Source organism: Streptomyces sp. NPDC104814 (assembly GCF_055583185.1).
The window spans coordinates 55949-111705 of sequence record NZ_JBVJOL010000015.1 but is presented as its reverse complement, the minus strand read 5'-3'; the positions used below and the strand labels follow the sequence as shown (position 1 = coordinate 111705).

At 71.2% G+C, this 55757-nt stretch carries 54 protein-coding genes and 5 pseudogenes (2 of these 59 running past the window's edge); 28 read left to right on the top strand and 31 right to left on the bottom strand.

Translation table 11 applies throughout. From position 1 onward, the window contains the following. Positions 1-470, bottom strand: the 5' portion of a protein-coding gene (locus ACZ64A_RS34495) for a MarR family winged helix-turn-helix transcriptional regulator (protein ID WP_469815881.1). The gene continues 115 nt to the left of window position 1, outside the view; only the first 470 of its 585 coding nucleotides appear in the window; its start codon is at positions 468-470; its stop codon lies off the left edge, out of view. Positions 471-540: 70 nt separating this feature from the next. Here ACZ64A_RS34495 and ACZ64A_RS34490 point away from each other — a divergent pair. The 4 genes and pseudogenes from ACZ64A_RS34490 to ACZ64A_RS34475 form a co-directional block, all read left to right on the top strand. Beyond that, positions 541-788 (top strand): annotated as a pseudogene (locus ACZ64A_RS34490) (hypothetical protein); the annotation flags it as partial. Positions 789-1410: 622 nt separating this feature from the next. Beyond that, positions 1411-2220, top strand: a complete 810-nt coding sequence (locus ACZ64A_RS34485; RefSeq protein WP_469815880.1) for a DUF2637 domain-containing protein — start codon at positions 1411-1413, stop codon at positions 2218-2220. A gap of 82 nt (positions 2221-2302) precedes the next feature. After that, positions 2303-2677, top strand: coding sequence for a hypothetical protein (locus ACZ64A_RS34480; RefSeq protein WP_469815879.1), 375 nt, complete (start codon positions 2303-2305; stop codon positions 2675-2677). A 226-nt stretch (positions 2678-2903) separates the two neighbouring features. Further along, on the top strand, positions 2904-3365 hold the full coding sequence (locus tag ACZ64A_RS34475) for a hypothetical protein (protein WP_469815878.1): 462 nt from the start codon (positions 2904-2906) through the stop codon (positions 3363-3365). A gap of 315 nt (positions 3366-3680) precedes the next feature. Here the strand turns inward: ACZ64A_RS34475 and ACZ64A_RS34470 are convergent, their stop codons facing one another. Next, positions 3681-4586 (bottom strand): NADP-dependent oxidoreductase, encoded by a 906-nt coding sequence (locus ACZ64A_RS34470; protein WP_469815877.1) that lies wholly within the window; start codon positions 4584-4586, stop codon positions 3681-3683. Between the two features lie 165 nt (positions 4587-4751). On the opposite strand from ACZ64A_RS34470, the pseudogene ACZ64A_RS34465 reads away from it, so the two are divergent. After that, positions 4752-4850 (top strand): annotated as a pseudogene (locus tag ACZ64A_RS34465) (fic family toxin-antitoxin system, toxin component); the annotation flags it as partial. Between the two features lie 238 nt (positions 4851-5088). On the opposite strand, the gene ACZ64A_RS34460 reads toward ACZ64A_RS34465, so the two are convergent. Further along, positions 5089-6711 carry a serine/threonine-protein kinase gene (locus ACZ64A_RS34460; protein ID WP_469815876.1) on the bottom strand — a complete coding sequence of 541 codons (1623 nt, stop codon included), beginning with the start codon at positions 6709-6711 and terminating at the stop codon, positions 5089-5091. Between the two features lie 510 nt (positions 6712-7221). Between ACZ64A_RS34460 and ACZ64A_RS34455 the strand changes: the two genes are divergently transcribed. The 9 genes from ACZ64A_RS34455 (at position 7222) to ACZ64A_RS34415 (ending at position 17057) form a co-directional block, all read left to right on the top strand. Beyond that, the gene (locus tag ACZ64A_RS34455; RefSeq protein ID WP_469815875.1) at positions 7222-8223 is read left to right on the top strand and encodes a threonine ammonia-lyase; all 1002 of its coding nucleotides are present in this window, start codon (positions 7222-7224) and stop codon (positions 8221-8223) included. A gap of 293 nt (positions 8224-8516) precedes the next feature. Further along, positions 8517-9623 (top strand): phenylacetate--CoA ligase family protein, encoded by a 1107-nt coding sequence (locus ACZ64A_RS34450; protein WP_469815874.1) that lies wholly within the window; start codon positions 8517-8519, stop codon positions 9621-9623. Continuing rightward, a complete protein-coding gene (locus tag ACZ64A_RS34445) occupies positions 9620-10828 on the top strand; it encodes an aminotransferase class V-fold PLP-dependent enzyme (protein ID WP_469815873.1) in 1209 nt (402 codons plus the stop codon). Before ACZ64A_RS34450 ends, ACZ64A_RS34445 begins: the two co-directional genes overlap by 4 nt. 1 nt (position 10829) lies before the next feature. Then, positions 10830-12434, top strand: a complete 1605-nt coding sequence (locus ACZ64A_RS34440) for an AMP-binding protein (protein ID WP_469815872.1) — start codon at positions 10830-10832, stop codon at positions 12432-12434. After that, entirely contained in the window at positions 12431-12700 is a 270-nt protein-coding gene (locus ACZ64A_RS34435; protein WP_361621997.1) for a phosphopantetheine-binding protein, read from the top strand. Before ACZ64A_RS34440 ends, ACZ64A_RS34435 begins: the two co-directional genes overlap by 4 nt. After that, on the top strand, positions 12697-13701 hold the full coding sequence (locus ACZ64A_RS34430; RefSeq protein WP_469815871.1) for a TauD/TfdA family dioxygenase: 1005 nt from the start codon (positions 12697-12699) through the stop codon (positions 13699-13701). Before ACZ64A_RS34435 ends, ACZ64A_RS34430 begins: the two co-directional genes overlap by 4 nt. A gap of 85 nt (positions 13702-13786) precedes the next feature. Then, complete coding sequence (locus tag ACZ64A_RS34425; RefSeq protein ID WP_469815870.1) at positions 13787-14773, top strand: DMT family transporter; 987 nt, start codon at positions 13787-13789, stop codon at positions 14771-14773. Continuing rightward, a complete protein-coding gene (locus tag ACZ64A_RS34420) occupies positions 14766-15524 on the top strand; it encodes a thioesterase II family protein (RefSeq protein ID WP_469815869.1) in 759 nt (252 codons plus the stop codon). The genes ACZ64A_RS34425 and ACZ64A_RS34420 overlap by 8 nt, the downstream gene beginning before the upstream one ends. Before the next feature lie 273 nt (positions 15525-15797). Next, entirely contained in the window at positions 15798-17057 is a 1260-nt protein-coding gene (locus ACZ64A_RS34415) for an MFS transporter (protein WP_469815868.1), read from the top strand. A gap of 149 nt (positions 17058-17206) precedes the next feature. Here ACZ64A_RS34415 and ACZ64A_RS34410 read toward each other — a convergent pair whose 3' ends face one another. Together ACZ64A_RS34410 and ACZ64A_RS34405 are read right to left on the bottom strand one after the other, a co-directional pair. Continuing rightward, positions 17207-17935: a DUF4232 domain-containing protein gene (locus ACZ64A_RS34410; protein ID WP_469815867.1), complete on the bottom strand. Its 729-nt coding sequence runs from the start codon at positions 17933-17935 to the stop codon at positions 17207-17209. A 215-nt stretch (positions 17936-18150) separates the two neighbouring features. Next, positions 18151-18876 carry a hypothetical protein gene (locus ACZ64A_RS34405; protein ID WP_469815866.1) on the bottom strand — a complete coding sequence of 242 codons (726 nt, stop codon included), beginning with the start codon at positions 18874-18876 and terminating at the stop codon, positions 18151-18153. Positions 18877-19064: 188 nt separating this feature from the next. Here ACZ64A_RS34405 and ACZ64A_RS34400 point away from each other — a divergent pair, with 188 nt between their 5' ends. After that, positions 19065-19787, top strand: coding sequence for a hypothetical protein (locus tag ACZ64A_RS34400; protein ID WP_469815865.1), 723 nt, complete (start codon positions 19065-19067; stop codon positions 19785-19787). A 176-nt stretch (positions 19788-19963) separates the two neighbouring features. On the opposite strand, the gene ACZ64A_RS34395 is transcribed toward ACZ64A_RS34400, so the two are convergent. Further along, the gene (locus tag ACZ64A_RS34395; RefSeq protein ID WP_469815922.1) at positions 19964-20683 is read right to left on the bottom strand and encodes a 3-keto-5-aminohexanoate cleavage protein; all 720 of its coding nucleotides are present in this window, start codon (positions 20681-20683) and stop codon (positions 19964-19966) included. An 86-nt stretch (positions 20684-20769) separates the two neighbouring features. Next, entirely contained in the window at positions 20770-21990 is a 1221-nt protein-coding gene (locus ACZ64A_RS34390) for a chitinase (RefSeq protein ID WP_469815864.1), read from the bottom strand. A 201-nt stretch (positions 21991-22191) separates the two neighbouring features. Here ACZ64A_RS34390 and ACZ64A_RS34385 point away from each other — a divergent pair, with 201 nt between their 5' ends. The 4 genes from ACZ64A_RS34385 (at position 22192) to ACZ64A_RS34370 (ending at position 25964) form a co-directional block, all read left to right on the top strand. Beyond that, the gene (locus tag ACZ64A_RS34385) at positions 22192-22602 is read left to right on the top strand and encodes a RidA family protein (RefSeq protein ID WP_469815863.1); all 411 of its coding nucleotides are present in this window, start codon (positions 22192-22194) and stop codon (positions 22600-22602) included. Positions 22603-22738: 136 nt separating this feature from the next. Beyond that, complete coding sequence (locus ACZ64A_RS34380) at positions 22739-23392, top strand: response regulator transcription factor (RefSeq protein WP_469815862.1); 654 nt, start codon at positions 22739-22741, stop codon at positions 23390-23392. Next, positions 23383-24651, top strand: a complete 1269-nt coding sequence (locus tag ACZ64A_RS34375; RefSeq protein WP_469815861.1) for an ATP-binding protein — start codon at positions 23383-23385, stop codon at positions 24649-24651. Before ACZ64A_RS34380 ends, ACZ64A_RS34375 begins: the two co-directional genes overlap by 10 nt. A 38-nt stretch (positions 24652-24689) precedes the next feature. Beyond that, positions 24690-25964 (top strand): COG4705 family protein, encoded by a 1275-nt coding sequence (locus ACZ64A_RS34370; protein ID WP_469815860.1) that lies wholly within the window; start codon positions 24690-24692, stop codon positions 25962-25964. Positions 25965-26131: 167 nt separating this feature from the next. On the opposite strand, the gene ACZ64A_RS34365 is transcribed toward ACZ64A_RS34370, so the two are convergent. After that, positions 26132-26593 carry a MarR family winged helix-turn-helix transcriptional regulator gene (locus tag ACZ64A_RS34365; RefSeq protein ID WP_469815859.1) on the bottom strand — a complete coding sequence of 154 codons (462 nt, stop codon included), beginning with the start codon at positions 26591-26593 and terminating at the stop codon, positions 26132-26134. 105 nt (positions 26594-26698) lie between these two features. On the opposite strand from ACZ64A_RS34365, the gene ACZ64A_RS34360 reads away from it, so the two are divergent. The 4 genes and pseudogenes from ACZ64A_RS34360 to ACZ64A_RS34345 all read left to right on the top strand — a co-directional run. Continuing rightward, entirely contained in the window at positions 26699-27409 is a 711-nt protein-coding gene (locus ACZ64A_RS34360) for an SgcJ/EcaC family oxidoreductase (RefSeq protein WP_469815858.1), read from the top strand. 40 nt (positions 27410-27449) lie between these two features. After that, positions 27450-27923: an SgcJ/EcaC family oxidoreductase gene (locus ACZ64A_RS34355; protein ID WP_469815857.1), complete on the top strand. Its 474-nt coding sequence runs from the start codon at positions 27450-27452 to the stop codon at positions 27921-27923. A gap of 57 nt (positions 27924-27980) precedes the next feature. Continuing rightward, entirely contained in the window at positions 27981-28730 is a 750-nt protein-coding gene (locus ACZ64A_RS34350; RefSeq protein WP_469815856.1) for an SDR family NAD(P)-dependent oxidoreductase, read from the top strand. A 43-nt stretch (positions 28731-28773) separates the two neighbouring features. Then, positions 28774-28956: pseudogene (locus ACZ64A_RS34345) on the top strand (Lrp/AsnC ligand binding domain-containing protein); the annotation flags it as partial. A 138-nt stretch (positions 28957-29094) separates the two neighbouring features. Here the strand turns inward: ACZ64A_RS34345 and ACZ64A_RS34340 are convergent. From ACZ64A_RS34340 to ACZ64A_RS34300, 9 genes are all read right to left on the bottom strand, one after another. Continuing rightward, entirely contained in the window at positions 29095-29556 is a 462-nt protein-coding gene (locus tag ACZ64A_RS34340; protein WP_469815855.1) for a hypothetical protein, read from the bottom strand. Positions 29557-29698: 142 nt separating this feature from the next. Next, positions 29699-30328, bottom strand: coding sequence for a helix-turn-helix domain-containing protein (locus tag ACZ64A_RS34335; RefSeq protein WP_469815854.1), 630 nt, complete (start codon positions 30326-30328; stop codon positions 29699-29701). A 532-nt stretch (positions 30329-30860) separates the two neighbouring features. Further along, a complete protein-coding gene (locus ACZ64A_RS34330; protein ID WP_469815853.1) occupies positions 30861-31319 on the bottom strand; it encodes a hypothetical protein in 459 nt (152 codons plus the stop codon). Positions 31320-31322: 3 nt separating this feature from the next. Beyond that, the gene (locus tag ACZ64A_RS34325; RefSeq protein ID WP_469815852.1) at positions 31323-32207 is read right to left on the bottom strand and encodes an ABC transporter permease; all 885 of its coding nucleotides are present in this window, start codon (positions 32205-32207) and stop codon (positions 31323-31325) included. Beyond that, positions 32204-33166 carry an ABC transporter ATP-binding protein gene (locus ACZ64A_RS34320; protein WP_469815851.1) on the bottom strand — a complete coding sequence of 321 codons (963 nt, stop codon included), beginning with the start codon at positions 33164-33166 and terminating at the stop codon, positions 32204-32206. The genes ACZ64A_RS34325 and ACZ64A_RS34320 overlap by 4 nt, the downstream gene beginning before the upstream one ends. A gap of 47 nt (positions 33167-33213) precedes the next feature. Next, positions 33214-34758, bottom strand: coding sequence for a sensor histidine kinase (locus ACZ64A_RS34315; protein ID WP_469815850.1), 1545 nt, complete (start codon positions 34756-34758; stop codon positions 33214-33216). 1 nt (position 34759) lies between these two features. Then, a complete protein-coding gene (locus tag ACZ64A_RS34310) occupies positions 34760-35437 on the bottom strand; it encodes a response regulator transcription factor (RefSeq protein ID WP_469815849.1) in 678 nt (225 codons plus the stop codon). A 248-nt stretch (positions 35438-35685) separates the two neighbouring features. After that, positions 35686-37059 (bottom strand): S41 family peptidase, encoded by a 1374-nt coding sequence (locus tag ACZ64A_RS34305; RefSeq protein ID WP_469815848.1) that lies wholly within the window; start codon positions 37057-37059, stop codon positions 35686-35688. Between the two features lie 287 nt (positions 37060-37346). After that, positions 37347-38753: an MFS transporter gene (locus ACZ64A_RS34300; protein ID WP_469815921.1), complete on the bottom strand. Its 1407-nt coding sequence runs from the start codon at positions 38751-38753 to the stop codon at positions 37347-37349. 398 nt (positions 38754-39151) lie between these two features. Between ACZ64A_RS34300 and ACZ64A_RS34295 the strand changes: the two genes are divergently transcribed. Beyond that, positions 39152-40126, top strand: coding sequence for an MmyB family transcriptional regulator (locus tag ACZ64A_RS34295; protein WP_469815847.1), 975 nt, complete (start codon positions 39152-39154; stop codon positions 40124-40126). Here ACZ64A_RS34295 and ACZ64A_RS34290 read toward each other — a convergent pair. The 8 genes and pseudogenes from ACZ64A_RS34290 to ACZ64A_RS34255 all read right to left on the bottom strand — a co-directional run bounded on the left by ACZ64A_RS34290 (position 40123) and on the right by ACZ64A_RS34255 (position 46645). Next, positions 40123-41619 (bottom strand): serine/threonine-protein kinase, encoded by a 1497-nt coding sequence (locus ACZ64A_RS34290; protein ID WP_469815846.1) that lies wholly within the window; start codon positions 41617-41619, stop codon positions 40123-40125. The genes ACZ64A_RS34295 and ACZ64A_RS34290 overlap by 4 nt on opposite strands. A 220-nt stretch (positions 41620-41839) precedes the next feature. Continuing rightward, positions 41840-42187 (bottom strand): annotated as a pseudogene (locus tag ACZ64A_RS34285) (MerR family transcriptional regulator); the annotation flags it as partial. 26 nt (positions 42188-42213) lie between these two features. Then, positions 42214-42981, bottom strand: coding sequence for an SDR family NAD(P)-dependent oxidoreductase (locus ACZ64A_RS34280; RefSeq protein ID WP_469815845.1), 768 nt, complete (start codon positions 42979-42981; stop codon positions 42214-42216). Between the two features lie 141 nt (positions 42982-43122). Then, positions 43123-43329 (bottom strand): hypothetical protein, encoded by a 207-nt coding sequence (locus tag ACZ64A_RS34275; protein WP_469815844.1) that lies wholly within the window; start codon positions 43327-43329, stop codon positions 43123-43125. A 312-nt stretch (positions 43330-43641) separates the two neighbouring features. Beyond that, complete coding sequence (locus ACZ64A_RS34270; RefSeq protein WP_399737513.1) at positions 43642-43812, bottom strand: hydrophobic protein; 171 nt, start codon at positions 43810-43812, stop codon at positions 43642-43644. Between the two features lie 255 nt (positions 43813-44067). Then, complete coding sequence (locus tag ACZ64A_RS34265) at positions 44068-44637, bottom strand: dihydrofolate reductase family protein (RefSeq protein WP_469815843.1); 570 nt, start codon at positions 44635-44637, stop codon at positions 44068-44070. A 138-nt stretch (positions 44638-44775) separates the two neighbouring features. Further along, on the bottom strand, positions 44776-45249 hold the full coding sequence (locus tag ACZ64A_RS34260) for a VOC family protein (protein WP_469815842.1): 474 nt from the start codon (positions 45247-45249) through the stop codon (positions 44776-44778). A 460-nt stretch (positions 45250-45709) separates the two neighbouring features. After that, positions 45710-46645 carry a LysR family transcriptional regulator gene (locus ACZ64A_RS34255; RefSeq protein ID WP_469815841.1) on the bottom strand — a complete coding sequence of 312 codons (936 nt, stop codon included), beginning with the start codon at positions 46643-46645 and terminating at the stop codon, positions 45710-45712. A 139-nt stretch (positions 46646-46784) separates the two neighbouring features. Between ACZ64A_RS34255 and ACZ64A_RS34250 the strand changes: the two genes are divergently transcribed. Both ACZ64A_RS34250 and ACZ64A_RS34245 read left to right on the top strand, forming a co-directional pair. Continuing rightward, positions 46785-48029, top strand: a complete 1245-nt coding sequence (locus tag ACZ64A_RS34250) for an MFS transporter (RefSeq protein ID WP_469815840.1) — start codon at positions 46785-46787, stop codon at positions 48027-48029. 88 nt (positions 48030-48117) lie between these two features. Beyond that, positions 48118-48717 (top strand): cysteine hydrolase family protein, encoded by a 600-nt coding sequence (locus ACZ64A_RS34245; protein ID WP_469815839.1) that lies wholly within the window; start codon positions 48118-48120, stop codon positions 48715-48717. 118 nt (positions 48718-48835) lie between these two features. On the opposite strand, the gene ACZ64A_RS34240 is transcribed toward ACZ64A_RS34245, so the two are convergent. The 4 genes and pseudogenes from ACZ64A_RS34240 to ACZ64A_RS34225 all read right to left on the bottom strand — a co-directional run bounded on the left by ACZ64A_RS34240 (position 48836) and on the right by ACZ64A_RS34225 (position 51593). Beyond that, positions 48836-49000, bottom strand: coding sequence for a hypothetical protein (locus ACZ64A_RS34240; protein ID WP_469815838.1), 165 nt, complete (start codon positions 48998-49000; stop codon positions 48836-48838). 446 nt (positions 49001-49446) lie between these two features. Next, positions 49447-49762, bottom strand: a pseudogene (locus tag ACZ64A_RS34235) (PIN domain-containing protein); the annotation flags it as partial. Positions 49763-49766: 4 nt separating this feature from the next. After that, a complete protein-coding gene (locus ACZ64A_RS34230; protein WP_469815837.1) occupies positions 49767-49961 on the bottom strand; it encodes a hypothetical protein in 195 nt (64 codons plus the stop codon). A 189-nt stretch (positions 49962-50150) separates the two neighbouring features. Continuing rightward, on the bottom strand, positions 50151-51593 hold the full coding sequence (locus ACZ64A_RS34225; RefSeq protein WP_469815836.1) for an aldehyde dehydrogenase: 1443 nt from the start codon (positions 51591-51593) through the stop codon (positions 50151-50153). A gap of 184 nt (positions 51594-51777) precedes the next feature. Between ACZ64A_RS34225 and ACZ64A_RS34220 the strand changes: the two genes are divergently transcribed. Then, a complete protein-coding gene (locus ACZ64A_RS34220; protein WP_469815835.1) occupies positions 51778-52854 on the top strand; it encodes an alpha/beta fold hydrolase in 1077 nt (358 codons plus the stop codon). A 268-nt stretch (positions 52855-53122) separates the two neighbouring features. Next, positions 53123-53635, top strand: coding sequence for a TetR/AcrR family transcriptional regulator (locus ACZ64A_RS34215; protein WP_469815920.1), 513 nt, complete (start codon positions 53123-53125; stop codon positions 53633-53635). A gap of 49 nt (positions 53636-53684) precedes the next feature. Here ACZ64A_RS34215 and ACZ64A_RS34210 read toward each other — a convergent pair whose 3' ends face one another. Then, a complete protein-coding gene (locus tag ACZ64A_RS34210) occupies positions 53685-54068 on the bottom strand; it encodes a DUF6009 family protein (protein WP_469815834.1) in 384 nt (127 codons plus the stop codon). 202 nt (positions 54069-54270) lie between these two features. Next, on the bottom strand, positions 54271-55757 hold the 3' portion of the coding sequence (locus tag ACZ64A_RS34205) for a DNA primase family protein (protein ID WP_469815833.1). 67 nt of this gene lie beyond the right edge of the window; only the last 1487 of its 1554 coding nucleotides appear in the window; the start codon falls outside the window, past its right edge; its stop codon occupies positions 54271-54273.

Genomic DNA, 55757 nt, shown 5'->3' with positions numbered 1-55757 from the left:
AACAGTGCTGCCATCGCCCGCTGTGTCGGTGTTCGGAACTCGTCCAGCCATGTCAGGCCGGCCGGGGTGATGCGCACGAGGATGGACCGGCGATCACCGGGGTCGGGATCGCGTCGGACGAGTCCTTCGCGTTCGAGTGTGTCGACCAGGCCGGTGGCATTACGGGGCGTCATGCCCGCGGAACGGGCGAGGTCGCCGAGATTCGAACCGGCTTCGCCTAGTGTGCGCAGCCGGATCAGTACATCACTGGCTCCCGCGCTGAGACCACGGCCTTCCGCTCCATGGGCCCGAAGCCGCTCCACGGACCTGTGCGCGGCGCGCGCCGCGGCTGCCGCCTCCAGGCGCAGGGTGTCGCCACCCACAGTGAACTCCACCATGGCCGCGCGCACTTGAGGGTCGTAGAGCAAGCCGTCCGAGTCCTGGGCGAGGGGTTCGGAATTATTTACGTGCTTCACAATGAAGTGATACATGATTGGTTGAGCACGGTCAAGACGCCGAAGGACCCGACCGCAGCTCTCCGGAGACGACACCGCTGCGCCCATGGTGAGGCAGGCTCAGCTGCTTCCCCTTGCTGTGCCTCAGTCACCGATGCGAGCGGCTTCGACGGCCCTTACCAGGCAGTCGTCCGCTCCCACCGGCGGACATCGCCTCGCCCTCGGCATCGGCGAGGGCGACCTCTGCGTCCGCATGGCGTACGAGTTCCTGGCCGGCGGCAGGCCTCTGCAGCTGTCGACCAGTTGGGAGCTGGACGCCCTCACCGTCCTCCCGAGGGAGGGCCGCACTCCGGGAAGAGGTAGCGGCGATTGTCCGGGAGCGGAGGGCGGGTTGGCCCCCGAACATGTGTCGAGCGACAGAGGCTCAGAGCTACTGCACAGGAGGTGCGGACCCTTCTGGCGCAGGCCCAGGGGCCCCTATGCGCAGGCCATGGGCCCTGTGCGCAGGCAGCGGTCCTCCTGGCCGGAGAGAGCTCAAAGGACAATCTGCTCGATGCATTACAGATTAAAGCCAGCGCGGCTGACTCTTACGACAAGCGCCGCCTCCAAAAGTTTCACCAAATCCTCTCACTCGATTGCCGCGCATCTGGAGGAGCAAGGAATGCGTTAGCGGACTATGACGAAAGCAAGTGTATTTTCCTCGGCCCCCTCCGGGCCGACGGCGGAGAAGCGCCCTGCGGCCCGGGGCGTGCCGGTAGGGCGATACATCTTCACGCCGGCCACGGCGTATTCATCGCCTGACGCCAGAGGCACCCTGCACAAAGACGGCGCGAGGGTCGAACTGCGCGTCACTGAGACCCTGCTCAGGGAGTTTCTCATGTTGCTGGACACAGCCCAGGAGGAGCTCAGTCGGCGGTGGGCCGGCCAGGGGCATTCCGATGTCCTCGCATCCCGCATCTGACGGAGGCGGACTTTCGTGAATCACGATTATCCGGAGCACTGGTTCGCCCGGCACGACGAATACCTCGGTGCTTACCAGGACGGGCAGTCGACCGGTTGGCACATGGGCGCCCCTGAGACTCTGCACTCGATGACCTCTCCGGTAGAGGGTTGGGACCCCGTCGAGGAACTCACCTACCTCCTGCAGGATGTCGCGACGGCGGAGCAGGTGGCTGCCGTTCCACCTCCTCGCAGCGAGCCGTCCCCCGGCGTTGACAGCACCGACGACCCGATGGACAAGCTGGTCAAGCTCACGGCTGAGTTGCCGCCCATCCGGCGCTTCTCCGCCGGGCACCGGAAGGTGCGATCCCGCCAACCCCGCTTCACGAGGTTGCAGACCCTCAGCTACGTCATCGCTGCCGTCGCCTGCATCATCGTTTCGATGGTGAGTGTTTTTGGCGGCATGGTGGCCTACGCACCTCTCCTGCATATCGCGCCGGATACACGGGGCGCGATGGCTCAGGCGTGGCCCCTTCTGATCTACGGCCCCTGGATGGTGGCCTCGCTCTCCATCCTGCGGGCTGCCCTGCACCAACGACGTGCGATGCACTCCTGGTTCGTCGTTCTGCTGTTTTCCTCCCTCGCAATGATCCTCTGCGTGGCCGAGGCCGACAGAACCTTCACGAGTGTCGCCGCGGCCGCCTTGCCGGCCATCGCATCCCTGGCCTGCTTCCAGCAACTGGTCCGTCAGATCACTCTCACTCGGCCACCTCGCCAGAGGACCTCACGTCGCCGACAGCGCCTCACTCCCCCAGCTCCGGAGTCCACGAAATCCAAAAGGGCATAGCCTCACGTGAACCGAGGCGCAGGCCCTGCGCCCGGGCGACCGGGCGCGGACGCTGGACGACGGCGATGCCGAGGGGGCCTCGGTGCGCCGGGCCGCCGCGCGGACGCAGGTGTGCAATTTCGAGGTCGAGGGCGAACGCACCTACTTCGTGGGCGGCAGCAAGCTGATCGTGCACAACAGCTGCCGTATATTCCCCCACCGGATGGCCACTGGCATCGGGGAAGAACCAGCCCTGGCGGAGCGGTTCGGTATCGGGCCCGCCAAGCCGGGATCGGTGGACTGGGAGCGGTACATCGACTTCGATGACGAGCCCGTCAAGTGGGCCGTTCCGGAGGACGGACAACTGGTCATCACGGTGAAAGTAGTCAGCGGCAAGGATCTCTCCCACCCGGTGCTCAGCGGTGGCGGGGCGGTCCGGGCTGCCAGGCCTCGCGGTGGCCGGGTGAAATTCCAATGACCAGTCCCGTTTTCGGTGGCCGGCGTCCAGCACCCGCGCTCGCGCGGACTGGATGCCGGCCTTGTGCTGTCCCGTCAGGTTGCGGTGGCGGTGTGTGGGAGCGCTAGGGGGCGTGCGTCCCAACCGCCACAGCGGGAGAGTGGATTGGGGTGAAAAGTGCGCGTGGACGACGCGCTTCCGTACCGCGCCTGGATAGCCTCGGATTCCCCACAGACAAGGACACTCCATGCGCCTGCGACAGACCGCGGCCCTCATCGCCGCCACCGCACTCGCCGTTCTCATCCCCACCGCCGACGCCCAGGCCGCCGCCGTCTCCTGCGGCGGCTCCGTCTCCACCCAGGGCATCGCCGCCAACGGCTGCATCAGCGCCGAGAGGTTCAAGGAAGGAAAGGTCTTCTTCCGCGACATCAAGGCACACACCGTCATCACCAACACCCGCGCCCGCGCCTCCTACGTGGAGTACGAAGCTTTCCTTCACGTCGCCGGTGACGGCGACGACTGGATGAAGATGGGCAGCGGACGCACCCTCGTCCAGCGCCGCTCGACCGTCGGCCCCATCGAAATCGCCAGCTCCACCCGCGTCTGCTTCGTCGTCAACGCGAAGATCACCGTCCGCGTCCATGTCAGGCCGGCGGGAGGTGCCTGGAGCAACTGGTCCAGCGCCGCCACCTCCCAGTGCCAGACCTGACTTCCCGTGCCAGCGCCCCGGGCCCTCCCTCCCCGTAAACGTCGGGCGTTCAACGTTTTCGGCAGGGTTCATCTGCCATCGCGCTGGCCGGCGACATCGAACACGATCAGGTGGCCGGGCAGTTCCTCCGGCGTCCTCCCCTCGTCCGCCCAATAGCCCGGTCTCTGTCGTTGGCCTGTGTGTTGGCCGCGCCGGTGCAGCGAGTGCCTGGATGTTGGGATCAGGGGGAGCCGGCCGCGGGATGCCGGCTGCGGGCGGCTGGGGGGCCTCATCGGTTCCAGCGACGCGAGGCGGCGGCATGGGACCGGGGGGAGGTCAGGGCACGAGGACGGCCTTGCCCCGGTTGCGGTGGGCTTCCAGGTCGGCTTGTGCCTGTGCCGCTTGCGCCAACGGGTAGGTGCGCCAGACGGGCAGGGTGAGCTCCCCGGCGGCGGCCAGCTGCACCAGCTCTGCCAGGGACTGCCCCATCTGCTCGGCGGTACCGGCGCTGAAGCGCACGCCGTGCTGCTGGGCGGTCGTATCGGCGATGGTGATGACTTTGCCCGCGTCGCCGGTCAGGGTGACGGAGTCGGCGAGCACTCCGGCGCCGGAGGCGTCGAACACGAAGTCCACGCCTCCCGGCGCGGCGCCCCTGACCCGCTCCAGCCAACCGTCGCCGTAGCGGACTGCGTGGGCGCCGAGAGTGGTGACGCGTTCCAGGTCGCGCTCGGCGGCTGTGCCGATGACCGTGACGCCGCGGGCGGCGGCGAGCTGTACCGCAATGACGCCCACGCTGCCGGCGGCGCCGTGGACCAGCAGCGTCTGGCCCGCCCGTACGCCCAACTGGGCAAGGACCCGGGCCGCGGTCCGGCCGACCGTGACCAGCGAGGCGGCGACCTCCCACGGCAGGGCGCGGGGCTTGGCCACCGGCTCTTCCAGCAGGGCGTACTCGGCGTAGCTGCCGCCGACGGTGGCGCCGAGGACCTCGTCCCCCACCGTCGCGTCGGCTCCCTCGCCGACGGCATCGACGACACCGGCCGCGTCCAGGCCGGGGATCACGGGGAAGTCGGCCGAGGCCATGCGGGACATCAGGCCGGAACGGATCTTCATGTCGATCGGGTTCACGGAGGCGGCCCGCACCTTGATCCGGACCTGGCCCGGGCCCGGCGTCGGCGGGGTGACCTCCGACAGCCGCAGCACGTCGGGCCCGCCGTACTCGGAGAAAGTGATCGCTTTGGACATGGGAAGCTCCCAGGGAGAGGACGCGGATGCGAAGTGACCCGCATCACAAGAGTGGGGCCGAAGTGGCGGGGCGCCCCGGAGGCAGGCCGTGGGCACGGACGGCGGATGCCGTCTCCGTCAGCCGGTGAGGGTGGGGTGGTCGGTGTGACCGCGGTGGTCGCCCCTCCGCTGTACGCCGCTGTCGCCCGGGTCAATGCCAGGGCGATGGAGCGCGACATCTGCGGATCTGTGTATCTCAAGGCCGGCGCACTGCTGCAGACCCTGGTCCCGGCCATCCTCGGTGCGGGCCGCCGCCTGCTCGCGGACGGCGCCGTCCCCACCCGCCTCCGCCACACCGCCGGCCGCCTCACCTCCGCCGGGGTCTCCTCCAGTCGTACGACCTGGTCGGACCGCCGGAGTACGGGTCGTTCGAGACGCCGGAAGACGCCTAGAGCTTTTGACATGCCGGACAGGATCGCGGACGGGGGCGAGGCGGGGCAGCCGCCCCGTAGTCGGGCGCCGGTCAGCTCCAGACGGGTTTCTCACGGTTCTCCGGCTCGTCCGTCAGGAACCCGTCGAGCATGCGGGCGATCTGGACCGCTCTGCTCGTGCAGAACTCCTGTCGGCCCGTCTCGTCCGCCGGGATCTCGGACTCCCTGTACGACACCGTGATGAAGAGGTTGTCCTGCCGGAAGTGAACGGAAGTCCCGTCCTTCTTGCCGGACTTGTCGCTCGACTCGTCCTGCACGGACTGAAGGGCCTCTTCCGCCGGCAGGTCGGACTCCGGCACCTTGCTGGTGTTGATGGTGCGGTCGAAGGAGTTGGGGCCGGGCGTGATCGACGCCATCTCCTTGTGCGCGTCCGCTTCGCTGTCGAGCAGCCGTGCCTCGATGGTCAGTCTGAAGGGGAAGTTGCCGTTCGCCTTCCATCCGCAGTTCGCGTTCTTGCTGTCGTTGTCGGTCCGGGGAAGCTCCCAGCCCGCCACTTGGGTGAAGCCGCGCAGCTGGTTGCGGTCCAGGTAGCCGCACACGTCCGGCATCCGCCGGAACTGGGCCGTCGCCGTCGGGCTTGGGCTCGGGGCCGATCCGGCGTCGTCGGCGCGGTCGTCGCGGTGCCCGGCTGTGACGTAGTAGGTGACGGCGGCCGTCACGAGGAGGGCCGTCGAGAGAGCCGTCAGAGGCACGACGCCTCTGCGGCCGCGCCAAGGCCGGTCAGGCGCAAAGGATTTGGGCGGCTCGGCGTCCTCCTTGTCGTCTCCGCCGCCGGGAAGGGGGCGCGTAGGCGTCGCCGGCGGGAGCGGCGCGGTCAGGTGGGTGTCCGCGCGTAGCCGGGCGAGGTGCTCGCGCACCGCCGCCGCCGAGCGGGGACGGTCCTCCGGATCGCGTTGGAGGAGGTCCGTCAGTAACCGGGCCACCGCCGCCGGGACGTCGGGACGCAGTGCGGTCACCGGCCTGGGATCTTTGTCGAGTTTGCGGCGGACCACCGCCAGCGGGGTGCCGTCGCCGAACGGCGGCTCCCCGGCGAGCAGGGCGAACAGGACGCTGCCGAGGGCGTAGAGGTCGGAGCGTTCGTCACCGCGCTGGTCCAGGAACTGCTCCGGCGCCCCGTACTGGGCGGTGCCCACCGGCGAGAGCACGCTGGTCGGCGCGACCGTGAACGTGTGGGCGTGGATGAAGCCCGCGATGCCGAAGTCCACGACCTTGACGGAGCCGCCGGCGGTGAGCATGACATTGGACGGCTTGATGTCGTAGTGCACGACGTTGACGGCGTGCGCGGCCACCAGGGCGGCACAGATCTCCTCGGCGAGCTCCAGGGCGCGCGCGAGCGGCAGGGGGCCCTGCCCGTGCAGATGCTCGGCGAGGCTGGTGCCCTCGATGTGCTCCATGACCAGGAAGTGCACGTCCTCATGGACCCCGCTGTCGTGGAGGGCCACGACGTTCGGATGGTTGATCTGGGCCGCGGCGACGGCCTCGCGAGCGAAGCGCCGGACCAGCTCGGGCGATGCGCTGCCGTCGTGGCGCAGGAGCTTGACGGCGACATCGCGGTGCAGGCGCCGGTCACGGGCGGCCCACACCTCACCCATGCCGCCCCGGCCGAGCAGCCGCGTCAGTTCGTACCTGTCGGCGATGAGAGCGCCCCGCTCCACCCCGCCACCTCCCGTGATCGGTACCGGCGCCAGCATGACGGATCACGCCGGGATGCGGCAGCCGGTTCCGGTGCTCACCGACTTCGGGCCGGGCGAGGGTTGAACGGCCTGCTACTGGCGGTACTCCAGGGGGAACCGCCCGATCCGGCTGATCGCCGCGTCCAAGACGTCCGCACCTACGACGCCGACCCGCCCGAACTGCCCGAGCCGGACCGCGGTTTGGTCATCCGAGCGGTGCGCCGGTGGTGGTTGGAGTCGGTGGGCTGAGTCGCCGTCCCTGCCGCCCGGCCGCTTTGGCGTCGAATTCGCGCCATTGTTGCGCCAATTCGGCGAGATCGCAAAGAGGAATCCTACCGGTTCGGTAGGAAACATCGTCAAGGTAAAGGGTGGCAAAATTCGCAGAGGTGGCCTTGAAGCGCTTGCAATTCATCACCTAGGTTCCTGGCTTGGTTCATTCACCCGCCGACGACGCCGGCTCCGAGATCCGGACCGGCCGACCCTGGAGCGAGGATGCCCCACCCATCCGGCTCGCCCCTGTCCGTCTCCGACTTAGCCGAGTCCCTCGTCCACCACGACGAGATCTCCGCAGCCGCCCGCCTGCTGGCGGGACGCATCCGCCGCACTCCCGTGCTCCCGCTCGAGGGAAGCGAACTGCTGCTCAAGGCGGAGCATCTGCAACTGCTCGGCTCCTTCAAGATCCGCGGCGCGCTGAACGCCGTCGCCACCCTCCCCGAGGACGTCCGCGCCCGGGGAGTGGTCGCCTTCTCCAGCGGCAACCACGGCAAGGCCGTGGCCTACGCGGCCGGCCTGTACGGCATCAAGGCCACCGTCGTCATGCCGCACACCGCCCCCGCCGTGAAGATCGACGGGGTGCGCGCGCTCGGCGCCACCGTCGAACTGGTGACGCCCGAGCGGCGCGACGTGTACCCGTACGAACTCGCCGAACGCACCGGGGCGCACCTCGTGCACCCCTTCGACTCGCGCGCCGCCATCGCCGGGCACGGCACGCTCGCGCTGGAACTGCTGGAACAGGTCCCCGACGTCTCGGCCGTCCTCGTGCCGGTCAGCGGCGGCGGGCTGCTCAGTGGCGTCGCCGCCGCCGTCAAGGCGCTGCGCCCGCAGGCCGCGGTCATCGGCGTCGAGCCGGAACTCGCCGGCGACGCCGCCGAGAGCCTGCGCCGCGGCGAGCGCGCCGTGTGGACCACGGCGGACGCCTACCGCACCTGCGCCGACGGGCTGCGCGCGACCACGCTCGGAACACTGCCCTGGGCGCACATACGGCGGCTCGTGGACGACATCGTCACCGTCTCGGAGGACGACATAACCGAGGCCCTGTGTTGTCTGGCCCGCCAGGGAAAGCAGCTCGTCGAGCCGTCGGGAGCAGTGGCCCCGGCGGCTCTTCTGTGCGGCCGCCATGTGCCGCCCGCCACGGCGGGCCCGGTCGTGGCGGTCGTCTCCGGAGGGAACGCGGACCCCGCCCTGGTCGCCTCCCTGCTGACCTCACCGTCCTGAAACCCGTCCAGCCCATGTGAAGCACCGTCCTGAAATCGATCCAGACCATGGGACCGCACCGTCCTGAAATCGATCCACATCATGGGGGAGCTTTGTCACCGCACGCTCGGACCTCGCTGCCGGCGGCATGCACGGAAGCGGAATTCGCCTACCAGTCCTTATCGTTCTACCGGGAGTTGATCGATCGTCACGGTCTCGCGGAAAACGGACGCCTTCGCCTGGCGTCGGAGAAGGAATTCCGCGCCCTTCCCTTCACCGGAAAGCCGGATTTCCGTCGCGGTTTTCCGGCCAAGGTGATCAACCCCGCGGAATCCCTGCCCGAACTGACCTACACCAGCAGCAGTTCCGGCACCACCGGGGACCGTCTGGTCACGGTGGTCCATCGGCCGCTCCTGGCCGAGCGCATGGCGGTCACCGCCGCCGCCCACCCGGCGCTCGCCGAGCGGCTCCTGGGCGCGGAGAACCGCCGAGTGGCCCGGCTCGCCGCGCCCAACTGCTCCGACGTGGAGTGCGCCACGCCGCTGTCCACCCGCGCCGACCGCACCCTGCCCGACGGAACCCTCGTCCTGTCCGTCTCCCACGACGTGCTCGCCACACCGGACGCGATGGTCGACCGGATGCTGGAGGAGATCACCGACCACGCGCCCGCCTGGCTCTACGCCGACCCCACGCACCTGGCCTTCCTCTGCCACCGGGCCCGCGCACGCGGCGTGACCCGCCTGCCGGTCCGGGCCGTCGTCCTGACCTACTCGCTGCTCACCCACGCCGCCCGCCGCGCGGTCACCGAGGCGCTGCCCGAGGACGCCGTGGTGGCGGAGGTACTCTCCATGTCGGAGTTCGGCTGGTTCGGGATCGAGTGCGCCCTCGGCGCGCGGCACCTGAACGAGGAGAACTTCCACCATGAGATCCTGCGCGAGGACGGCACCGAGGCCGGGCCGGGCGAGCTCGGCGAACTCGTCGTCACCAGCATCGGCGACCGGCTCTCACCGCACGTGCGCTACCGCACCGGCGACCTCCTGGAACCCGGCGGCGCCTGTGCCTGCGGAGCCCCGGGGCGCACCGTGATCCACCACGGCCGCGCCTCCTCCCACCTGCTCGACGGCCCCGGCGGACGTGCCGTGACACCCCGCCAGGTGGACGACACCCTCGCCGACGTGACCGGCGTACGCCACTACCGCGTCGACCAGAGCGAGCCCGGCACGGTCCGCTGCCGGATCATCAGCTCCCCCGGCACCGACCCCGCCGAGGAGAGCGGCGCCGTACGGGAGCGGCTGCGCGCGCTGTTGCCGCGCGTCGAACGCGTCGAAGTGAGCACCGTCGCCCACATCGAGGCCGAGCGGTCGGGCAAGTTCGCCACCTGCTCGGGACCGGGCCGGGTCCGCGAAGGAGCGCTGCTGTGACCGCCCTCGCCGACCCGCGTGCCGACTTCCCCCTGCTGCAGCGCACCGTGGACGCCGGACGCCTGGTCTACCTTGACAACGCTGCCACCACGCTCAAGCCGCGCTCCGTCATCGACGCGATCGCCGGCTACTACGGCACCGTCGGCGCGAACATCCACCGCGGCAAGCACATCCTGTCCGAGGAGGCGTCCGAGCGGTACGAGCAGGTCAGGGCCCGGATCGCGGAACGGCTGGGCGTGCCACCGCGCAACGTGGTGTTCACGGCCGGCACCACCGAGGGCATCAACCTCGTCGCCGCCGGCCTGCCGCTGAAGGAGACCGACCTGGTCGCCCTGCCCGTCGACGCCCACCACTCGGCGCAACTGCCCTGGCGCGGGCGGTGCCGCACCACCTGGCTGGCCGCCGGGGAGGACACCACCGTCGACGAGGAGTCCTTCCGGGCCGTCCTGGAGAGCCGGCCCCGTGTCGTGGTCCTCACCGCCGCTTCCAACGTCACCGGCCACACGGCCGACGTGGACCGGCTCGCCGCCCTCGCCCACGAGGCGGGCGCCTGGACCGTCGTGGACGCCGCCCAGCTCGTCCCGCACCGGCTGCCGCGCGTCACCGCGGGCATCGACGCGCTCGCCTTCTCCGCGCACAAGATGCTCGGCCCCACCGGCATCGGCGTGCTCTGCCTCAGCGACCGCCTGATCGAGGCCATCACCCCCGACCGGCTCGGCGGCGGCACCGTCGACTGGGTCGACCAGGCCGGCTACCGGCTGCGTCGCGCGCCGTACCGTTTCGAGGCGGGCACCCCCAACATCAGCGGTGTCTACGGCTTCGGCGCCGCCTTGGAGTACCTCGACCGGACCGGCGCGGACACCGTCGCCGCACGGGACGCCGAGCTGCTCACCGCACTGCTGGAACAAGTGCGCGACCGGCCGTACCTCACGGCGCTCGGCGGGCTCGGCGACCGGGGACGCATCCCCGTGCTCACCGTCACCCTGCGAGGCGTACCCGACCCGTCGGCGATCGCCCGCGCGCTCAGCGACTCCTACGGCGTGATGTGCCGGTCGGGCCACTTCTGCGCCCAGCCGTACTTCACGGCCCACGACCACACGGCCGGGCTGCGGATCGCGCCGTACCTGTACAACACGCGCGAGGACATCGAGTACGCCTTCACCGCCCTGGACGAGGTCCACCGGCTGCTGGCGCGGAGCGTGTGACATGACCGAGCACACCGAGGGCTTCCACGAACGCTTCCGTGCGGTCGCGGCCGCCGCGCCCGATCGCACGGCCGTGATCGGACCGGACGGCCGGCGCACCACCTACGCGGAACTGGCCGCGCTGACCGAGGCGGCCACCCGCTCCCTCGCCGCCCGGCTGCGCGCCGAGGACTGCGTGGTCGTGGAGGCCGAACGCTCCCCGCGCCACCTCGCCGCCATGCTCGCGGCCTGGCGGCTGGGCCTGGCCTACGTACCGCTGCGCGCCCACGAGTCACCCGCCCGGCGCGAGCACGTCCTGCGCCAACTCGCCGGCCGGGCCCTGCTCGTCTCCGGCGACGCCTCCGCCGCCCGCATCGGCCGGGTCGACCGGCGCCGCCACGGCGAGCTGCCCGAGCCGCTGCGCTGGCCCAGCGGCCAGGCGGCCTACGTCGTCTTCACCTCCGGCAGCACCGGCACACCCAAGGGGACCGTGCTCACCGCCGAGGGCTTCACCGCCCGGCTCGACTGGAGCCAGCGGTGCTACCCGCTCACCGCCGACGACGTGCTGCTGCAGCACACCGCGGTCTCCTTCGACTTCGCGGTGTGGGAGGCAGCGGCCGCCCTGCTGCACGGAGCCGCCCTGCTGCTCACCGAGGACGGCCCGTACACCGACCCCGAGGAGGCGGTGGAGTCGGCCGTACGGCACCGGGCCACCGTGGCCCACTTCGTCCCGTCGGTGCTCTCCCTGGTCGAGATGTCCGGACTGCTCGCCGGGTGGACCTCGCTGCGCCTGCTCTACTCGGGCGGCGAGCAACTGCGCGGTGCCCTCGCCCAGCGCGTACTGAGCCAGGCCCCGCACACCCACCTGGTCAACCAGTACGGACCGGCGGAGACCTGCGTCGACTCCACCCACCACCCCTGCACCCCGCCCCTGCCGGACGGCCCCGTGCCCATCGGCCGGGCCATCGACGGCACCCGGCTCACCCTGCTGCCGGTGCCCGGCCTCGGCCCGGACTCCGGGGAGCTGCTCATCGGCGGCACCGGAGTCGGCTTCGGCTACCTGGACCCGGCCGACCCGGCCGGCGACCGCTTCGGCCACGACCGGCACGGCCGCACCTTCCGCACCGGCGACCTGGTGCGCCGGCTGCCGGACGGCGACCTGCTGTTCCTCGGGCGGGCCGACGACCAGGTGAAGGTCGGCGGTGTCCGGGTCGAGCTCGGGGAGATCGAGACGATCGCCGCCTCGTTCCCCGGCGTGACCGCCGCCGTCGCCCTGGCCGTGCCCGGCCCGGACGGCACCGCGCTCGACCTGGTGGTGGAGAGCCGCCGCGCCGATCTCGACGTACGGGCGCTGCGCGGCACGCTCACCGAACGGCTCATGGGTCCGGTGACGCCGCGTCGGCTGCGCGTCGTCACAGCCCTGCCCCGCACCGCGGGCGGCAAGGTCGACCGGGCACGGCTGGCGGCCGCGTCCCGCCCGGCCGGCACGCCGCCGGCGCCCGGCGAACCCGCACAGGACACATCCGTACCGGTGCCTTCCGCGCCGAGCCCTTCCGCGCCGGTCCCTTCCGCGCCGGCCGCAACCGCCCACGCTTCCCGCGCACACGTCCAAGAGGAGATGCGTTGACTTCAGCGAACGACACCCGCGCCACGGACACCGCGGCCCAGGTGGCACAGGTCTGGACGGACGTCCTGGGCTGTCCCCCGCCCGGCGCGGACCAGCACTTCTTCGACGACCTGGGCGGCAACTCGCTGCTCGCCTACCAGGCGACCGTGCGGCTGCGCACGGCCCTGGACCGGCACGTGCCGCTCAAACTGCTGTTCACCGCCCCGCGGTTCGCCGAGTACACCGCACAACTGGACGCCACCGCCGAGGAGGAGCAGCCCGCATGACCGACGGCTCGATCACCCTCGACGACTGCACCACGCACGGCACGTTCCCGCTGATCGTGACCGCGGACGGCGTCCGGGACGCCACCGGCTGGGCCGCCGCCCACGCCGAGCCGTTACGGACCGCGCTGCACCGCCACGGCGCGGTGGTCCTGCGCGGCTTCCCCGTGCCGGACGAGCGCGCCTTCGAGGACGTCGTCCGCGCCCTGAGCGGCGGTTCCTGGGCCGAGTACACCGAGCGCGCCACCCCCCGCTCCCATGTGGCGGGCAAGGTGTTCACCTCCACCGAGTACCCGCCCGACCGCTCGATCTTCGTGCACAACGAGAGTTCCCACGTCCTGCACTGGCCCCGCCACCTGTACTTCTGGTGCGGCACGCCCGCGCAGGAGGGCGGCGAGACACCGGTGTGCGACACGCGCCGCGTCCACCGCGCGCTCGACCCGGCGCTGCGCGAGCGGTTCACCTCCGAGGGGTGGATCTACCAGCGCACCTTCGGCACCGGCATCGGTTTCAGCTGGCAGTCCGTGTACGGCGTCGACACCTTCGAGGAGCTGGAGAAGTACTGCGCCGACCACCACATGGCGGTGCGCCGCGACGGCGACACCGTGCGGGTGCGCTACCGGCGCTGGGCGGCGATCCGGCATCCGCAGACCGGCGAGGACAGCTGGTTCAACCACGGCGTGTTCTTCAACCGCTGGAACCTCGAACCCGAACTGCAGGAGTTCGCCGAGGAACTGGGCGAGGACACGCTGCCGTACAACACCCTGTACGGCGACGGCTCCCCGATACCCCGCGAGGTCATCGAGGAGATACGCGCCGCCTACGACGCCGCGACCGTCGCCGAGCCCTACCGGGCCGGTGACGTCATGGTCGTCGACAACATCGCCGTGGCCCACGGGCGCAGGCCCTATCGAGGGCAGCGGCGCATCCTGGTCACGATGACCGACCCCACCGACGGCACGGCCTTCGCGCCACCTGCCGTCGTGGCCACCCCCGGCTGGTAGCCGGACGGCCGCCCGGCGCGAGCACACCGGCCCGCGCCGGGCGACCGCCCCCGCAGACGAGTACGACGACAAGGGAAGAGCTTTCGTGAACATCGTGCTGTACGCCGTGATCGTGCTGTTCTGGGGCACGACGTGGATCGGCATCAAACTGCAGCTCGGCAGCGTGGATCCGGCGGTGTCGGTCGCGTACCGGTTCCTGCTGGCGGCCCTGTGCATGTTCGTGTGGACCTCGGTCCGCCGGCTGCCGATGCGGTTCACGGCCCGCAGCCATCTGCGCTTCGCCCTCGTCGGCCTGCTGATGTACTCGACCAACTACGTGCTCTTCTACTACTGCTCGCAGCACCTCGTGTCCGGGCTGGTGTCGATCATCTTCTGCCTGTCGGTGGGCTTCAACATCGTCAACGGGCGCATCTTCCTCAAGCGGCCCATCTCCCGCACGGTCGTCCTCGGCGCGCTCGCCGGGCTGTGCGGTCTCGCCATGGTCTTCGCGGACGACATCGCCGGCACCGAGGCCGGCTCGGGGCTGGTGACCGGGCTGCTGCTCGGGCTCGGCGCGACGCTGCTGTTCTCCTTCGGCAACATCGCCTCCTCCTGGAACCAGGCCCGCGCCGGGCTGCCGGTCGTGCAGTCCACCGCCTGGAGCATGCTGTACGGCGGCCTGTTCACCAGTTTGGGCTGCCTGGTGGCGGGCAACTCCTTCACCGTCGAGCCCTCGTTCAAGTACGTGGCCGGTCTGGTGTACCTGTCGGTGTTCGGCTCGGCCATCGCCTTCGTCACCTATCTGACGCTGCTGGCCCGGATCGGTCCCGACCGGGCGGCCTTCGCGACCGTCGTCTTCCCGCTGGTGTCCCTGTCGCTGTCGACGGTCTTCGAGGACTACCACTGGAGCCTGCTCGCCGTCTTGGGCGTCCTGGTGGTCCTGTCGGCCAACGCGGTCATCCTGGGCGGGCCGCACCTGAAGGCCGCCCTGGGCCGCCTCCGCCCGGCCGGCGCCGGCGCGGGTGCGAACGGCGCTGCGGTGCCGGCGGGTGAGCAGGCCGCCGTACCCGAGAGCGGGCCGGGCCGTGGCTGACGGCCGGCCGGGCGTCGCCCGGCGCTACTACCTGCTGCCCTACGCAGGCGGCGGCGCCGGGGCCTACCGGCGGCTGACGGAGCGGTGGCCGGACACCGTCGAGGCCGTTCCACTGGGCTGGCGGCCGGCCGAGTACCTCGGCACGGGCGGCATCCGCCGGCTGGCCGCCGACCTGGCGCGGCGGGTGGCCGAGGACGAGGACCGCCGTCCGGCCGCGGGTTACGGCCTGTTCGGGCACAGCATGGGCGCGCTCGTCGCCTACGAGACCGCCGCCGCGCTGCTGGCCCTTGACTGCCCGCCGCCCGCGGTCCTCGTCGTCTCGGGCCGGGCGGCGCCCCAGTACGGCTTCCGCCCCGCCGTCGACCCGGACGTACCGCAGAGCACGGCGGCGTACCTGCGCTCGTGCGGCGGTGACCTGGCGGCGGCCGCCGAGGACCCCGAGTTCGTCGACCTGGTACGGGAACGGCTGCGGGACGACGTCCTGCTCGGCGGGGAGCACCTCCACCCGGACCGGCCGCCGCTGCCGCTGCCCCTCGTCGCCCTCGGAGGCCGCGACGACCCCCTCACCACACCGCGGGAGACGGCGGGCTGGCTGCGGCACAGCACCGATCCGGGCGGCCTGTGGATCTACCCGGGCGGCCACTGGTTCCTGTGGGACCACGTGCCGGCGGTCGCGGACCGGCTGACGGCGGAACTGCACACCCGCACGAAGGCGAACACCCCGGCCGGGGAGCCGCACCGGCGCGGGTGAGCGCGCGGCGACTGCGCGGTGCGGGGGCGGGCGTAGCGGTCCGGCCGGACCGTCCTGGGTCGGGGCCCCGGGGGCGAACCCCCGGGGGCAGGTCGCGTGGGAGGCCGGCGTGTCGGTCGAGGTCCGAGAGCACCGGGAATCACGCCGTGCGGGCGGCGGGCGCCGCCCCCCATCCCAGCTGACGCCCCGCCCCACACACCGGCCTACCGTCCACCGAACCCGGTCCGGACCGTCAACCCCGCCATGGCCGCAGCCCCCGCCCCGGAAGAGGACATGACCTCGCACGCACCCTCCCACGCGACGACCCACATACCCGATGCCGCACTGTCCCAGCGCCGCACCCTTCGGGTCCTGGTCGCCGCGCAGATCCTCAGCGGCGCAGGTCTCGCCGCAGGCGTCACTGTCGGGGCCCTCCTCGCCCAGGACATGCTCCGCTCCACCAGCCTCGCCGGCCTGCCCAGCGCCCTGTTCACGGCCGGATCCGCGCTCGCCGCCGTCGCCGTCGGCCGCATCTCCCAGGCGAGAGGCCGCCGTCCCGGCCTCGCCACCGGCTACCTCACCGGCGCCATCGGCTCGGCCGGCGTCATCACCGCAGCCGTCCTGGACAACCCGGTCCTGCTGTTCCTCGCCCTGTTCGTCTACGGCGCCGGCACCGCCACCAACCTCCAGGCCCGCTACGCCGGAGCCGACCTCGCCACCCCCGGCCACCACGCCCGCGCGGTCTCCACCGTCCTGGTCGCCACCACCCTCGGCGGCGTCGCAGGACCCAACCTCGCCGCTCCCACCGGCACCTTCGCCGAGCACCTCGGCATCCCGAACCTTGCCGGGCCGTTCCTCCTCTCCGGCGCTGCCTATGCGTTGGCCTCGCTCGTCCTCGCCCTGTGGCTGAGGCCCGATCCGCTGCTCCTGGCCCGCTCCCTCGCCGACGCCGACGAAGCTGACGCCAACCCGGCCGCCGCCGAAGCCGCCGAAGCGAACGAGGGTCGCGGAGGCGTGGTCCTCGGCGCCCTGGTCATGATCCTCACCCAGCTCGTCATGGTCGCGATCATGACGATGACCCCGGTTCACATGCACGACCACGGACACGGCACCGCCGCCTCCGGCCTCGTCATCGCCGTCCACATCGGCGCCATGTACCTGCCCTCACCCCTGACCGGCTGGCTCGCCGACCGCTACGGACGCATGAAGATCGCCGGCGTCTCCGGCATCACCCTGCTCGCCGCAGGTGTCCTGGCCGCCGCCGCGCCCGGCGACTCCGTCGCCCTCCTCGCGCTCGCCCTCGCCCTGCTCGGCCTGGGCTGGAACCTCGGCCTCGTCGCAGGCACCGCGATCATCACCGACACCGTGCCACTGGCCACCCGCGCCAAGACCCAGGGCATGGTCGACGTCTCCATCGCCATCGCCGGCGCCACCGGCGGCATGGCCTCCGGCATCATGGTCGCCGCCACCAGCTACCCCGCCCTCGCCCTTTCCTGCGGCATCCTCTCCCTCGGCCTCCTGCCCGCCGTAGCCGCCACCGCCTACCGCCGATGAGCACCATCAACGCCGGCACCCCTACGCCGGACATCACAGGTCCCGCGGGCGCCGACGTTCGCGTCACTGCTCGTGGTCTTTTCTCGATCATGGTCGAGGGCCGGGGTGCGTTATGGCACCTCACGTGCCGGCTCGTAGCCGATGGCGGGTCAGAAGTCGTACGGTTTCCGGGTGTTCCAGTTCAGTACGTCTGCCTCGTTCCAGCTGAACTGCGGCTTCTGGCCCTTGGTGTCGACGGAGTAGAACGGGCCGTTGCGACCGTCGGTTCCGCGCAGCGCGATGGCGAACGACTGTGCCGTGTGATGCTTCGAGCCGTAGTCGAAGAGGTTCACCGCGCTGTACGCCTTGTCTCCGGGCCGGAGAACGATGTGCTTGTCGCCGCCCGGGATGTCCTTCTTCGAGTGGGGCAGTGCGGCGCTGTCGACGTCTCCTGCGAGCTTCACGGCCGGGTACGAGGTGATCCAGCATGGCTTGGAGCCCTCGTTCGATGCGGTGACCAGCAGGTGGTCGCCCTGCTGTCCGGCGAATCGGTGCACGGCGGTGACCAGCATCTCGTCTCCGCGGCACGGTCGGGCGTCGGCCGTTGCAGCCGTTGTGCCCTTGCCCGCGCCCTCGCCGGTGCCGCTGGAGGGGGTCGCCGAGGAATGTGTGCCCTTGCCCTCCTTGGCCTTCCCGCCGCTGCTGGGCGCTGCCGCGCTGCCCGTGCCGTCCCCATCGGATGCGGGGCGGCTCTGCGCGGTGCCGGCGGTGTGGTTGCCGCCTGCCGGCTGCGAGCCGTCGTCGGTGCCCCCGCAGGCGGTCAGGCCCAGTGCCAGCGCGGCGGTGACGGCGGCCAGGCAGGCCGAACGGGCGGTACGGCGGGCACGGTGCGTGGTCATGATGAAAGCTCCCCCATGGTTGCCGGGACGCGGCACCTGCTCTGCTTCCGACGAGCGGCCGGCCGCGTCCGCTGCTTCACTGCATCCCGTGAGACGACGCCGGGACGGGCATCGTTCACTCCGGTCTGTCCGCATGTGGTAACAGGCAACCGGGGCAGCCACTCCGGTTCTTGCCGCCGCCAGCCCTCCTGTAAAGCCGCGAACCCCGGGTGGGGTCAGCTTGTGGGGGTGTCCAGGGCCGGCTTGCGCTTGACCTGGGTCAGGTCGATGTCCTCGTTCTCGGGTGCGCCGAAGGCTTCGACCACGGCCGTGGACGGGGTGGCGGTGATCTCCAGGGCGAGGCGGCTGCCCATGGTGCGCAGGTCGAGGCGTGCGCGGGGGCTGCCGGACTGGTCGGGCATGCGGTGGAGGCGCGCGGCCGGGTATCCCAGCGTCGTGAGTTTGTCGCTGAGCTGGGTGTACTCGTGCGTGCCGGCACCCCTCAGCGCGTCGGTGATCCGCTTGGCGTGGGCCTGGCCGGTGCAGGTCTCCAGGGTGCTCAGAGGCACCTCGTCCAGCCGGGTGGCCTGGGTGGAGTCGGGGGTGGGGTGGGCGTTGTCGCCTGTGTCGATGGGGATGTTGCCTTGGGCGTCGGGTGTGCCGGGCGGGGTGGCGCCTGCCGGGTAGCGGGGGCTGGGGGCACTGCCGCCCGGGACGTCTTCGGGGCGGGGTACGTCGCTGCCGGCCGGGGTGGCAGTGCTGGGGGCGTCGGGGGCGCACTGCTGGGCGACGCGCGTGGCCAGCTCCATGAACTTCAGTTCGGCGTCGTCGTCGGTGGGGCCTGCCGATACGGCTCGTGCGGCGGGGGCGGTGTCAGCGGGTGCGGGGGCTCCGCAGGCGGTGAGGGCGAGGCAGGCCACGGCCAGGGCGGTTGCGGTTCGGGGCAGCGTGAAGGTGCGCATGGGGTGCAGTGTGCGGCATGCCCTCGGGGCGTACATGAGTACCTGTACCTAGACCGTCGGCACCGCAACTCACCGGAAAATGTGGAGGAGTTGGCTCCCTGGCGCTGCTGCTTCCGCAGCAGGCTCAAGCCGCAGAGCCGCCCACGCCCGTCCTGGCCTCCGGGGCGGTAACCCCTGTGGGACCTGGCGTGTACGACGCCAACACCGGCAGTTTCCAGATTTCCGAGAACGACGTTCCGGCCGGCCTGATGGGCCGCTCGCACACCGTCGCCCAGCAGTCGTCCGGTCCCGCCCAGGCGCAGGACGCGCCGTCCACGCGCGCCGACCTGGGCGTGTTCGGTCCCCGTTGGCAGACGGAGTTCGTCGGCGGGCAGCTCAACCGCAAGCTGGCGCAGGGTTCGGGCAAGATGACGATCACCGACCTGGACGCGGCCGAGGCCATCGTCTACAGCCGGACCGACAGCGTCTCCGGCACCAACGGCGGCTACACCACCACCTACAAGGCGGCCGACGGGTCGACACTGGTCGACAACACGGTCTTCGACGACCTGTCCGGCACCTTGAAGACGACCATCACCGAGACGCTGAACATCGACCTGACCAGCGCGCAGGCCGCGTCCGGCGATGACGCCCCCACCGATGCCACGGGGGCGGCGTACAGCAAGCAGGACTTGAAGCCCTCGTACACGTGGAAGCAGGTATCCGGCGGAGGGGACACCTGGCGCGTGACGGCCGTGGGCAACACGGCGTTCAAGGCGACCACCATCGGAAAGGCGCGGCCGAGCTGGGTGGCGGTCATGGGCACTGTCGTCTCCGCGTGTTGTCGCCCCGGCGTCGTCCCTGAGAACCGGCTTCGAAGCCGACCTCGGACGGAGATCCGGAGCAACCGTCTCCCCTACGCGGGGGGTTGAGCAGGCCCGAACGACGGTCGGTCAGCGCGGTTGCAGGCTATGATCATCGGCAAGGCGGGGTCGTAGCACAGAGGTAGTGCGCCGCGACATCATCTCGGAGGACGTCGGTTCGAATCCGACCGCCCCGCCCCCTCTTCGCACACGGAGCACGTGATCACGACTCGCTGAGGTGTGCCCTACGGTGTGTGCCCGATGATCTCGCGTGCTGCGCGGATGAGGGCGGCGTTGCCCGGGGCGGGAGCGCCGTCGGGGAGGTGGAGCACGTCTTCCAGGCCGATACGGGCATCCAAGCGGCGGGAGGCCGCAAGCCGCAGGATGGGCCACGCGGCGGTGTCTTCGCCGTGCAGGAGGATCGGCGTGGCCGCCGGTTCGAGTTCGCCCAGCAGACCGGCTGCGGCGCGGAGTGCGTCCTGCGGGGTGGCCTCGGTGATCTCGGCCAGGACGCGTAGAACTCGGCGGGACCCGGGCCAGTGCACAAACCGTTGTGCTGCGGAAGTGCCGGAGTAGATGCCGGCTTCGATGCCGATCCCCCGGTCCAGCAAGGCCTCGGCGACGTCGGTGGCGCCGTCCTCGTGCCAGTTCACGGAAGCGTGGTCAGGTAGCACGGTCCAGGACCGGACCTGCGCGGCACGGGCATGAGGGTCGGCCGTGGCCCATGCACCCGTGGTGACCCCGACCGGGACGCCTGGGACAGCATCCCGCACCGCGCTCACAGCGGCGGCGACGGCGGCGGGTTCCAGCGTGTCGCGACCGTCGCGGTCCTTCGGGTGCAGATGGACATCCTCGGCGCCGGCGGTCACTGCCTCGCGGGCCGCCGTCGCCAGCTCGTCGGCGGTCACCGGCAGGTGGGAACACTCGGCACGGGTTCGAGCACCGTTGAGGCAAACCTGCAGCATGGCGTCATCCTCGCAGGTCGCACCGAGGCGGACGAGGTCAAGGGCCCCTGGGCGCACAGCGCGCCAGGGGCCCACCACAGGGTGGTTCAGCAGGCGCCCTCGTCCTGCCACGGGCCCCACTGCGAGGCGCCGGGCACCTCGTTCTGAGTCCACCACTTGGCCTTCCAGTTGTGCTTGCCGTAGGAGACCTCGTTCCCTGCCGTGTACACCGCCGACGAACTCCATGCCGTTTTGCATGAGGTGGGGGTCGGCGTCGGGGTCGGGGTGGGCGGGGTGGTCGGCGGCGTGGTCGGCGGGGTGGCGCCGGCGAACTTCACGGAGTACGCGGCGAAGTCCCAGGGGTTCTGGGCGACGCTCGAACAGGTGCCGGACGTACGGCCGCCGTTGTCGGGCGGACTGCACTGCCGGTCGCGGTTCAGCGACCAGAACGTGAACCGGTCCATGTGGTGACCGGTGGCGTAGTCCAGCACCGTCTGGAAGTCGGCCTGCGTGAAGATCTCGCCCGTGTCGCTGCGGCCGTTCATGCCGGAGAAGCCCTCGTGGGCGTAGGCGGTCGCCTGGTCCCAGCCGAAGGTCGATTGGAGGATCGAGTTGAAGTTGGTCAGGGCGCCGGTCTGGCTCGCCGCACCGTTGAAGCCTCCGTCGAACGGCATGATCGAGAAGTTGTTCGGGGTGAATCCCTGGGACTTGGCTTCCAGCAGCATCTGCTTGCCGAACCAGCCGGTGCCGTCCGCGGTGCCGGCCGTCGTCACGGAGACGTACAGACCGGGGTTGTTCTGCTGGAGGATCTTGGCGGCGCCGATCTCGTTGTGGATGGCCGCGGTGTTCTCGTACTCCGGCTCCTCCAGGTCGAAGTCGATGGCGTGCAGCCCGTACTTGGTGATGACCTGCTGGTAGGCCGCCGCCGTGGACGCGGGGTCCGAGCAGGTCTGGCCGAGCTTGGTGCCGCCGTAGCCGCCGATGGAGACGGAGACGTCGCCGCCCTTGCCCCGGATCGTGTTGATCACCGACTGCACGGCCGTGTCCGAGGAGACGGGGGCCGTGCCGCCCCAGGTCGGCGAGCAGCCGCCGCCGTTCGGGGCCAGGACGAAGGCCAGCTGGAAGGCCTTCAGGCCGGTCGCGTCCATGATGGCGGCCGGGTCCGGCGGGTCGTTGTCCAGCGGCATCAGATAGGGGGCGGCGGCGTACCAGCGGTTGTCGAGCGCGGTGGTCGCGCCCGAGGCGCTGCCCGCGGTGAAGGCGGTCGCACCGGCGGCGGCCAGCGTGACGGCCGCCGCCGCGCTCAGACAGGCCCGAAGGGGTCTCATGAGGTGCCTCCCGGAGGGGGTGGGTGGGGGTCGCCTCAGGCTCCGGGAGGTGTTGGGGTCACGTCAATGAGTTGGACTAGACCAAATGTCACTTTGGACTAGACCATACGATTCCTTTACCTCCCGTCGACCAGCTTGCTGCGGTGTGCTTGCCGGTAATTGCGGTGCGTGCCGGCAGCCACGCCAGGCAGACTCGCGGACATGACCGAGAGGATCACCCGCATCAACCCCGGGCAGCTGCACGAGACGCCCGGCTACCACCACATCACGGTGGTGGAGTCAGGGCGTACGGCCTACCTGGCGGGACAGTGCCCGCTGGACCACAACGGTGACCTCGTCGGCGCCGGTTCCCTCGAGACGCAGGTCGACCAGGTGGTCGCCAACGCTCTCACTGCCCTGGCCGCGGTGCGGGCCCAGCCGCACCATGTCGTGCGGTCGGTGATCTACGTGCGGAGCGACCAGAGGGACCTTCTCGGAGCCACATGGCGTCGGCTCACCGAGTCCGCCCTGAGGCCGGCGTTCACCACCGCCAGCACGCTGTTGGGCGTTGCCCAGCTGGGCTTTGCCGGACAGCTCGTCGAGGTGGACCTCACCGTGGCGCTGCCCGACTGACGTCCAGGTATCGAACTGCGCTGCCCGCTCCCACGGCGTATCGAACCGGGCAGCCCGGCCGGGCAGGCGGCCTGCTCGGCCGTGAGCAGCCGGTCAGGGCGGATGGGGAACCGGAACAGGCGTATAGGGTCTGCTCGTGGCTTTCATCATGGTGTGCGAAGACGACGCGGCCGTCCGCGGCGTCCTCAGGCGCGCCCTGGAGCACGACGGCCACACCGTCTCGGTCGCCGCCACGGCCGACACTCTGCTGCGGCAGCTCTCGCCGGCGCCCGATCTGATCGTCCTGGATCTCGGGCTCCCGGACGCCGACGGCCGCGACGTCTGCCTGGCCTTGCGGGCCCGGGGTGTCGACGTGCCGGTGCTGATGCTCACCGCCCTGGACGGTCTGCATCACAAGGTGGGTGGCTTCGAGGCCGGCGCCGACGACTACATGACCAAGCCCTTCGACATCCCGGAACTTCTGGTCCGCGTCCGTGCGCTGCTGCGGCGGGCCATCGTGGCGCCCGCACCGGGCGAGGTCGTCCTCGATCCGGCGAAGCACGTGGTGGCCTACGGTTCCCTGAGCGAGAGCCTGACCCCGACAGAGTTCCGGCTCCTCGGCCGTCTGATCGCCTCGCAAGGCGAGGCGGTACGCCGCCACGCCCTCGTCGCCGCCGGCTGGCCGCACGGGGCGCAGGTCAGCGACAACACCCTCGACTCCTACGTGCGCCGGTTGCGGACCAAGCTCGCCGGGCTGGGTGTGGCCGAGCGTCTGGCGACCGTTCGCGGTGTGGGCTACCGATGGCAGTGACGGGATTCCGTCAGCGGGTCGTCGCGCTCACCGTGCTGATCGCCACCGCCGTGGTCGCCATCCTGGTCGTAGTCTCGCACGTGCTGCTGAGCCGGGTGACGGACGCCGACGCGCACGATCTGGCGCATACGCGCGCCGAGGCGGTCGCGGCGAACGTCAGCGCCGAGGGCGGCCGTGTCGTGCTCACGGAGAACAACAGCGAGGCGCTGGACGAGGTCGCCTGGGTGTACTCCGACGGCCATCTGATCGACGGGGACGTACCGCCGAGCGTGGTCGATCGCGTCGAGGAGCTGGCGGACTCGGGGCGATCGCAGACCGCGACCGTCGGCGACTACCTCCTGTACGCACGGCAGGTCCCGATGGACGGCCACCACGTCATGGTGATCGTCCGCGTGGACCTCACGCCTTACGAGACATCCGAGCAGCGCAGCCTGACCTTGTCGCTGATCCTGGGCGGCCTGACGATCCTCCTCGCCGGCGGCGTCGCGCACCTCGTGGTGCACCGCGCGCTGCGGGTCGTGCACGAGATGGCCGCACTCGCCGACGACTGGGGCCATCACCAACCCGGGCGCCGCTTCGACCTCGGCGTCCCCCGCGACGAGTTCGGGGAACTGGGCCAGACCCTGGACCGCCTTCTGGAGCGTGTCGACAACGCGCTGGCGGACGAGCGCCGGCTCACCGATGAAATCGCCCACGAGCTGCGGACACCGCTCACGGTCCTGCGGGGCGAGGCGCAGCTGGCCCAGCTGTCCGGCGAGCCGGTGGCGCCGGAGGCGGTACTGAGCGAGGTCGACCGCCTCGGTGCGGCCATCACGACGATTCTGCGCGCCGCGCGAGCCAGGACGGACGACGGGGCCCGGTGCGATCTGCGCGCCGCCGCGCGGCAGGCGATCGGCAGCCGCGCGGTCGAGGTCGCCATTCCGGCGAAGGCCGAGGTCGCCGTGCCGGCCGACGTTGCCGTGTCGATGCTGTCACCCCTGCTGGAGAACGGCCTGCGGCATGCCCGGTCGCGTGTGTGGATCACCGCGCGCATCCAGGGGGAGGCTGTCGTCGTCGACGTCCTGGACGACGGCCCCGGGTTCGATCCGGCGGAGGTCGACCGGGTCTTCGAGGCGGGTGTGACCGGCGGGGACGGGTACGGGCTGGGGCTGCCGGTGGTCCGGCGCATCGCCGCCTCGGCCGGTGCAGAGGTCCGTGCGATCGCGGACGGCCGCGGTCATGTCGAGGTGACGCTCCCGGCCGTGCGTGCGGCCACGTAGTCAGGTTGCTTGCAGGTTGGCGGCGTAAACCTCCCTGCATGACAACGACAACGGAAGCACGCACACGCAGCGGGCGCCTCATGCTCAACAAGGTTCCCGAGGTCACCGTCTGGTTCTGGGTGATCAAGGTCCTGTGCACCACCGTGGGTGAGAGCTTCGCCGACTGGATCAACATGAAGCTGGGCGTCGGCCTGGTGAACACGGCCTGGATCTTCACCGCGGTGTTCGTGGTGGTCCTGGCCGTCCAGCTGCGGCTGAAGCGGTACGTCCCGTTCCCGTACTGGCTGACCGTGGTCGTTGTCAGTGTCACGGGCACCCTCTACACCGACATCCTCACCGACCAGCTCAATGTGCCGCTGTGGATCAGCTCCGCCGTGTTCTCGGTCCTGCTCGCCGTGGTCTTCGGCGTGTGGTGGCTGCGCGAGCGCACCCTCTCGATCCACTCGGTCACGACGCTTCCCCGTGAGTCGTTCTACTGGCTCGCCGTTCTCGTCACCTTCGCCCTCGGCACTGCGACCGGCGACTGGACCCTCGAGCTCACCGGCTGGAGCCCGGGCGCCTCGGTCCTGCTGCCGCTCGGCCTCATCGCGGCGATCACTGCGCTGTGGAAGTTCGGCGCCAACCCGGTGCTGTCCTTCTGGCTCGCCTACATCCTGACCCGCCCGCTGGGAGCCAACATCGGCGACTGGCTCGCCTCCCCCAAGGTCGCCCAGAACCCGGGCGACCCGACCGGCCTCGCGCTGGGCACCTTCACCACCAGCCTGATCTTCCTCGGCCTCATCCTGGCGACCGTCGTCTACCTGACGGTGACGCGCGCCGACGTGACCGAGACCTACGAGGCCGCCCACGCCGCACACTCCACCGGCGACCCGCGCAGGGAGCGCGTCGCGCTGGCCGGTTTCGGCCTGCTGGCCGTCGCCACCGCGGGCCTGCTGCTCTGGGCCCACGGCCGGCCGCACGTCGGCCCGGCGCCGGAGGACGACAACACCTCCGCCGTCCAGATGGCTCCCGGCGTCGCGGTGAAGAAGTTCCCGCCCGCCAAGGTCGCGGCGCTGAAGAGCCTGGCTTCCACCTCGCTCAAGGACGCCCGCTCGGGGAACGCGAAGGGCGCGCACGCGGCCGCCCAGTCGCTGCGTGACCTGTGGGATGCCGACCAGGCATCGCTGCAGCCGCTGGACCAGACCGGCTGGACCTCCATCGACGCCCAGATGGACAAGGTGCTGGGGACCTTCGGCATCGATCACTCGAACCCGCCGATGCCGGCTGCGCAGCAGGAGAAGGAACTGAACGCCCTCCTGACGGACATGGGCTGACAGGTCTGACGGACATGGCTGGCGGGTCTGCCGGACACGGGCTGACAGGTCTGATGGACATGGGCTGACAGACCGCACAGCGCGGTGACATCCGTAGGCTCCCTCGGGGCGGTCGAAGCCGGCGTCAACGGCTTCGACCGCCCCGCTGTCGTCCGTGTGAGAAAACCTCAGTCGGTGGAGGAGCCGCGTAGCTGTTCGGCCGCGGTGCGGTAGGCATCGGTGGCGCGGGTGAAGTAGTCGAACAGGACCTCCAGCTGCTCAGGTGTGTAGCCGCTGAGGAGTTCACCGATCTGCTGCCGTGCGGGGGCCATCACCTCGTCGAGGCCGGCCGGCTTGCCGACGGGTTCGACGATCACTTTGCGGCGGTCCTCGGGGGAGGGGGCGCGGCGCACGTACCCGGCCGCCTCCAGCCGGTCGATCAGCCGGGTGGTGGGACCGGTGGTCAGGCCGGTCCGGGCTCCCAGTTCGCCGGGGGTCATCGGGCCGGCGAGGTCCAGCACGTTCAGCGCGTACAGGTCGGTGGCGCCGAGCGCGCACGCCCTGGCGCTGGCATGCCCGTGGAGCATGACGGCACTGAGGTACCGGCGGTAGGCCTCGCCGGCCCCGGACGGCATGGCAGGCGTTGACATGAGCTTCCCCACTCCCTAATCTCTTCCTCAAGGAAGAGACTTCTCCTAGGCAGATACATCGTCGAAGAAGTGTCTTCTTCAGTGAAGCTACCATGGAGGAGACCCGTGAGCACCGACGCCGCCCAGGCCGTCCACGCGGCAGCGACCGAGACCGCGCAGCCGCCCGAGCCCCCTGCCTCCGGAACCGGTCGCCGCGTCCGCCGCCGCACTCTCAAGCGCGCCCTCGGCGCCACAGCCCTCGGCGCCGTCCTCCTCGCCACCGCCGGCTACGTCTGGCTCGACGCCACCTCCGGCGTCCACGCCACCGGTCAGGCCGACTGCACAGCGGTGACCGCCACCGTCACCCCCACCCCGGCCGGCGCGGCGGACGCCGGCGCCCAGGGTGAGGTCTGCGCCACCCTGGGCGCCCTCACCGATGCCTGGGGCCGGGGCGACGCCACCGCCTACGGCGACCAGTTCACCCAGGACGCCAGCTACACGACGTACGTAGGCACCCACTACCAGGGCCGCCGCGACATCGCCGACGCCCACCGCGCCCTGTTCGACGGCTTCGTCAAGGGCACGAGGCTCGCCGCCTCCTTCCTCTCCCTCCGGTTCTACGGCCCCGACACCGCCGTGGTCACCAGCCGCGGCGACACCTACGACGGCGCCGAGCCCGCTTCCGACGAGCTGACCAAAACCCAGACGTACACGCTGGTCCGCGAGAACGACGGGCACTGGCGCATCGCTGCCTTCCACAACACCGAACGCCAGAACGTCCTGGAGCGCATCTCCTTCCTCTGGTCCCCCGCCACCAGGCCCGCGGCCGAGAAGTGACCGCCCACCCCTCTCCCCCTCACCCTTCGGAGGACCTGACATGACGACCAGCCGGCCCGTCCCGCCCGCCCGCACCGAGGACACCGCCGCCATCCGCGCCCTGCTGCACCGCAGCGCCGCCGCGTGGGCCGAGGGCGACGGCACCGCCTACGGAGCCTGCTTCACCGCCGACGCCACCGACCTCACCTACGCGGGCACGCTCTACCGGGGCGGCGCGGAGATCGGCCGCGCCCACCAGGCCCTCTTCGACAGCTTCCTCAAGGGCACCCGCCTGGACCTCGACGAGCTCGACCTGCGTTTCTACGGCCCCGACACCGCGGTGGTGGTGACGCGCGGCGACGTCCGCAAGCGCAACGCCAAGCCCGGGCGCCTCGGCAAGCTCGCCACCTACACGCTGGTCCGCGAGCACGACGGCCGGTGGCGTATCGCCGCCGTACAGAAGACCCGGCACAAGCGCCTGCTGGAGGCCCTCTCCTTCCGCGCCCAGCCCGCCACCCGTCCCAGCGCGGGATGACACCTCACGCCCGACAGCCCCGACTTGCGACGCCCGGAACGAAACGGAGCCGAAAACGTGACCGCCCCGCCCACCGATGAACGCCCCACCGCGCTGGTCACCGGGGCCGGCGCCGGCATCGGCCTCGCCTTCGCCCGACGCCTCGCCCACGACGGCTACCGTGTGATCGCCGTCGCCCGCGACCCCGAACGGCTGCACGCCCTCACCACCGGACTCGGCCCGGGACACAGTCACCTCGCCGTCGACCTCTCCACCGACCAGGGCCTTCGACGCACCGCCGACCTGATCGCCGACACCCGCGTCCACCTCCTGGTCAACAACGCCGGCAGCGCCACGGCCGGCCCGTTCGCCCGCACCCCGCTGCACCGGGCGGAACACATGCTGCGCCTGAACTGCCACGCGCTGACCGGCCTGTCCCACGCCTTCCTGTCCCAGGCCCGGCCCGGTGACGCCCTGCTGAACGTGTCCTCCACCCTGGGCCACGCCCCCAAGGCCGACCTGGCGGTCTACAGCGCCACCAAGGCGTTCACCACCACCCTCACCGAGGCACTGTGGTCAGCCCACCACGCCTCCGGTATCCGCGTCCTGGCGGTCTGCCCCGGCATGACCGCCACGGCCTCCCAACCCCACCGCGACGCCCCGGCCGTCCTCGTCCAGACACCCGAACAGGTCGTCGCCACCGCATTGCGCGCACTGCACCGCAGTACCCGGCCCACAGTCGTCCCGGGCGCCGCCAATCGTCTCTTCACCCTGGCCTCCCGGCTCCTCCCCCGCCGCCACACCCTCACCGCCCTCGCCCGCGGATGACACCCAGGGCGAGCCCTGCGCGACCGCAAGCGTTCCAGCTCGTACGCACGTCATCGCCGGCAGCGCCTCGGTGCTGTTGAAGGTCAGAACCGCAACCACCGAGCAACTGCAGGACGTACTGCGCCGGATCTACGCCATCGACGGAGGCAGCGGAACGCAGGCCACAGTGGTCCTGGAAACGTTTCTCGAGCGTCCGCTCTCACCGCTGACCGTCGACCAGCAATGAGCGGCCGGGACCCGTGCGGTCTCGGCCGGGCGCAACGCCAGGATCTGCCGCCCCGCGCGCCGATGGTGCGCGCGGTCGGCGCCGGGCGGGTGGGGAGTACCCGCCCGGCAGGTCGTCGGCGCGGGGCCGCCGGGACCGTCAGATGTCGATGACGCGGTAGGCGATGGTGTAGACGCCGCCGGACCCCTCGAGCGAGCGGTACTGGATCTCGGCACCCGCCTCACTGCCCGTCACCAGCGTCGCCCCCAGCTTGTCGTCGCCGCTCGTCGTGTCGTAGTCCCACAGCGTCATGGTGCGCGCCTGCTGCTTGCCGAGGACGAGGGCCGCGTTGCCGTTGCCGTCGGTCATCGACCGGACGTAACCCGGGCCCATCGTCTGGTACTTGAGGCTTCCCGGCCACACCTTGACGGCGTTTCCGTTGGCGTCGGTGACCTTCAGGTAGGCCTCGTCGTGATCACCCTCGCTCTGCTGGTGACAGGTCAGCTCCAGCAGTTCGATGCGGACGTAGTCGATCGGCTCGGCCTGGGCCGCCGCGGCGAATCCGGTGACGCTGCCCAACGAGAGCAGAGCGGCCGTGGCCACTCGAGCGATTCCACGCATGGTTGGTTCCCCCTTGAGTGAGATGGTGGCCCCGCCTTGTCCTGCGAGGCCTGTGCCTCCCCCGGCACGCATCCACCCTGCCCGCGGTCACCGCCTCGCATCTACGCGCGTTCCACTGAGCGGAACGTGGCCGGGCACGCCCTCACGGACGTACCTCGAACCCTGAGCGGCCCAGCGCACGGGTGACGGCGGCGGCTGCTTCGGCGACCCGGTCCGCCATCACCTCCAGCCGCTGGCCGGCCTCGACCATCACGGCCACCGCTCCCACCACTGCCCCCGCCGGGAGCCGCACCGGCAGCGCGGCGCAGCAGACCCCGGCCACCACGTCTTCCCGATCCAGGGCCGGGCCGCTGCGCACCGGACCCCGCAGGGCCTTGCCCAGCGCCGTGTCCAGCGAGAACGCCTCGCCGTTACGGACCGGCACGAGTGGCTCGATCCGGCCGGGCACCGAACAAACCGTCAGGGCCCGTTCCTCGTGCATCACCGCCAGCACCGCGCTGCCTCCGGTGGCGGCCCTCAGCCGGTGCAGCGGCAGGCGTCCCGCCATGCGCAGCCCCGGGTGCGGCTGCCACGCCTGGCCGAGCCGGTAGAGCTGCGCGCCCAGCCGGTAGCGCACGCCACGGCGCTCCACCGCCCCCAGTGCCACCAACTGCTCCAGCAGCCGGTGAGCCGTGCTCTTGGGCACCCCGCACGCGACCGCCAGTTCGGTCACCCCCGCCTCGTCGCCGTACTGCCGCAGCGCTTCCAGCAGCGCGAACGCCCCCTCCAGCACTCCCCTTCCTCTGTCCGCCGCTCGTGTACGTACGGCTGTGCTCATGGCATCCCCCCGGATGGCGTGGCCCGCTCGCGTCCCCCAACAGCGGCCGCGGCCCGGGCCTTTGGCGTTTGCGGCCATGTTCCCCGGACCGGCATGCCGGGCGGAACCATTCCGCCGTGTCGCCCCGCACACACGCGAGTGTCCGGCGTCATCCCACCGGGTGCGCGCCGACGCCGGCCGACTGCCGCTCGCCGATGTATCGGTAGCGGCCGTCGCCGCCATCGACCAGGGACGCCGTCCCGCGGCGAGGTCGCGGGCGAAAGCCCGGAAGACCTCCGCGGTGCCCGGCGGCGGGAGCGGTTTGCCGTCCGGGCTGGGCAGGCTGCGTGGCAAGGTGGCGGTCACCGGTCCACTGCACCACGGGCAGGGCGTCGCGCGGATCGGCCCGGGGTGGAAGACGCGCCCCACCCCCGGGTGGAGAGCGTGTCGGTCGGTGCCGTGGTGGGCACTGGCCGTCACGCCTGTCCGGGTTCCCCGTCGGTGTTGTCTAGCCGTTGGGATCCAGGGCGCCGTCGAACTCGAAGACGGGGTTGGGGACGTCCTTGCCCGAACGGTCGGTGAGGGTGGCCTGGCCGATCAGCTTGGACGGGCCGCCGGCGACGTAGGTGGAGTCCGCCTTGATCTGGACCTCGAACTTGCCGGTGCGGACGGTGTGGTGGTCGTCGTGGAAGGTGATCATGCAGATCCAGTCGGTGCCGGAGCCGACGTCCGCGACCTTCGGGCCACCGCGGTCGCACTTGGCGGAGGCGTCGATGCCGGCGACGGTGATGCCGGGGACGCCGAGGATGTGGGACTGCTGCACGTACAGGTTGGCGAAGGTCGGGGCCAGGGCCTTCTCGACGCGGACCTTGGTGATGTCGGGAGTTCCCGCGGCGGTCGTCGCGGTGATGGCTGCGGCCGCCACGGCCAGGGCGAGACCGGTTTTGAGCAGGCGGGTGCGGTTCATGCGTCAGCCTCCGGTGATGTCACGACGGCGCAGGGAGAAGAAGGCGAAGCCCAGGCAGACGAGCGTCCAGGCGGCGCTGACGGCCAGGCCGAAGACGAGCGGGCCGTGGAAGGGGTGCTCGGTGAGCAGGCCGTGCCAGGAGTCCAGCGGGGTGGTCAGCAGGAAACGGCGGGTGAGGTCGAATCCGCCGATGGTGCCCAGCAGTCCCATGACCAGTCCGATGACGACCGGGGCGGCGACCCCGGCGGAGGGGTTGCGGGTGACCACGGACAAAAGGATGGCCAGCGCGGTGAATCCGATCAGCGGCGGAAGGGCGGTGGCCCAGCAGGTGACGACCAGTTGCAGCGCGTGCGCGGACGCGATGGGCTGGCCGCTCAGGCCGGTCAGGGGCTGGGTGCCGATGAGCACCATGCCGGCGACGATCGTGGTGGCGACGAGGACGACGATCTCGGCGATGGTGAACAGGACCGCGGTGACGGTCTTGGCCCAGAAGATCTGGCTGCGGCTGACGGAGCGGGTCAGGATCGTCTTCCAGGTGCCGTGCTGGTCCTCGTTGGCGAAGATGTCGCCGGCCACGAGGGAGGCCAGCACGGGGAAGATCCACTGCGAGGCGAAGGCGAGCAGGAACAGCGGCATCGCATAGCCGCTGGTGTGGATCTGCCGGCCGTAGATCGTGTCGCTCGGGGTGGTCTGCTGCCCGTTGAAGATCAGCACGACCGCTATCGGCCCGAGGACGCAGGCCAGCAGCGTGTAGCGGCTGCGGGCCTGGGCGGCAAGCTTGGTGATCTCCCAGCGCAGGGCGGTGGCGGTGCCCGGCCGCCGGGCAATTGCGGCTTCGCCGGGGGCCGCGGGCCGGCTGGGAGTCGCGGTGATGGTGGGTGCGTTCACTGGAGTGCTCCGCTGGTGGCCGGGATGTCGCCTTCGTGCGTGTCTGCTTGGGGGGCGGGTTCGGTGAGCATGAAGAACAGGGCTTCCAGCGGGGTTTCGTCCAGGCTCAGCCCCCGCATCGCTATGCCCGCGCCGACGATGTCGGCGACCAGGGCGTCGATGGCCTCCTGCGTGCCGCGCACGGCGAGGGCGTCCTCGGTGCGGGCGACGTCCAGTTCCCGGGCGCGGGCGAGTTTCTCCGCGGTGTCGTCATCGGTGGTTGCGATGCGGTGCGCCTGGGCGGGCGCCTGCTCGCGCAGGGCGGCGATCGAGCCGTGGTAGACCACCGATCCGGTGCGCATGATGGTGACGTCGTCGCAGATGTGCTCGACCTCTGCCATGTCGTGGCTGCTGAGCAGCACCGTCAGCCCGCCGGCGGCGAGGCGCTTGACCAGCGCGCGCATGTCGCGGATGCCCGCCGGGTCCAGGCCGTTGGCGGGTTCGTCCAGCACGAGCAGCCTGGGGTCGCGCAGCAGGGAGGCGGCCACACCGAGGCGCTGGCGCATGCCGAAGGAGTAGCCGCCGACCTTCCTGTCCTGCCGCTCGGTGAGGTCGACGGTGTCGAGGACCTCATCGATACGGGCGGGCGTGGTTCCGCCGTCGAGTCCGGCGAGGAGTTCCAGGTTCCGGCGACCGGTCAGGCCGGGGTAGAACTTCGGGCTCTCGATGAACCCGGCAACGCCGTCGAGGACTCCGACGCCGTACGCATCCCAGGAGCGGCCGAAGACCTCCAGTGTGCCGCTGTCGGGACGGATCAGCCCGAACAGCATCCGGAGGAAGGTCGTCTTGCCGGCGCCGTTGGGACCGAGGATTCCGTAGACCTCGCCCTCGGCGACCTGGATGCTGATCCCGTCCAGGGCGGTGACCGCCCCGTAGGTTTTGGTGAGGTCGGCGGCATCGACCGCCAGCACTTCGCTCATGCGCCCGGACGCTAGAGATCGAACATGAAAGCGCGATGAAGCCCGGCTCAGGCCGTTGCGAGGGGCAGGATCACGGTGACGGTGGTGCCCGAGTCCAGATGGCGGCAGTGCGGCGTGGAGTGTCCGGGGCCGTGATGGCCTGCGGAGCCCTCGCCGCGTGCTGTGCCGTTTCGGTGCGCCGGGTCGTCGTGGTGGTGGGCCGTGCCGGAGCAGATGCGCAGTTCGCCGTGGTGCGCGCGCACGATGGACTCGACCAGGGACAGGCCCAGGCCGCTGCCCGGCGAGGTGCGGGCCGCGTCCGCGCGGCTGAAGCGTTCAGTGGCGTGCGGAAGGAACAGCGGATCCATGCCGGGCCCGTCGTCATGCACCGTGAGCAGCGCCGAGGCCCCGTCCCGGCAAGCGGTGACCGTGATCCTCCCCGCGCCGTGACGCATCGCGTTGTCCAGCAAGTTGACGACGATCTGACCGAGCCGTGCGGGGTTTCCCCGCACGCTCAGATGCGGCGTCGTGGCGGTGTGCACCGCCCTGCCGCCCTCCGATGAGGAAGCGCGGTACCGATCGGCGAACCCTTCCACGAGAGGGCCGAGATCGATCACGGTCGCTACGTCACCGTCGGAGCTGCCCCCACCGACGCTGAGCAGCATCTCGGCCAGCGCGATGAGCTGGGCGGTGTCCGCCGCCGCGGCCCGGACGGTCCGCTCCAGTTCCTGCGCGCTGCGCGGCCGGCGCAGCGCGAGCTCCAGCTCCGTGGACAGCAAGGTGAGCGGTGTGCGCAGTTCATGGCTGGCGTCGTCGACGAACCGCCGTTCGCGGTCGACCGCGGCCTCCAGCGCGCCGAGCATGTCGTTGAGGGTGCGCCCGAGCCGTGCGACCTCGTCATGGGAGGTCTCCGGCACGGCCAGGCGTACTCCGCTGGCGCCTGCGGCGATCCGTGCGGCCTCCACCCGATAGCGCTCCACCGGCAGCAGGGCTGCGCGAGCGAGCCGGTATCCGACCAGCGACGCCACGACGAGCGTGGCGAGGTCGGCCAGGGCCAGCTGAGCGATGAGTTCGCGCAGCGCCTCGTCCCGCTGGTCCAGGCGGACCGCCACCACCACGACCGCGGGCCAGCCCGCCGGTGACCGGGCGCCCGCCGCCAGCGGTACGGCGTACAGGCGCAGCGGCCTGGCGCTGATCGGAAGCAGCGCCCCGCGATCCGTTCGCAGGGGTTGGACCAGCGCCGAGGCCAGCTCCCCGGGATGAAGAAGCGAGGCGCCGACCACACCGGAGCCGCGGGCCAGGACCCGGTTACCGGAATCGAGGACCTGGAAGTACGAACGGGCAGGCTCCTCCCCGGCGGCGTTTGCCTGCCGCGGAGCCGTGTGGGCGGCCACCGCCTGCGCCTGGTCGGCGAGGTCCTCGTCGAGGCGGAGGTCGAGCGCGTACTGCACGCGCAGATACACGAACGCCCCGGCGCCGCTGAGCACCAGCAGGATCGCCACGGAGAAGCCCGCGACCAGCCTGACTCTCAGCGGCAGACGGCCCCAGTAGGGCGGCAGCGCCGCCCGGCGCGCGGCCGACCCGCGCCGGCGCGGAGTCGGCACGGCCGCCACGTCAGCCACCGTCGGGCTGGAGGCGGTAGCCGGCGCCCCGCAGCGTCTCGATGGCGCGCCGCCCGAAGGGCTTGTCGACCTTTGCACGCAGGCCGGCGATGTAGACGTCGATGACGTTGGACCGCAGGTCGGTCTCGCCGTCCCACACCTCGTTGAGTATCTCGTAGCGGGTGACGCACCGGCCGGCCCGCCCGAGCAGCAACGCCAGGACGTCGAATTCCCGCGCGGACAGGACCACTTCGGTGCCGCCGCGGAAGACCCGGCGACGTCCGGGATCGAGGACGAGGTCACCGGCGTGCAGCTCGGCGGCGCCCGCGTCGGCGGTGCGCCGATGCAGTGCCCGCAGCCGGGCGAGCAGTTCGTCGAACGAGAAGGGCTTGGCCAGATAGTCGTCGGCGCCCGCGTCCAGGCCTGCAACGCGGTCGGGTATGCCACCGCGGGCGGTGAGCATGAGTACCGGCACCGTGCGCCCCCGGCTTCGTATCGCCTCGCAGACCGCGATGCCGTCCAGTCCGGGCAGCATCACGTCCAGCACCACGGCGTCGTGGTCGCCGCTGAGCGCCGCGGCCAGACCGTCGTCGCCGGTGTGGCGGACATCGACGATGTGGCCGGCCTCGCGCAGGCCCCGCGCAAGCAGGTCGGCCAGGCGCCGCTCGTCCTCCACTACGAGAACGCGCACAGCCCCGCCCCCTGTGCGTCCTCGGTCTCCTCGGGGAGGTCCGACGTCCGCTCCAAGCCCTTCAAGGCGCGATGCGTTTGTGTACGCGTGACGCGCGGATGCTCTCCGGTCATGCTCATAGGCGGCAGCATAAGGAAGGCGACCACGAGCAAAAGTGGCTCCCCCCGAAGAGCGGTCTCACGTCCTCCTTGCAGGTCGACGTGCACCCCTTTCCGGGGTGGCGCGGGTCGCTCCTCGCGTGTCCGGGTTCAGCGGCGGCGCAGGACGTCCACCGCGCGGTCGAACGCGGAGTCGCGTCCCTCGGCGAACTCCTCCGGGGTGAAGACCGGCTCGACGAGGTGGGGCGGGATGCCGGTGCCGTCGTAGGTGCGGCCCGCGGCGTCGAGGAACTCCTCGTTGGGCAGCCAGGCGGTCATGCCGTTCGGCAGGTATCGCTGCATGACGTCGGAGAACAGGCCCTGGGTGGGCTGTCCGATCCGCACCGTCCGGCCCGGGCGGGCCATCAGCGCCTGTGTGAAGGTCTCTCCGGCGCTGAAGGTGGAGCCGCCGGTCAGGACGGCGACGGGCCCGGTGAAGCGGGGCGCGGGCGAGGTGAGGACCGGCACGGGCTCGGGCCGGGTGTGGCGGGCGGGGTTGCGCGGGTCGTTGCGTACGCGCTTGGCGTAGGCGGTGTACGGCGTGTCCGTGAGCCGTCCGGCCAGGTGGACGCCGAGGGCGTCGGAGCCGCCGCCGTTGACGCGCAGGTCGATGATCAGACCGCGCAGGCGGTGGGTGCGGTCGGCGGTGAACACGGTGTCCAGGGCGGTGTCCAGCTCGCGCAGCTGGGCGGCGTAGGAGTGGTCGTCGCCGGTGTAGCCCCCGAAACCGGAGACGCGCAGGTAGCCGAGCCGGCCGGGTCCGGCGAGGTCGGCGTAGGTGATGCGGCCGCCGGCGAACTCCCGCCGGCAGGGGGCTTCGCGCAGGTCCCTCGTCGTGATCAGCTGCTTGGCCCGGGCGTCGAGGCCGGGGCCCGGGGCCTCGGTGCCGGGGCGCACCTCGGCGTAGGTCCGCTCCCCGTCCTGGACGGCGACGTGGGCGTCGTAGAGGGGCCGGACCATGCTGCTGAAGAGGTCGAAGAGCTGCTCGCGGGTGGTGTCGGGGCGCACCTGCGGCCGGTACCGCTGCCGCACCGCGTGCCAGTCGACGCCCTTGGCGGCGAAGAAGGGGTAGTTCTCCTCGAAGGACTGCCAGAAGACGTCGAAGGCGGTGAGCGGGTCCTGGGGCAGCGGCCGGGTGCAGGCGCGCGGCAGCTGCGGCAGCCGCCGCAGCGTGCGGTGGCCCACGGAACCGTCGGTGCTCAGGGTGGCGTGGCCTCCGTCGCCCGCGACCCGGACGGTCGTGACGTCGCCGTCGGCCCCGGCGTACCGGCCGGGTGCGGTACGCCGGGCCGCGTCGCCCTTCACACAGCCGGCGGCGGTCGTCTGGTACTCCTGCAGCGTGTCGCCGTCGAGGACGACGACGGTGCCGTAGCCGTCCGTGCGCCACACCCCGTCGGTGCGGGGTGGCGCGGGCTGTGCGAGGGCGGTGGGCGCGGCGAGCGCCAGGGCGAGCGCGGCGGCGCCGGCCGCGACGACCGTACGCACGATGGGTGTCCTCCCGTGGGTCGGTGATCACCCCACGGTGTCGGACCGGCCGGTGCCCGGACCATCCGGCTGGCAGGTGGCCGGGGGTGGGGCCGGCACCCCGTACCCGTAGTACTTCCGGGGTACGACGGCTGTGTGTGCTCGTACCGCCTGCTCCAGCCGAAGAGGCTCACCCCCTCGGCCGCGTGAGGCGGGGCGGCGCGTCGGGATCGTGCGCGTGGGCGTTACGAGCGCCGGAAGCGACCTGGAGCGGCGGTACTCGGGCGAGTGGAGCCGATGTGCCGGGGTCAGCCACGGGGCAGGAGGAGACGGGAGAGGGCGGCGGTGACGAGGAGGAGGGCGGCGACGGCGAGAAGCCCGATGCGCATGCCCGGGAGGGAGAAGCTGCCGCCGGGGCCGGAGAGCAGGCTGCCGAAGAGGGCGACGGCGAGCGCACCGCCGGTCTGGCGGAGGGAGTTGAGCAGCCCGGACGCGGCCCCCGCGCGTTCCTGCGGGACGGCGTCCATCAGCAGCGCGGTCAGCGCGGGCACCGCGAGCGCCCCACCGACGCTCAGCGGCAGCAGCAGTACGAGCACCAGCCATACGGGGGTGTGCGCGGCCAGCGGCAGCAGGGCCAGCATCGCCGCGGTGAAGACCAGCTGCCCGGCGACGATCACCGGCCGCCGCCCGATCCGCTCCGCCAGCCGCGGTGAAACGAGGTTGGTCGCCGTCACCACCGCCGACATCGGGACGAACATCAGCCCGGCCGCGATCCCCGTCATGCCGCGCAGCTGTTGGTAGTACAGCCCGAGGAGGAAGATCCCGCCGTAGAAGGCGGCGTTGACGGCGAAACCGACCGCGAGCGGGACGGCCACGCGGCGGTCCGTCAGCATGCCCAGCGGGACCATGGGCTGGCGGTGCCGGGCCTCGACCACGCGGAAGGCGTATCCGGAGACGAGGGTGAGCGCGGCGGCTGCCAGCACGGGGCCGCTGGTCCAGCCCAGGTGGCCGCCCTCGATCACCGCGAAGGCCAGCCCGGCCAGGGCCACCACGGCGGTGAGCTGGCCGCCGCCGTCCAGCGCGGCGGGCCGGCGCGGGGAGCGCGGCACCCTGACCAGCAGGCCCAGGATCACCGCGCCCACGGGGAGGTTGAGCAGGAAGACGGTCCGCCAGCCGGCGGAGTCGGTGAGCAGCCCGCCCAGTACGGGACCCGCGGCCATCGCCACCGAGCCGCCGACCGTCCACAGCGCGATGGCGCGGGCGCGGGCGCGCGCGTCCTCGTAGGCCTGCCGGACCAGCGCCAGCGAGGCCGGCATGACGATCGCGGCGGCGGCGCCCTGCGCCACGCGTGCGCCGACCAGCACGCCGATGCCGGGCGCGAGCGCGCAGCCGAGGGAGGCGAGGGTGAACAGGGCGACGCCCCAGGAGTAGGCGCGGCGGGCACCGGCCCGGTCGGCGAGGGCGCCGGCGGACAGCATCAGGGCCGCGAACATCAGGGTGTACGCGTCCACCACCCACTGGAGCCCGGCCATCCCGCCGCTGAGGGAGTCCCGGATCGCGGGCAGCGCGATGTTCACGGCTGAGACATCGATGGTGATCACTGTGAAGCCGAGCAGCGAGGCGACGAGCGCGACGCCGCTCCGCCGCCGCCCGGCGGGCACGGCAGGCACGGCGGGCACGGCAGGCACGGCGGGCACGGCAGGCACGGCGGGCATGGCAGGCACGGCGGGGGGCTCGGGGGGCGGCGGCGCGGTTGCTCGGGTGCCGTCCGCCTGGCGCCGTCGAAGCTCGGACGCCGACGGCTCGTCGTCGTGCCCGCGGGAGGAGGCGGTGGACGAAGACGGGAGCGGGGTGGCAGGCATGGTGGACTCCTGGGCAGGTGCACGTGAGGGCTCGTCGGAGATGACCGGGCGGGCGGGCGGGCGGTCGCGGCGCGCCGGGGCCGCGGTCCGGTGTCGCGCACCCCCTGGGCTCCGGCGGTCGGACCGCCCGCTCCGGGGTCAACTCTGCGCCCGCGCCCGCCCGCCCGGCAGACCGCGCTGTACCCGGGGTGTGGCGTTCCAGGCCCTGACACGGCCCCCCACGCTCCTTGCCCGCCTGCGACAATGACCGAATGGCAGCAGCAGCGGATACGAGGGGCACGGAGCTCGGCCGGTACCTGAAGGCTCGCAGGGCGCAGGTACGCCCGCAGGACGTCGGTCTCCCGGCCGGCGGAGGACTGCGCCGCACTCCCGGACTGCGCCGTGAGGAGCTGGCCGCGCTGGCCGGGGTGAGCGTCGACTACTACATCCGCCTGGAGCGCGGGCGGGAGACCAACCCCTCCCCCGCCGTCGTGGACGCCCTCGGCCGCGCCCTGCGGCTGCGTGGCGACGGTTACGAACGCCTGCACGAGCTCGCGGAACTGGCCTCGGGCCGCGTTTCGGAGTTGCCGGCGTCCTCGGACCACACCGTCCGCGACTCGGTGGTGCGCATGCTGGAGTCGGTGCGTCCGCTGCCCGCGTATGTGGTGAGCCGGTACAACCGCGTCCTGGCCGCGAACCCACCCGGACGGCGACTGATGCCCGGGCTGTGGGACTGGCCGGAGAGCCAGCGCAACCTGACCCGCTATCTCTTCCTCCACCCGGTCGGGCGGACGCTCTACGAGCCGTGGGAGGAAACGGTCGCGCTCTCGGTGGCACATCTGCGCGCGGTCGCCGGGGCCGACCCGGACGATCCGGAACTGACCGCACTCGTCGGCGAACTGGTGCTGAAGTCACCGGAGTTCGCGCGGCTGTGGGAGCGGTACGACGTCTGCGAGCGCGGCGGCGGGCAGAAGTCCTTCCGGCATCCGAAGGCCGGACCGATGACCCTGACCTATGAGGTCATGCGACTGGCCCGGACGGGCGGCCAGCGGATGGTGGTCTACCAGGCCGCCCCCGACACCCCGGACGAGAAGGCCATGCTCACGTTGGAATCCGCGGACGCCCGCCCGGAACGGGCGCCCTCGGACCACCCGGCGCCGGCCCCCTCGGACCGCCCGGAGCAGGCCCCCGAGCCCTGCCCCACGAGCGCGCCCTCCCCGGCCCACGCTTCACACCAGGGCCGCTAACCGCTACGGGTGGGCGACTCGTCGGCGGACAGATAGCTTTCCAGCACATGTCTGCTGGAGCGGGTGGCGGAGTGGTCGGGGCCGAGGACCCGGGCCAGGTCCGCGACTACGCCCGCCATCAGCTGCTTCCCTTTGGTGTGGTCCCCGGCGGCGTAGACGAAATCTGCGTGCAGGTGCCGGCTCCAGAGAGTGGAACGGTGGTCGGGGCCGAGGACCCGGGCCCGATCCAGGGCGTTCTGCGCCAACAGCCGGGCAGCCTCGGCAGGGTCGCCGCCCTTGCCGAGGAAGAGAGCGTGCAGTTGTCCGCTGCGAAGCGTTTCCTCGTGGTCGGGCCCGAGGATTCTCCTTCGGTCCGCGAGCACCCCGGCCATCAGCCGTGCCGCCTGCGCGGACTGCCCGGCGATGTCGAGGTAGAACGCTTGCATGTGGCGGCTCTGGAGGGTGTCCGTGTGGTCCGGACCGAGCAACCGCGCCTGCTCGACGGCCAGATGCTCCATCTGCCGCGCCGCATCCATCGGATCCAGGTCGCGCTCGTGCTGCCGGACCCGGGTGTACCGAAGAGTCAGCTGCTCACGTGTCGGCAGGGGCTCGCCCGCTGATTGCGGACCCGAGTCCTGGGGGCGGTGACGTGGGAGCAGTTGGGTTACGCGGGTGGGCCAGGGAGTGCCGTTCGGCCACTGTTCGGGCGGGTGCCAGGACGCGGTGACCAGCCGCAGGATCTCGGCCGGGGTGGGCCGGTCGGCGGGTTCCTTGGCCAGACAGGCGGCAACCAGTCCGCGGAACGGCGCGGGGACGCCGTCGAGCCGCGCACTGTTGTGGACGATGCGGTGCAGCATGGCGAGGGGCGGGCCGCCGCCGAACGGACTCTGCCCACTGGCAGCGAAGGCGAGGACGAGGCCGAGCGTGAACACATCACTGCTGGGGCCGAGATCGTCGCCGCCGATCTGCTCGGGCGACATGAAGCCGGGTGTGCCGACGACCACGCTGTCCGGGGTCAGGGCTGCGTGATCGAGGGCGCGAGCGATACCGAAGTCGATCACCCTTGGGCCGTCGGCGGCCAGCAGCACGTTCGCCGGCTTCAGATCACGGTGCACCACCCGGACGGAGTGGATGTCCTGCAGTCCCTCGGCGAGACCAGCGGCCAGCGGCCACAGCGACTCCGGCGGGAACGGTCCGGCCTCGGTCACTGCCTCGGCAAGGCTGGGTCCCGGCACGTACACGGTCGCCAGCCACGGCAGATCGTCCTCCGGCCCGGCGCCCACCAAGGGCGCTGTGAACGCGCCGCTCACCGCCCGGATCGAGGCCACCTCCTGGGCGAACCGCCGCCGGAAGCTCGCCTGCCGCGCCAGGTGCTCGTGGACCAACTTGACCGCCACGGCCCGGCCGGACGGCGACCGGCCCAGAAAGACCCGGCCCATCCCGCCCTGCCCCAGCCGCGCCCGCAGCGTGTAGGGGCCGATCCGTCGCGGGTCGCCAGCGCCCAGATCCTCCATGACCGGCCCCCGTTTCGATCCGCACCGTCGCGCGATCGTAACGCCGAGAACGAGAGCGAGAACAGGGGCAGCAAGCGGCGGGGAGGCGTCACGGCGCCGGGGCTTCTTCGGCTGATGCCACTGAGGCGGGTGGTCGGGCTACCGGGCGGACCGCGGGCTGCGTCTGCCGGCAGTCGACGCCGGTTGAGGCGTCATCTCCTCGGCGCGGCTTCTCCTGGTCGGCGACTGCCTGTTGCAACGCCGTTTGCAGTCGGTCGCGGGCCTCGGTCTGGGCGGCGATCCGTCGATTGAGGACTTCCAGACGTTGCAGCGCGATGCGCAGACCCTTGTCCGAGGGCGGTGCTGCGGCCATGTCGCCGTCCAGGCACGGCAGGAACACCCGCACGTCGTCCAGGGTGAGGCCGGCGGCCAGCAGGTGGCGGATGTTGCCCACGCGCACCACGGCCTGTTCGTCGTAGACGCGATAGCCGTTGGAGGCCCGTCGGGAGGAGATCAGTCCGGCCTGCTCATAGTGCCGCAGCGCACGAGCGGTCGTCCCGGTTTCCCTGGCCAGCTCACCGATCCGCACCCGTCCCACCTCCCCCGGCCTTCCTATCACGCCACGACCGCTCCGCCGTCGACCGGGAGTACCGCTCCGGTGACGAAGGCGGCGGCCGGGGCGGCAAGCTGGGTCATTGCCCAGGCCACCTCCTCGGGGCGGCCGATCCGGGCCAGCGGGGTGTGCGCAAGCTGCCACTGGCGCAGTGCGGCCGTCCGCTCCGGCGTCAGCCCTTGGTGCTCGCCGATGGGAGTGTCGATCGCGCCGGGCGCGACGGCCACCACCCGCACCCCGTGGGGTGCCAGCTCGACCGCCCAGCTGCGAGTCAACGTCTCCAGAGCGGTTTTCGTCGCCGCGTAGACCGAGCTGCCCGGCCAGGCCCGCTGTCCCACCGATGTACTGACATTGATGATCACACCGCGCGACGCCTCGAGGAGCGACAGCGCGGCCTGAGCCAGCAGTATGGGGGCGACGAGGTTGGTGGCGAGCTGAGCCTCGATCATCTCGGGCGTCAGCGTGCCCAGGGCGCCGCTGCGCACGATGCCGGCGTTGTTGACGAGCACGTCCAGCCGACCGTGGGTCTCCCGTACGGCCTGGACAATCCGACGGGGCTCGCCCTCGGCCGTGATGTCGGCGGTCAGCGGTGTGATCCTGGCGTCCCCGGCAGCGGTCTCTTCGAGTGGCTCTGCTCGTCGCCCGACAGCGATGACGTGGGCGCCCTCGGCGGCGAAGGCACGGGCGGTGGCCCGGCCGATCCCGGTGCCGGCACCGGTGACGACGACGATCCTGCTGGCGCGCGATGCGATGCTGTTCATGCCGGTCATGGTCCAACCCTGCCGCCAGCGGCAAGGTCAAGCAGCGCCCGCCGGAAGGTATGGGCCTGCCTGCCGATTTCCGGCCAGGCTGCCGCCCGAGGGGTTCTGCCGAGTGATCGACGCCGCCTACGAACGCCGCTCCGTGATCGGTCACATCGTGTGCACCTCGACCGAAAAGCCTTGTGCGAGGACGCCATTGAGGTGTTCCGCGTGGGCGCCAAGCCACTGCTCGGTGGGGACGCCTGGGGCGCTGATCCCAAGGAGTACGTAGTCGTCGGAGTCGGCGGTGTCCTGGCCGCAGACGCAGCACAAGAGACGCTCGAACATGGTGTCTGCGGGGCTCGCGTCATCGGGCATGAGCGGCAGGGTAACGAGCGCGGGCCGCTAGGTGCGGCCGATTGTCGCCCGGCGCAAGGGCGTCGAAGTTCCACACCGTGCGCAGCGGTCCCGCAGACAGGAGGAGCAGGGTTCCACTGCTGGGTCTGCGGGACCGTTGCATGGCTCACGTACCCAGCGGCGCGTCCGATACGCCCGATCCCTCCCAACCGGCCAAGCCAGTCCGCTTCTCACAGGGGTGAGGGCTTCTCACAGGGGTGGGGGCCCGGCCGCATCGGCCGAGCCCCCATCACCTCACGCGTGGCGCGCTCTTCGCGCCGGGCGTTCTTTCCTTTACCAGCGGTACCAGCGGCCCCTACGGCCTGCACCGTCCGCGGAGCGGACGACGAAGCCAAGCAGCCACACGATCAGCACGATCACCGCGACCCACCACAGTGCCTTCAGCGCGAAACCCGCACCGAAGAGGATCAGAGCCAGCAGCAGAACCAGAAGCAGGGGAACCATAGTTATCAACCTCCTGGCCAACGAATGCCCTTACCTCGGTCCTACAAGCACACAAAATCCGAGTTACTTCCACGAGGTACGGGGCATATGCAAGCGCCGCTCTGGACAGGGGTTCCCGGGTCCGGTCGCCCGTACTCGAGCCGTGCACGGCGGAACTGCTCACGCTGGTGGCCTAAATCTGGGAGCCCGCACTGCGTCCCTGCTGCGACGGTGAGAGGAAACGCCCACCCAAGCCCTGGGACAGTGGGAAGCTGCTCAGCGCCTCGTCTCGTACCTGGTCAGGACCACGCCGCCGGGCAACGTCCGCGTTTCCAGCAGGTTCAGGTTCACCCAGTTGTCCAGCGCCGTGAAGAACGGCGTGCCGCCGCCCACCAGGACCGGATGGGTGGCGATCACGTACTCGTCGATCAGTCCGGCACGCATCGCTGCCCCGGCGAGCGTGGCGCCGCCGATGCTCATGGGGCCGCCGTCGTCCTCGGCCTTGAGGCGGGTGATCTCGGCGATCGCGTCGCCGGTGACCAGCCGGGTGTTCCAGTCGACCTTGTCGATCGTCGAGGAGAACACCACCTTCGGCGTGTCCCGCCAGTTCCGCGCGAACTCGATCTCCGCCGCGGTGGCGTTGGGCTGCTGGTCGCCGGTCGGCCAGTAGGAGCTCATCGTCTCCCAGAGTTTGCGTCCGTACAGCGCCAGGCCACTCGCCTGATCGTGGTCGAGCCACCACTGGAACAGCTCGTCGCTCGGGGGGCCGCTCCAGCCGATGTCGTCGCCGGGCGCGGCGATGTAGCCGTCCAGGGTCAGGTTCATGCCGTAGATCAGTTTCCGCATGGCCCAGCCTTCCGTCCGTGGTGTCCGGCGTGTAGACCAGCGCGGCGCGGGAAACTCATCGGTGCGCGATCGGGGATCTCCGGCTCGGGGTCCTCGTGCTCGGGGCTCAGGGTTTGCCCAGGCCCCAGTCTCGATTGCTCAGGTTTCCGTCTCGATACGCGCCAGGATGCCCTTGAGCAGCCCCGTGGCCTGGCCCACCTCGATGAGGTAGCCGTCCGGATCACGCATGTAGCACCGCAGCTCGGCGCGGCGGTCGATGGGCGGGGTGAGGAACTCGGCCCCTTTGGCGCTCGCGGTGGCGTAGAAGTCGTGGATGTCGGCCACCCGCACGTTCAGGAAGCTGGAGACCGTGTGGGGGTCTTCCGGCGTGCGCAGGACGACATCGGGTTTGTCGTCGGTGGGCCCGCCGCCCGGGTTCATGATGATCCAGCTGTTGGCGGCCTTGATGATGCAGGGGTTCTCCTCCAGCACCACCTTTCCGCCCAGGACATCGGCGTAGAAGGCCCGTGAACGAGCGACGTCGCTGACCGTGAGGAAGTGCGTGAGTACCAAGCCCTCGGCCGGCGCGGGAAGGTCATCGGCTGTGGCGCCGGAAGACGTGACGTCGGACATGTGTCGAGCGTATGGCGCGTATGGCCGTGCCGCACCTGACAGCCGCTCGTCGTCGATGAGAGTGCCGGTTCGCGCCGAAAGGCGCCGGCGACCCGGCCGCGGGCGGCTCACCGGCGCACCACCCGGACTGCTCAGCGCCTCCGACCGTCCGGATCAGGAGTGGCGCCTGATCGTCTGCCGGATCCAGCCCGCGTAGGGGACTTCTACGTCGACCTGCGGGCGGCCCCTGCCGCGGCCCGGGCCTGGCTCGACCGGCCCCGGCCGGTCTACGACGCCGGTTCGACGTTCACTCCCACCCCCTGGCCACCCTCGCGATCGGCCGGGCCTAAGACGTCCTCGTGCACCTCCACCGAGTCCGGGCGGCCGACAAGCTCTGAACCCCGCCCGGCGGCGATCTCCGAGCAGACCAACTGCTCGCCCCCCCCGACGACGGCCCCCGTCGACGCCCGCCGTTGACGGTTCAGCGGGGGATCACCCAGCTCGGTGTCCAGGTTCCGGCGGCGTCGTGGCCGGTCGTCGTGGTGGCGAGGTGGGTGCGGAGGGTGGTCAGCGCGGGGTGGGGGTTGTCGCGGTGCCAGAGCAGCGAGTGGGGGTAGACGGGGGTCGGGTCGGTGACCGGGATGCGGCGCAGGCCGTGGTCGGCGGGCCAGATGAGGCGGCTGTGCTCGCCCATGAAGGTGGCCAGGGCCGGGGTGTCGGAGATGGTGTCGAGGAGCGCGTCGGAGCCGAAGTTGGGGCCGGTCGCCTCGATGGTGAGGCCGAACTCGGCGACGAGGTCGTCGTAGTAGGCGCCCCACTCGGTACCGGGGGCGATGCCGGGCATCCAGATCCGGTGCCCGGTGAGCTGGGCGAGGGTCACGGACCGGGCGCCCGCCAGTGCGTGGGCGGGGCCGGTGAGGAGCTGGAGCGGTTCGTCGAGCACGCGGACGGACTCGATGTCCTCGGGGAGGGGCCGGCCGGGCGCGGCGACGGCGCGGAAGGACGCGTCGATCGTGCCGGAGCGGATGGCGGCGACGGCGGTCTCGATGTCGAACAGCGTCACCACGTCGAGGTCGATGTCGGGGTGTGCGCGGTGGAAGCCGCGCATCAGGCTCGACTGCGCGCTGCGCGAGGCGATCACGTCGACGCGCAAGGGTCGGCGGCCGGGGCGCACGGAGGTCACCGCGCGTTCGGCTGCGCGCAGCAGCTCGCGCGCGTGGGGCAGGAACGCCTGCCCGTCGATGGTGAGCCCGGCGCCGCGTGGGGCACGGGTGAACAGTCGCACGCCGAGGGTGCGCTCCAGTGCGGCGATGCGCTTGGAGACGGCCTGCTGGGTGATCGACAGGTCGTCGGCCGCCTTCTGGAACTGGCCCGCTTCCGCCACGGCGACGAAGGTCCGTACTGCTTCGAGATCCACGCCGACCCACCTTAGTGAACAACCAGTGGTTGTGGATTGCCGGCAGATCAGTTGTTTGACCTGCCGCAGTCCGGCCCGATTGTCTCTCCTCGGTCAACGTGGGTTTGTTCGGGTGGGACCTCAAGGGAGCGCGCTGGGGATGGTGGGCAGGAGACGGTTGGGCCGGCGGTTCGGCTGGCTGTGGGCGTCGTATGCGGTGAGCGCGTACGGGTCCGGGCTGGGGTTCGGGGCGTTGCCGCTGATCGCCGTGCTGGTGCTGCATGCCGGGCCCGCAGAGGTGTCCGCGCTGTCCGCGGTGGGGCCTGCGGTGGGGGCGCTGATCGCGGTTCCGCTCGCGCCGTGGGTGGAGTTCCGGCGCAAACGCCCGGTCATGATCATGATGGACTTGGCCCGGTTCGCGGCCATGGCGACGATCCCCGTCGCCTACGCCTTCGGGTGGCTCGGCTATGTCCAGCTGCTCGTGGTCTCGGCCGTGGTCGCCGCAGCCAAGATCGCCTTCAACGCGGCGAGCGGCGCCTACCTCAAGGCTCTCGTCCGACCGGACGACCTGCTCGTCGCCAATGCGCGGTTCGAGTCCACGAACTGGAGCTCCATCGCGGTGGGGCCGCCCCTGGGCGGGGCGGCGATCGGCCTGTTCGGGCCGGTCACCACCGTGGGGGCCGACGCGATCAGCTACCTGCTCTCCGCGCTCGGCATCACCGCGATCCGCGGTCGGGAAGAGGCACCGCGAACGGCCGGCAGGAGCCCGGTCCGGGCGGGCGCACTGCTCGACGGCTGGCGGCACATCCTGAGCCACCCCGGGCTGCGGCCGCTCTACCTCAACCAAATGCTCGTCGCCGGCCTGATCATGGCCACCGAGCCGCTGCTGGCCGTGCTCCTGCTGCGCCGGCTCGGCTTCCCGCCCTGGCAGTACGCCCTCGCGTTCGCCGCCCCCTGCCTCGGCGGACTCATCGGCTCCCGGCTGGCCCGCCGTGTCGTGGCCCGCTTCGGCCGGCACCGGGTCTTCCGGACCGTCGGCACCCTGCGCGCCGTCTGGCTGATCGGCCTGGCCTTCGTCCGCCCCGGCGTCGTCGGCCTCCTCACCGTCATGGCCGTCGAGCTGGCGATCATCATCAACATGAGTCTGTACACCCCGGTGCTCGCCACCTACCGGCTCGAGCAGACCCCCAGGCATCTCGTCGCCCGCACCCTGTCGGCCTGGTCGATCGGCCAGCAGGCCGCCATCGCCGTCCTCACCGCACTCGCCGGGCTGCTCGCCGACGCCACCAGCCCACGCACCGCTCTGGCGGTCGCCGGACTGCTCATCCTCACCACCCCCCTCCTGCTCCCCCGCCAGGACCAGACGTCACAACACGAGCCGGAACTGTCCCCCAGCCACACATGAGGCGTCCCAACGTGCCACCGCAGGCCGCAGCCGGTCCGCAGGTGCGCGTCCGCGTCGACCTGGCGCGGCACCAGTCAAGGAGAACCCCGTGAACACCGCCCCCGCGCTCGCCCCCACCCGCACCGCGCTCCTCGTCCTGGACTGCCAGCCCGCGATCCTGGCCTTTGTGCCCGAAGGCGAGGACCGACACGCCCTGCTCGGTCGTCTGGAGAGGGCCATCGCCGACCTTCGCGCCCATGGCGGCACCATCGCCTACGGACGCGTCGGCTTCACCGATGCCGACTGGGACGCGATCCCGGCCTCCAACAAGTCCTTCGCCCCGCTGGCCCGGCACCGCGCCATGCACCACGAGGACCCTGCCGCTGCCATCCACGAGCGGCTGGCTCCCCGGGACGGCGACATCGTCGTGCGCAAGATCCGCTACGGCGGCATGTCCACCACCGACCTCGACCAGCAACTACGCGAGCGCGGCATCACCACTCTGGTCGTCGCAGGCGTCAGCACCAGCGGCGCCGTCCTGTCCACCGTCATCGACGCGGCCGACCGCGACTACCAGCTCTACGTCCTGTCCGACGGCGTGGCCGACCCGGACACCGAAGCCCACAATGCCCTGCTCCACCATGTCTTTCCCTCACGGGCCCACATGATCGACACGGCCGAGCTGCACCACTTGGTCCGCGCCGACTGACGTGCCCCAGGAGCCGATCCGACGAACGGACGCCGCACCCACCGGGTGCCGGCGGCTGCTCACCGCGTACGACCGCGCATCCGGTTGGGTCGCAGCGCCGGCCGGTGTCGCCCCGGGCTCATGACAGGGCGGTCGGTTCGCGAGGCGGCGGGACCACGCGGAGCAGCTCCCACAGCGGGCGGGAGCCGGACGCCCAGACTCCGAGGGTGTGGCGGTCGACCACATGGAGGCGCTGTTGCTCGGCGAAGCCGACGGCCGGTTCGGTGACCCGTCCGTTGGTCACGATGGAGGGCGTCCAGCTGGGACAGGCCGTAACGCAGGCCTTGCGCACGGACCGCTTCCCACTGCGCCTGCTGCTGCCTGTGGTACAGCCTGCTGCCTCCGGCCATTACGGCGAGCGCGCCGGCCACGGCCAGGATCCACCAGTGGGCCAGCAACCAGTTGACGACGGCCACCACCAGAACGACGGCGAGGACGACGGCCACCAGGAGACCGATCAGCCGGTCGTCGGCGCGCCGGCGCCTGCCCGGCCTACGGGGGCGCCGCCGCACCGGCGGGCGCCTGGTCGTCTCCGCCCGGCCCTTGCGCGGGCGGGGGCTCACCGGCTGGCCTGCGTGACGCCACCCGCCAGCTGGCCCAGGACGTTCAGGATCCCCTGGCCCGGGGGCAGTTGGATCGATCAAGTGCATGCGGAAGTCGACGGTGACCGTCGCCGCATTGAACAGGAGGTCAGGGCGTCAGGTCGAGGACGCGGACCGGTTCGCCGGTCCATCTGTCGGGGGCGGTCGTGGCGATGATCGCTCCGTCAGGGCGGTCCGCGGTCGGCTGGGCCGCGTACTGGCAGTGGGGCAGCGCCCAGGTGGCGTGCCGGGCCACGGCCAGAGCAGCCGGAAGGTCAAGCTCGAGAACCGTGATGCCTGGCAGCGCGGCCAGGTGTTCCGCCGTGCCGGGCCGGGCCCGGTCGGCTTCGACGAGCGCGCAGGGGGGCGTACAGGTACCAGACGGCTTGGGCGTGGGCGCGGTGAATGAGGCGGGAGGCGAGAACCGGGCTACAGGCCCAGGTCGAGGGCCAGGCAGGAGTAGTACTGCCATGAGCTCTCCGGGTTGTAGGTGGCGTTCGCGCCGCCGCCGTGGTCGGCGTTCACTTCTTCGGTCATGTCCTCGAAGCGGATGCGCTCGGGGAGGGTGCCGTAGCGGGCATGACGGGCTGCCGCCGCGGTGTCGGCGGTGAGTTCCTTGTTCATGGCCGTACTCCACTTCCTCGTCCGGGGGGCGTCCGCTCTTCGGAACGCCCTGGTGCGACATCCGCGGGCATCCGCGGACATCCCAAGACATTCGCAGCTGGTTCCGGGAGCACTGTCAGCATCGCTTCACCTGCGTCACCTGTCAAGGTGGTGACGCACGGGCGCCGGTCAATCGCCTTACGAGCGAGGTCAGACCGTGATCGTCTTGTACTCGGTGTACGTGCCGAGGCCGACCGCCCCGTACTCGCGGCCGATGCCGCTGGCCTTGAAGCCGCCGAAGGGGCCGTCGAAGGCGATCGGGGCGCCGTTGACCGTGACCGTGCCGGTGCGGAGGCGACGGGCGAACGCCAGGGCGTGGTCCTCGTCGGCGGACCAGACACCGCCGGAGAGGCCGTACTCGGAGTCGTTGGCGATGCGGACGGCGTCGTCCTCGTCGTCGTAGGCGATGACGACCAGGACCGGGCCGAAGATCTCCTCCTGCGCGATGCGCATGGAGTTGTCGACGTCGGCGAACACGGTCGGCGTGACGTAGTTGCCCTTCTCCAGGCCCTCCGGGATCTCCGGGCCGCCGGTGACCAGGCGGGCGCCCTCCTCGATGCCGAGCCGGATGTAGGTGCGCACCCGTTCCTGCTGGTCGGGGCGGATCATCGGGCCGATGAAGGTCTCCGGGTCGTTCGGGTCGCCGACCTTCAGCGACTCCACCAGCTCCTTCAGCGCGGCCACGACCTCCTCGTACCGGCTGCGCGGGGTCAGGACGCGGGTCTGGGCGATGCAGGACTCGCCGTTGTTGAGCAACGAGCCGAACTTCAGGCCCGCGACCGCCGTCGCGATGTCGGCGTCCGGCAGGATGACGGCCGCCGACTTGCCACCCAGCTCCAGACTGACCCGCTTGAGCTGCTCCCCCGCGATCGAAGCGATACGGCGGCCGGCGCGGGTGGAGCCGGTGAAGGCGATCTTGTCGACGTCCGGGTGCGAGATCAGGTACTCGCTGGTCTCGCGGTCCGCGGGCAGGAGACTGATCACTCCCCCGGGCAGACCTGTCCGTTCCAGCAGTTCGGCCAGGAGACCCATGCTCAGTGAGTTCTCCGGGGGCACCTTGAGGACCACGGAATTGCCGGCGACCAGGGCCGGGATGATTTTCGAAGTGGCCGAGGAGAACGGCGAGTTCCATGGGATGACCGCCGCCACGACACCTACGGCCTCACGGCGCACCACACTGCGCACGGGGGCGGCCGCGTCGGAGGACGCCAGGGTCTCCTCCCAGGCGAAGTGCTCCGCCGCCTTCAGGTAGGCGTTCGCCTGCCGTGTCAGGCCGGGCTGCCCGGCGCGGGTGAACCATCGAGCCGAGCCGTTCTCCAGGGAGATCAGCTCCGCGATCCTCTCGGCGTTCTCCTCGCGCAGGGCGTTGAACCGCCGCAGCAGCGCGATCCGCTCCGCCGGCGGGGTCAGCCGCCACTGCCCCGCCTCGAAGGACGCCCGTGCCGCGGCCACCGCGCGGTCGATGTCCGCCGGTTGGGCCTGCGCCGCACGGCCGATCAGGGTCTGGTCGTGCGGCGAGGCGATGTCCAGCAGGTCCTGGGCGCTCGGCTCCACCCAAGAGCCCCCGATGAAGAGCCTGTTGTACGTGATCACGCGCTGCCTCTCTTCCCGTGTACGCTTCTCTAACTGTCACTTCAATGTAGCATTTATCTGCAATACTTACACATGTGTATGGTCAGTCACTGCGCGCGTCACCTGCTTGACCGGTGACGATTGGTTGTGCGAAGGTCAGCGAGCCGCAGAGGCACGGTGGAGACGTACGACGGAGGGGTTCGAGATGATCGACAGGCGTACCTTCAACAAGGCAGCCGGCCTGGGCACCGGCGCGGCCGCGCTCTCACTGTCCGGCCTGCAGGCCCAGGCGTCCGCCTCGACCGGCACGGGCCAGGCGGGCGGCAAGGACGTCCCCGCCGTGCCCGAGGTCTCCCCCGGCACCCACACGAGCTTCCCCACGCTGAAGCACGTCAAGGCAGGCGTCCTGAACGTGGGTTACGCCGAGGCGGGGCCGGCACACGGTCCGGTCGTCATCTGCCTGCACGGCTGGCCGTACGACATCCACAGCTACGTCGACGTCGCCCCGCTGCTGGCCGGCCTGGGCTACCGCGTCATCGTCCCGTACCTGCGCGGCCACGGCTCGACCGGCTTCCTGTCGCCGAGCACGCCCCGCACCGCGGAGCAGTCCGCCATCGCGCTCGACATCATCGCCCTGATGGACGCGCTGAAGATCCACAAGGCGGTTCTGGCCGGCTTCGACTGGGGTTCACGCACCGCCGACATCATCGCCGCCCTGTGGCCCGAGCGCGTCAAGTCCCTGGTGTCCACCGGCGGTTACCTCATCACCGACCGCAAGATGCAGCTGACACCCGCGGCTCCTGCGGTCGAGCACAACTGGTGGTATCAGTGGTACTTCGCCACCGACCGCGGCAAGCAGACCATGCAGGACGTCGAGGACCGCATCGCCCTGTGCCGCTACGTGTGGACCCTCGTCTCACCCAACTGGGACTTCGACGACGCCACCTTCCAGCGCACCGCCGAGGCCTTCAAGAACCCCGACTACGCCGCCATCGTCCTGTTCAACTACCGCTGGCGCATCGGTCTCGCCGACGGGGAACGACGCTATGACCGCTACGAGGCGCTGCTCGCGGCCCAGCCCCCCGTCCACGTCCCCACGATCACCCTCGATCCGGCCCTCGACCCCTTCACCGCCCCCGGCGACGGCGCCGGTTACCGCACGCACTTCACCGGGCCGTACGAGCACCGCACCATCGCGGACATCGGCCACAACCTGCCGCAGGAAGCACCCTCCGTCTTCGCCCAGGCGGTCGTCGACGCCGACCACCTCGGGAGCCGGTGACGACTCGTCTCCGGCGAGCGCCCCCCTGTGCCGGAACTCCTGAAAGGGGATCTGTCGTGGTGGGCATCAAAGGTGGACGCAAGCCGATGGTGACGGCGGCTCGCATCGACCTGCCTGGTCCCGACACGTCTGTGTGACAGTTATGACACTAACCACCACAGTCAAATGCTTCTTGGGCTCGGAGGTTCCACATTCCGCGGCTAGACTCGGTGCGGTGAGAGCCGACGCAGTACGCAACGTCGAGGCCGTTCTGACCACCGGAGCGCGCATGCTCGCCGCCGACCCGGGCGCGAGCATCGCGAGCATCGCCGCCGAGGCCGGCGTGGACCGGCGTACCGTCTACCGGCGCTTCGCCTCCCGTGAGGAACTCCTCACCGCCATCTACGCATCCCGCCTCACGGCCATCGAACGGGCCATCGAGGACGCGCGGTTGCGTGAGGCGCCCGTCGCCGTCGCGCTCCACCGCTACGTCGAGAACATCATCGTCGTCAACCGCACCTGGCCCGTCGACCTCACTCGCATGCTCGCCGACGACAGCGTCCACGCTCGCCGGGACGCGGCCGTCCGCGAGGTCGACGCCTTCCTGGAGCGCGCCACCGAGGAGGGCCTGCTGCGCCCCGGCCTCCCGCCGGGCTGGGCGAGCGCACTGCTGCCCCAGCTGATGCACCTGGTGTCCCGGCAGCTGCCCGAACTGAGCGCCGGGCAGGCGGCGGACGTCGTCGTCGACACCCTGCTGCGCGGACTCGGAATGGGGCCCGCCGCCCCCGCCGTACGCCCCTGAGGGACCTCACCTTGACCCTGGCCCGGCGGCACACCGCAGGCGTGTGTCGTCAGGGGGTCGAGGTTGCTATGGCCACGTGGCCGCTCTGGGACCTCGGTGTCTTCGCTCCCGGCTTCTTCGGGGCGATCGTGCGCGGGTCGACCGCTTCGCCCGGCGCTCCCTCGCGGTACAGGCCGTCGGGCAGGCTGTCCCGGTCGTGGGGCAGCAGGAAGAACACCCTGCGCTTGTACAGGCCGCTGTCCGGGTCCGGGGAGGCGTCCTCGTCCAGCAGCGCGTAGCCGACCATGCGGCCGTCACGCGCGTACGGCGGCTTGGTGTTGCGCCGCCTGGTCTTGTCCAGAGCCTGACGCACGTAGTCGAGCCCTTCGAGGTTCTCCAGCCACACCACCTCGGCCTCGTGGATGAGGTCGCTCTCGGTCAACAGCGAACTCATGGCTGCAGCCTCTCCTTCATCGGCGTACTCCCCGGCCAGGGCCCACGGCCGGGGATGTCTCCCTGTCGCTCCGGCCCGCTCGTCGCCGGGGAATGGGCCACTTCGCGAGGGCCACCGCAACCGGAGGCCCGCCCACCATCGTAGAGCGCGCCGCGACGACGGTGTAGGCCGCGTGACGGAGGACGCAGGCCCGGGGAGGCGGTCACGGGTGCTCCAGCAGGGCGATGCCGGGGTAGTACTTGCGGCCGTTCGACTTGATCATGTCGTTCGGGGAGGCCACGCCGACCTCCTGGCGGACACGGTTGGCGAAGGCCCGGGGCGTCGCCGGCCGGATCCCTTCCCCGGCGTTGCACCACGAGCTGTACTCCGCGTAGAGCAGCCCCTGCTCCACCCGCAGATCCTTCCCCGCATCCCCGTCACGCGTGCAGCATTCGGCGAGGAATCGCCCGATGTGGTCCTCGGTGGTGGCGTACGCCGTCGTGGCGATACGCACCCTGTCCGGGCCCTCCAGGGGGTCCCTGGTGCGCAGATAGCGCTGCGCACCCTCGATGAGCCACTGCAGGATGCCCGGCCCCTCGTCGCGGACCAGCTCGAAGGCGAGGTTGTCGATCCTGCGGTGCGCCGGGACGGTCCGGGTGAAGGGCAGCAGGCGGATGCGCCGCCAGAACGCGAAGCCGCCCGTGGAGACCTCCGGTCGGTGGTTGCCCAGCAGCCACAGGTGGTGCGTGGGGGTGAAGGAGAAGTAGTCCTGCCGCATACGGCGGGCCTTGATCTTGTCACCGCCCGTCAGGAGCCGGACACGGGCCTCGTCGAACTTGTCGTTGGGCTTCAGCTCGCTGCACACGATCAGGCGGCGCCCGTGCAGTTCGGTGAGCTCGGTGGAGTGCTCCGAGAAGGCGCCACGGTCCATCAGGAAGCCGGGCGGAGCGGCGTCGGCGTAGTCCCCAAGGATCTGGATCATGATGTCGAGCAGTACGGACTTGCCGTTCTTGCCCTCACCGTGGAGGAAGGGCAGCACCTGTGCGCCCACGTCGCCGGTGATCGAGTAACCGAGCAGCAGGTGCAGGAAGGCGATCATCTCCCGGCCCTCGTCGTCGTCCCCGAAGGTGTCGGCGAGGAACCGGTGCCAGCGCGGGGTCTCCATCGTCTGCGGGGCGACGCTGGTGGCACGGGAGTGGAAGTCACGCGTGGGGTCCGGCTTGCGCAGATGACCGCTGTGCAGGTCGACCACGCCGACGGGAGTGCACAACGCGTAGGGATCGCCGTCCAGTCGGTCGGGGTCCACCGAGATGTCCGGTGACGCCTTCGCCTGGGTCAGCAGGGCCTTCAGGCCGGTGGTGGACAGCGTCCGCCGCTTGTGATGGGCGAGTTCGCGGTCGCTGAACACCCCGCGCGGGTCACTGGCGGCCATGTCCTCCGCCATCTCCCCCGCCGCCCACAGAGCGGCCTTCTCGCCTCCCCCGCGCTTCCAGCGGTAGCCGTCCCAGGCGAACCAGCCCAGCCCTTCGACATGCCGGAACTGGTCGCGGTGCATCTGCACGAACAGGCGGGCGTTGCCCCGGTCCGAGAGGGACGGAGGCAGCAACAGGGGCGAGGGAGAAGGGGCTTGCGCGAACGACGGGACGGTCTCGTGCACGGAGCCCTGGGCAGGCAGGCGTGCGGGCCCGGCGACCACACCCGCCGACTCCA

What these genes read in the sequence shown, in the direction of transcription:
- ACZ64A_RS34365 (WP_469815859.1), bottom strand. Translation starts at nt 26,593, where the DNA reads ATGTCAACGCCTGCCATGCCGTCCGGGGCCGGCGAGGCCTACCGCCGG.
- ACZ64A_RS34415 (WP_469815868.1), top strand. Translation starts at nt 15,798, where the DNA reads ATGACCTCGCACGCACCCTCCCACGCGACGACCCACATACCCGATGCC.
- ACZ64A_RS34385 (WP_469815863.1), top strand. Translation starts at nt 22,192, where the DNA reads ATGACCGAGAGGATCACCCGCATCAACCCCGGGCAGCTGCACGAGACG.
- ACZ64A_RS34455 (WP_469815875.1), top strand. Translation starts at nt 7,222, where the DNA reads ATGCCCCACCCATCCGGCTCGCCCCTGTCCGTCTCCGACTTAGCCGAG.
- ACZ64A_RS34220 (WP_469815835.1), top strand. Translation starts at nt 51,778, where the DNA reads ATGATCGACAGGCGTACCTTCAACAAGGCAGCCGGCCTGGGCACCGGC.
- ACZ64A_RS34395 (WP_469815922.1), bottom strand. Translation starts at nt 20,683, where the DNA reads ATGCTGCAGGTTTGCCTCAACGGTGCTCGAACCCGTGCCGAGTGTTCC.
- ACZ64A_RS34300 (WP_469815921.1), bottom strand. Translation starts at nt 38,753, where the DNA reads ATGCCCGCCGTGCCTGCCGTGCCCGCCGTGCCTGCCGTGCCCGCCGTG.
- ACZ64A_RS34250 (WP_469815840.1), top strand. Translation starts at nt 46,785, where the DNA reads ATGGTGGGCAGGAGACGGTTGGGCCGGCGGTTCGGCTGGCTGTGGGCG.
- ACZ64A_RS34295 (WP_469815847.1), top strand. Translation starts at nt 39,152, where the DNA reads ATGGCAGCAGCAGCGGATACGAGGGGCACGGAGCTCGGCCGGTACCTG.
- ACZ64A_RS34410 (WP_469815867.1), bottom strand. Translation starts at nt 17,935, where the DNA reads ATGACCACGCACCGTGCCCGCCGTACCGCCCGTTCGGCCTGCCTGGCC.
- ACZ64A_RS34260 (WP_469815842.1), bottom strand. Translation starts at nt 45,249, where the DNA reads ATGTCCGACGTCACGTCTTCCGGCGCCACAGCCGATGACCTTCCCGCG.
- ACZ64A_RS34270 (WP_399737513.1), bottom strand. Translation starts at nt 43,812, where the DNA reads ATGGTTCCCCTGCTTCTGGTTCTGCTGCTGGCTCTGATCCTCTTCGGT.
- ACZ64A_RS34405 (WP_469815866.1), bottom strand. Translation starts at nt 18,876, where the DNA reads ATGCGCACCTTCACGCTGCCCCGAACCGCAACCGCCCTGGCCGTGGCC.
- ACZ64A_RS34210 (WP_469815834.1), bottom strand. Translation starts at nt 54,068, where the DNA reads ATGAGTTCGCTGTTGACCGAGAGCGACCTCATCCACGAGGCCGAGGTG.
- ACZ64A_RS34290 (WP_469815846.1), bottom strand. Translation starts at nt 41,619, where the DNA reads ATGGAGGATCTGGGCGCTGGCGACCCGCGACGGATCGGCCCCTACACG.
- ACZ64A_RS34370 (WP_469815860.1), top strand. Translation starts at nt 24,690, where the DNA reads ATGACAACGACAACGGAAGCACGCACACGCAGCGGGCGCCTCATGCTC.
- ACZ64A_RS34475 (WP_469815878.1), top strand. Translation starts at nt 2,904, where the DNA reads ATGCGCCTGCGACAGACCGCGGCCCTCATCGCCGCCACCGCACTCGCC.
- ACZ64A_RS34280 (WP_469815845.1), bottom strand. Translation starts at nt 42,981, where the DNA reads ATGACCGGCATGAACAGCATCGCATCGCGCGCCAGCAGGATCGTCGTC.
- ACZ64A_RS34215 (WP_469815920.1), top strand. Translation starts at nt 53,123, where the DNA reads ATGCTCGCCGCCGACCCGGGCGCGAGCATCGCGAGCATCGCCGCCGAG.
- ACZ64A_RS34330 (WP_469815853.1), bottom strand. Translation starts at nt 31,319, where the DNA reads ATGAACCGCACCCGCCTGCTCAAAACCGGTCTCGCCCTGGCCGTGGCG.
- ACZ64A_RS34230 (WP_469815837.1), bottom strand. Translation starts at nt 49,961, where the DNA reads ATGAACAAGGAACTCACCGCCGACACCGCGGCGGCAGCCCGTCATGCC.
- ACZ64A_RS34390 (WP_469815864.1), bottom strand. Translation starts at nt 21,990, where the DNA reads ATGAGACCCCTTCGGGCCTGTCTGAGCGCGGCGGCGGCCGTCACGCTG.
- ACZ64A_RS34265 (WP_469815843.1), bottom strand. Translation starts at nt 44,637, where the DNA reads ATGCGGAAACTGATCTACGGCATGAACCTGACCCTGGACGGCTACATC.
- ACZ64A_RS34340 (WP_469815855.1), bottom strand. Translation starts at nt 29,556, where the DNA reads ATGCGTGGAATCGCTCGAGTGGCCACGGCCGCTCTGCTCTCGTTGGGC.
- ACZ64A_RS34275 (WP_469815844.1), bottom strand. Translation starts at nt 43,329, where the DNA reads ATGCCCGATGACGCGAGCCCCGCAGACACCATGTTCGAGCGTCTCTTG.
- ACZ64A_RS34440 (WP_469815872.1), top strand. Translation starts at nt 10,830, where the DNA reads ATGACCGAGCACACCGAGGGCTTCCACGAACGCTTCCGTGCGGTCGCG.
- ACZ64A_RS34375 (WP_469815861.1), top strand. Translation starts at nt 23,383, where the DNA reads ATGGCAGTGACGGGATTCCGTCAGCGGGTCGTCGCGCTCACCGTGCTG.
- ACZ64A_RS34470 (WP_469815877.1), bottom strand. Translation starts at nt 4,586, where the DNA reads ATGTCCAAAGCGATCACTTTCTCCGAGTACGGCGGGCCCGACGTGCTG.
- ACZ64A_RS34320 (WP_469815851.1), bottom strand. Translation starts at nt 33,166, where the DNA reads ATGAGCGAAGTGCTGGCGGTCGATGCCGCCGACCTCACCAAAACCTAC.
- ACZ64A_RS34430 (WP_469815871.1), top strand. Translation starts at nt 12,697, where the DNA reads ATGACCGACGGCTCGATCACCCTCGACGACTGCACCACGCACGGCACG.
- ACZ64A_RS34355 (WP_469815857.1), top strand. Translation starts at nt 27,450, where the DNA reads ATGACGACCAGCCGGCCCGTCCCGCCCGCCCGCACCGAGGACACCGCC.